General features: G+C 65.3%; 48 protein-coding genes and 1 riboswitch (1 of these 49 running past the window's edge). Of the genes, 29 read left to right on the top strand and 19 right to left on the bottom strand.

The window, feature by feature from the left end:
• From M2332_RS12905 to M2332_RS12915, 3 genes are all read right to left on the bottom strand, one after another.
• On the bottom strand, positions 1–418 hold the 5' portion of the coding sequence (locus M2332_RS12905; protein WP_264574367.1) for a DUF3237 family protein. 53 nt of this gene lie to the left of the window's left edge; 418 of the gene's 471 nt are visible here — the first part of the coding sequence; it begins with the start codon at positions 416–418; the stop codon falls past the left edge of the window.
• 113 nt (positions 419–531) lie between these two features.
• Positions 532–2,136: a ShlB/FhaC/HecB family hemolysin secretion/activation protein gene (locus M2332_RS12910; protein ID WP_264574368.1), complete on the bottom strand. Its 1,605-nt coding sequence runs from the start codon at positions 2,134–2,136 to the stop codon at positions 532–534.
• 109 nt (positions 2,137–2,245) lie between these two features.
• The gene (locus tag M2332_RS12915; RefSeq protein ID WP_264574369.1) at positions 2,246–3,367 is read right to left on the bottom strand and encodes a hypothetical protein; all 1,122 of its coding nucleotides are present in this window, start codon (positions 3,365–3,367) and stop codon (positions 2,246–2,248) included.
• A gap of 202 nt (positions 3,368–3,569) precedes the next feature.
• Positions 3,570–3,647: riboswitch (cyclic di-GMP riboswitch) on the bottom strand.
• Between the two features lie 173 nt (positions 3,648–3,820).
• Here M2332_RS12915 and M2332_RS12920 point away from each other — a divergent pair.
• The 5 genes from M2332_RS12920 to M2332_RS12940 all read left to right on the top strand — a co-directional run bounded on the left by M2332_RS12920 (position 3,821) and on the right by M2332_RS12940 (position 11,133).
• Positions 3,821–4,423, top strand: a complete 603-nt coding sequence (locus M2332_RS12920; protein WP_264574370.1) for a TetR/AcrR family transcriptional regulator — start codon at positions 3,821–3,823, stop codon at positions 4,421–4,423.
• 323 nt (positions 4,424–4,746) lie between these two features.
• Positions 4,747–5,151: a hypothetical protein gene (locus M2332_RS12925; protein WP_181558624.1), complete on the top strand. Its 405-nt coding sequence runs from the start codon at positions 4,747–4,749 to the stop codon at positions 5,149–5,151.
• Positions 5,148–6,407, top strand: a complete 1,260-nt coding sequence (locus M2332_RS12930) for an efflux RND transporter periplasmic adaptor subunit (RefSeq protein WP_413715960.1) — start codon at positions 5,148–5,150, stop codon at positions 6,405–6,407. Before M2332_RS12925 ends, M2332_RS12930 begins: the two co-directional genes overlap by 4 nt.
• A 125-nt stretch (positions 6,408–6,532) precedes the next feature.
• Positions 6,533–9,709, top strand: coding sequence for an efflux RND transporter permease subunit (locus M2332_RS12935; RefSeq protein ID WP_264574371.1), 3,177 nt, complete (start codon positions 6,533–6,535; stop codon positions 9,707–9,709).
• 17 nt (positions 9,710–9,726) lie between these two features.
• The gene (locus tag M2332_RS12940; protein ID WP_264574372.1) at positions 9,727–11,133 is read left to right on the top strand and encodes an efflux transporter outer membrane subunit; all 1,407 of its coding nucleotides are present in this window, start codon (positions 9,727–9,729) and stop codon (positions 11,131–11,133) included.
• A gap of 122 nt (positions 11,134–11,255) precedes the next feature.
• Here the strand turns inward: M2332_RS12940 and M2332_RS12945 are convergent, their stop codons facing one another.
• Entirely contained in the window at positions 11,256–13,418 is a 2,163-nt protein-coding gene (locus tag M2332_RS12945) for a TonB-dependent receptor (RefSeq protein WP_264574373.1), read from the bottom strand.
• 492 nt (positions 13,419–13,910) lie between these two features.
• On the opposite strand from M2332_RS12945, the gene M2332_RS12950 reads away from it, so the two are divergent.
• On the top strand, positions 13,911–15,689 hold the full coding sequence (locus tag M2332_RS12950; protein ID WP_264574374.1) for a tannase/feruloyl esterase family alpha/beta hydrolase: 1,779 nt from the start codon (positions 13,911–13,913) through the stop codon (positions 15,687–15,689).
• Positions 15,690–16,219: 530 nt separating this feature from the next.
• On the opposite strand, the gene M2332_RS12955 is transcribed toward M2332_RS12950, so the two are convergent.
• The 4 genes from M2332_RS12955 to M2332_RS12970 all read right to left on the bottom strand — a co-directional run bounded on the left by M2332_RS12955 (position 16,220) and on the right by M2332_RS12970 (position 21,102).
• The gene (locus M2332_RS12955; protein WP_264574375.1) at positions 16,220–16,534 is read right to left on the bottom strand and encodes a hypothetical protein; all 315 of its coding nucleotides are present in this window, start codon (positions 16,532–16,534) and stop codon (positions 16,220–16,222) included.
• Between the two features lie 552 nt (positions 16,535–17,086).
• The gene (locus M2332_RS12960) at positions 17,087–17,557 is read right to left on the bottom strand and encodes a DUF4126 domain-containing protein (RefSeq protein WP_264574376.1); all 471 of its coding nucleotides are present in this window, start codon (positions 17,555–17,557) and stop codon (positions 17,087–17,089) included.
• 108 nt (positions 17,558–17,665) lie between these two features.
• On the bottom strand, positions 17,666–18,487 hold the full coding sequence (locus tag M2332_RS12965; RefSeq protein ID WP_264574377.1) for a hypothetical protein: 822 nt from the start codon (positions 18,485–18,487) through the stop codon (positions 17,666–17,668).
• Positions 18,487–21,102, bottom strand: a complete 2,616-nt coding sequence (locus M2332_RS12970) for a TonB-dependent receptor (RefSeq protein ID WP_264574378.1) — start codon at positions 21,100–21,102, stop codon at positions 18,487–18,489. Before M2332_RS12970 ends, M2332_RS12965 begins: the two co-directional genes overlap by 1 nt.
• A 273-nt stretch (positions 21,103–21,375) precedes the next feature.
• Here M2332_RS12970 and M2332_RS12975 point away from each other — a divergent pair, with 273 nt between their 5' ends.
• The 8 genes from M2332_RS12975 to M2332_RS13010 all read left to right on the top strand — a co-directional run bounded on the left by M2332_RS12975 (position 21,376) and on the right by M2332_RS13010 (position 30,315).
• Entirely contained in the window at positions 21,376–22,092 is a 717-nt protein-coding gene (locus tag M2332_RS12975; RefSeq protein WP_264574379.1) for a hypothetical protein, read from the top strand.
• Positions 22,089–23,525, top strand: a complete 1,437-nt coding sequence (locus tag M2332_RS12980; protein WP_264574380.1) for a hypothetical protein — start codon at positions 22,089–22,091, stop codon at positions 23,523–23,525. Before M2332_RS12975 ends, M2332_RS12980 begins: the two co-directional genes overlap by 4 nt.
• Positions 23,526–23,855: 330 nt before the next feature.
• A complete protein-coding gene (gene thrS, locus M2332_RS12985; RefSeq protein ID WP_264574381.1) occupies positions 23,856–25,856 on the top strand; it encodes a threonine--tRNA ligase in 2,001 nt (666 codons plus the stop codon).
• A gap of 51 nt (positions 25,857–25,907) precedes the next feature.
• A complete protein-coding gene (locus tag M2332_RS12990; protein ID WP_264574382.1) occupies positions 25,908–26,351 on the top strand; it encodes an acetyltransferase in 444 nt (147 codons plus the stop codon).
• 223 nt (positions 26,352–26,574) lie between these two features.
• Positions 26,575–27,111 carry a translation initiation factor IF-3 gene (gene infC / locus M2332_RS12995; RefSeq protein ID WP_181558636.1) on the top strand — a complete coding sequence of 179 codons (537 nt, stop codon included), beginning with the start codon at positions 26,575–26,577 and terminating at the stop codon, positions 27,109–27,111.
• Between the two features lie 125 nt (positions 27,112–27,236).
• Positions 27,237–28,712, top strand: coding sequence for a cysteine--tRNA ligase (gene cysS / locus M2332_RS13000; protein ID WP_264574383.1), 1,476 nt, complete (start codon positions 27,237–27,239; stop codon positions 28,710–28,712).
• The gene (locus M2332_RS13005) at positions 28,702–29,667 is read left to right on the top strand and encodes an NAD(P)-dependent oxidoreductase (RefSeq protein ID WP_264574384.1); all 966 of its coding nucleotides are present in this window, start codon (positions 28,702–28,704) and stop codon (positions 29,665–29,667) included. The genes cysS and M2332_RS13005 overlap by 11 nt, the downstream gene beginning before the upstream one ends.
• A gap of 9 nt (positions 29,668–29,676) precedes the next feature.
• Complete coding sequence (locus M2332_RS13010) at positions 29,677–30,315, top strand: YoaK family protein (RefSeq protein WP_264574385.1); 639 nt, start codon at positions 29,677–29,679, stop codon at positions 30,313–30,315.
• A 59-nt stretch (positions 30,316–30,374) separates the two neighbouring features.
• Here the strand turns inward: M2332_RS13010 and M2332_RS13015 are convergent, their stop codons facing one another.
• Together M2332_RS13015 and M2332_RS13020 are read right to left on the bottom strand one after the other, a co-directional pair.
• Positions 30,375–32,081: a flotillin family protein gene (locus M2332_RS13015; protein ID WP_413715985.1), complete on the bottom strand. Its 1,707-nt coding sequence runs from the start codon at positions 32,079–32,081 to the stop codon at positions 30,375–30,377.
• Between the two features lie 36 nt (positions 32,082–32,117).
• Complete coding sequence (locus M2332_RS13020; RefSeq protein WP_264574387.1) at positions 32,118–32,738, bottom strand: YqiJ family protein; 621 nt, start codon at positions 32,736–32,738, stop codon at positions 32,118–32,120.
• Between the two features lie 447 nt (positions 32,739–33,185).
• Between M2332_RS13020 and M2332_RS13025 the strand changes: the two genes are divergently transcribed.
• The 4 genes from M2332_RS13025 (at position 33,186) to M2332_RS13040 (ending at position 35,774) form a co-directional block, all read left to right on the top strand.
• Positions 33,186–34,559, top strand: coding sequence for a class II 3-deoxy-7-phosphoheptulonate synthase (locus tag M2332_RS13025; protein WP_181558640.1), 1,374 nt, complete (start codon positions 33,186–33,188; stop codon positions 34,557–34,559).
• Positions 34,560–34,679: 120 nt separating this feature from the next.
• On the top strand, positions 34,680–35,114 hold the full coding sequence (locus M2332_RS13030) for an RrF2 family transcriptional regulator (protein WP_181558641.1): 435 nt from the start codon (positions 34,680–34,682) through the stop codon (positions 35,112–35,114).
• Positions 35,115–35,154: 40 nt separating this feature from the next.
• A complete protein-coding gene (locus M2332_RS13035) occupies positions 35,155–35,505 on the top strand; it encodes an arsenate reductase (RefSeq protein WP_264574388.1) in 351 nt (116 codons plus the stop codon).
• Positions 35,506–35,585: 80 nt separating this feature from the next.
• On the top strand, positions 35,586–35,774 hold the full coding sequence (locus tag M2332_RS13040; protein WP_181558643.1) for a YMGG-like glycine zipper-containing protein: 189 nt from the start codon (positions 35,586–35,588) through the stop codon (positions 35,772–35,774).
• Between the two features lie 18 nt (positions 35,775–35,792).
• Here M2332_RS13040 and M2332_RS13045 read toward each other — a convergent pair whose 3' ends face one another.
• On the bottom strand, positions 35,793–36,590 hold the full coding sequence (locus M2332_RS13045; protein ID WP_264574389.1) for an inositol monophosphatase family protein: 798 nt from the start codon (positions 36,588–36,590) through the stop codon (positions 35,793–35,795).
• A 114-nt stretch (positions 36,591–36,704) separates the two neighbouring features.
• On the opposite strand from M2332_RS13045, the gene M2332_RS13050 reads away from it, so the two are divergent.
• The 4 genes from M2332_RS13050 (at position 36,705) to M2332_RS13065 (ending at position 40,149) form a co-directional block, all read left to right on the top strand.
• On the top strand, positions 36,705–36,965 hold the full coding sequence (locus M2332_RS13050; protein WP_181558645.1) for a hypothetical protein: 261 nt from the start codon (positions 36,705–36,707) through the stop codon (positions 36,963–36,965).
• A 42-nt stretch (positions 36,966–37,007) separates the two neighbouring features.
• A complete protein-coding gene (gene mutM / locus M2332_RS13055) occupies positions 37,008–37,817 on the top strand; it encodes a bifunctional DNA-formamidopyrimidine glycosylase/DNA-(apurinic or apyrimidinic site) lyase (protein WP_264574390.1) in 810 nt (269 codons plus the stop codon).
• Between the two features lie 8 nt (positions 37,818–37,825).
• Complete coding sequence (locus M2332_RS13060; protein WP_264574391.1) at positions 37,826–38,446, top strand: Pr6Pr family membrane protein; 621 nt, start codon at positions 37,826–37,828, stop codon at positions 38,444–38,446.
• A 197-nt stretch (positions 38,447–38,643) separates the two neighbouring features.
• Positions 38,644–40,149 carry a PAS domain-containing protein gene (locus M2332_RS13065; protein WP_264574392.1) on the top strand — a complete coding sequence of 502 codons (1,506 nt, stop codon included), beginning with the start codon at positions 38,644–38,646 and terminating at the stop codon, positions 40,147–40,149.
• An 8-nt stretch (positions 40,150–40,157) separates the two neighbouring features.
• On the opposite strand, the gene M2332_RS13070 is transcribed toward M2332_RS13065, so the two are convergent.
• The gene (locus M2332_RS13070; RefSeq protein ID WP_264574393.1) at positions 40,158–41,948 is read right to left on the bottom strand and encodes an aminopeptidase P family protein; all 1,791 of its coding nucleotides are present in this window, start codon (positions 41,946–41,948) and stop codon (positions 40,158–40,160) included.
• 167 nt (positions 41,949–42,115) lie between these two features.
• Here M2332_RS13070 and M2332_RS13075 point away from each other — a divergent pair, with 167 nt between their 5' ends.
• The 4 genes from M2332_RS13075 to M2332_RS13090 all read left to right on the top strand — a co-directional run bounded on the left by M2332_RS13075 (position 42,116) and on the right by M2332_RS13090 (position 46,966).
• Positions 42,116–42,562, top strand: a complete 447-nt coding sequence (locus M2332_RS13075) for a PAS domain-containing protein (RefSeq protein WP_181558649.1) — start codon at positions 42,116–42,118, stop codon at positions 42,560–42,562.
• 91 nt (positions 42,563–42,653) lie between these two features.
• Positions 42,654–44,426 carry an SLC13 family permease gene (locus tag M2332_RS13080; RefSeq protein WP_264574394.1) on the top strand — a complete coding sequence of 591 codons (1,773 nt, stop codon included), beginning with the start codon at positions 42,654–42,656 and terminating at the stop codon, positions 44,424–44,426.
• Between the two features lie 40 nt (positions 44,427–44,466).
• Positions 44,467–46,578, top strand: coding sequence for a S9 family peptidase (locus M2332_RS13085; protein ID WP_264574395.1), 2,112 nt, complete (start codon positions 44,467–44,469; stop codon positions 46,576–46,578).
• The gene (locus M2332_RS13090) at positions 46,571–46,966 is read left to right on the top strand and encodes an acyl-CoA thioesterase (protein WP_264574396.1); all 396 of its coding nucleotides are present in this window, start codon (positions 46,571–46,573) and stop codon (positions 46,964–46,966) included. Before M2332_RS13085 ends, M2332_RS13090 begins: the two co-directional genes overlap by 8 nt.
• A gap of 15 nt (positions 46,967–46,981) precedes the next feature.
• Here M2332_RS13090 and M2332_RS13095 read toward each other — a convergent pair whose 3' ends face one another.
• Genes M2332_RS13095 through hemC form a run of 3 tightly spaced genes read right to left on the bottom strand, consistent with a single transcriptional unit; the run spans position 46,982 to position 49,538 of the window.
• Entirely contained in the window at positions 46,982–47,902 is a 921-nt protein-coding gene (locus M2332_RS13095; protein WP_264574397.1) for a hypothetical protein, read from the bottom strand.
• A 17-nt stretch (positions 47,903–47,919) separates the two neighbouring features.
• Positions 47,920–48,603, bottom strand: coding sequence for a uroporphyrinogen-III synthase (locus tag M2332_RS13100; RefSeq protein WP_264574398.1), 684 nt, complete (start codon positions 48,601–48,603; stop codon positions 47,920–47,922).
• Entirely contained in the window at positions 48,600–49,538 is a 939-nt protein-coding gene (gene hemC / locus M2332_RS13105; RefSeq protein ID WP_264574968.1) for a hydroxymethylbilane synthase, read from the bottom strand. Before hemC ends, M2332_RS13100 begins: the two co-directional genes overlap by 4 nt.
• A 52-nt stretch (positions 49,539–49,590) precedes the next feature.
• On the opposite strand from hemC, the gene tsaD reads away from it, so the two are divergent.
• The 3 genes from tsaD to M2332_RS13120 all read left to right on the top strand — a co-directional run bounded on the left by tsaD (position 49,591) and on the right by M2332_RS13120 (position 53,223).
• Complete coding sequence (gene tsaD, locus M2332_RS13110) at positions 49,591–50,628, top strand: tRNA (adenosine(37)-N6)-threonylcarbamoyltransferase complex transferase subunit TsaD (protein WP_264574399.1); 1,038 nt, start codon at positions 49,591–49,593, stop codon at positions 50,626–50,628.
• Positions 50,625–51,611 (top strand): NAD(P)H-dependent glycerol-3-phosphate dehydrogenase, encoded by a 987-nt coding sequence (locus M2332_RS13115; RefSeq protein ID WP_264574400.1) that lies wholly within the window; start codon positions 50,625–50,627, stop codon positions 51,609–51,611. Before tsaD ends, M2332_RS13115 begins: the two co-directional genes overlap by 4 nt.
• Before the next feature lie 85 nt (positions 51,612–51,696).
• On the top strand, positions 51,697–53,223 hold the full coding sequence (locus M2332_RS13120) for a lipopolysaccharide biosynthesis protein (protein ID WP_264574401.1): 1,527 nt from the start codon (positions 51,697–51,699) through the stop codon (positions 53,221–53,223).
• A gap of 67 nt (positions 53,224–53,290) precedes the next feature.
• Here the strand turns inward: M2332_RS13120 and M2332_RS13125 are convergent, their stop codons facing one another.
• The 4 genes from M2332_RS13125 to secB all read right to left on the bottom strand — a co-directional run bounded on the left by M2332_RS13125 (position 53,291) and on the right by secB (position 57,399).
• Entirely contained in the window at positions 53,291–53,935 is a 645-nt protein-coding gene (locus M2332_RS13125; RefSeq protein ID WP_181558658.1) for a DUF4136 domain-containing protein, read from the bottom strand.
• Positions 53,936–54,074: 139 nt separating this feature from the next.
• Positions 54,075–55,079 (bottom strand): tryptophan--tRNA ligase, encoded by a 1,005-nt coding sequence (trpS, locus tag M2332_RS13130; protein WP_264574402.1) that lies wholly within the window; start codon positions 55,077–55,079, stop codon positions 54,075–54,077.
• A gap of 88 nt (positions 55,080–55,167) precedes the next feature.
• The gene (murJ, locus tag M2332_RS13135) at positions 55,168–56,748 is read right to left on the bottom strand and encodes a murein biosynthesis integral membrane protein MurJ (protein WP_264574403.1); all 1,581 of its coding nucleotides are present in this window, start codon (positions 56,746–56,748) and stop codon (positions 55,168–55,170) included.
• Positions 56,749–56,907: 159 nt separating this feature from the next.
• Entirely contained in the window at positions 56,908–57,399 is a 492-nt protein-coding gene (secB, locus tag M2332_RS13140) for a protein-export chaperone SecB (RefSeq protein ID WP_181558661.1), read from the bottom strand.
• Between the last annotated feature and the right edge of the window lie 128 nt (positions 57,400–57,527).

Raw genomic sequence — 57,527 nt, forward strand, 5'->3', positions numbered from 1 at the left:
TGCCGACGAAGACAGTGCGGTTGAGCCAGGCGTGCCGCCCTTCCGGCGCCTCGAAGCGCGGCGTGATGCGGCAATAATTGTCCTGCGGGTCGACATGCTCGCCCGCCTCGATCCGCGCCGTCATCTCCGGATTGGCATAGGCGATGCCGCGATTGTGGATGTAGATCATGGCGCCGTCATCGGCCTCCAGCATGTAATGTGCCTCGAATTCGACAAGGCCGCTGGACCAGAGCCGGGGCCAGTCCCCGCCGGAATAGGGCACGACATGGCCGGAAAGGCGCGGGCCGCTCACCACCCCGCCGGCGAGCGCGACAAAGCCGCGCGTAAAGCTTTGCAGGGCCGGCTGGAACCGCGTGCGCGGCCCTTCGCCAAAATCGAGACGAACATGGAAAGCCAGGTCGAGCGCCGGAACGTGCACATCATCCTCCCCCGCGAGCGTTCGTGCCGCTCGTCAGATTGATTTTGTCTGCACGCTTGTGCCGGAACCCGCCTGCGAATGCCAAGGCAAAAAAGCGGGAGCCGCGCGTTCGGTTATCGCCGCAGTTTCAGAAACCAGCCGATGTTGAAGCGCCAGCCGTCCCCGGCGTTGGGAAAGGGCGCCTCGATGACGCGCGCGGCTTCCAGCGAGAGCGAGGCGCGGGTGGTATAGTTGAGGCGCAGCCCACCGCCGGCCGAGGCCATGGAATAGCTGGCTGCCGGGAGGCCGGTGCGGGCGTTGAGACGCACGCGGGCACCATCGACAAAGCCGTAGACTTCCGACCCTTGCAGGCGCGTGGGCAGTTTGGGACGCAGGGCCAGTTCGAACAGGCCGGCCATGCCCTTGTCGCCGCTCAGCAGCGCCGTCTCGAACGCGCGGCCGATCTCCGGCCCGCCTACCGAGAAGCGCTCGTTGCCGCCCAGCCGGTCGCCGCTATACTGGCCGCTCAGCCGCAGCCGGCCGACGAGGCGCTTGCCGATCATCCGATCATAATTGGCGCGCCCAACGATCTTGGTGAAGTCGATATCGGTAAAGCCCGGCACACCGCGCGCGCCGAGCATATCGAGGCCTCGGCTGCCGGTGAGGGCAAGGCTAAAAGCGCTCTTGTCCGCCACGATCGAGTAGCCGGCGGCCGCGCGCACGGCCCGGATGCGGTCGGAGGAAATCACCGATCCGAGATAGGCCGCATCGCTGTTCAGCCCGTCGATGCCGGCGCTGACGGTGAGATTGCGTTTATATCCGCGAATGACCGGGTAGGAGAGGCTGAGCCCGAGCGTCTGCGCCTCGCCGACGATCGCGGGCGCCTGCAGCCGCGTATCCAGCCAGGAGGCCGAGAGGCCGAGAGTGAGGCCGTCCGTGCCGAGCGGCGTCTGGTGGCTGAACCCGGCATAGCGATAGCGCTTCAAATCGGCGGCGCTGAGCAGGGTCAGCTCGCTGCGGTCGCCATCGCGCAGCAGGCTGTAGAATTTGGCCGATGCGCGCCACTGGCCGCTGCCCAGCCCGCTCTGGGTGCGGTTATCGAAGCCGAAGGAGAAATCGCTATACTCCCGCTCCGGCGTAATCGCGAGGCGAACGCCGCCGGCCTGCGCGCCGCGCAACATATTGGCGTCGATCTTCGCCCCGGGAATGTCGCGCATCAGCGAGAGGCTGCGTTCCAGCGTGCGGCGGCTGAGCGGGTGCTCGCGGGCCAGCGGCGCTGCATAGGCCTGGATGAGCGGGGAGGCGCCCTTAGGATAAGCGATATCCTCGATAAACCCTTCGGCCAGCAGCACGCGGACATGGCCCTCGGCCAGATCCTGCTGCGGAATGGCGACCGTATAGAGCGCGATGCCGGTCTTGGCATAGGCATCGGAAATCCTCTTGGCGAGGGCGCCCAGAGTCTCACGCGTGGCCGGCTGGCCGATGAAGGCCCGGGCGGCCTCTGCAACGGGCGCCGGGGCATCGACGCCGGAAAAAGTTACGCTGCGGATCGGCGCGGCGGTGGCCTGCGCCTCGACGTCCACCCGGCCTGTCGGATCATCCGCAGGCGGCCGCTCCTGTGCGGGCAGCACCGGGGCGGGGCCGGGCTGGCTTTGATCGATGAGGGGCGGTGTCAGGCCGCTGCCCGTGGGTTGGGCGATGGCGATCAGCGCAATGGCTGCAGGCAGGAGCGCGACCATATGGACCTTTCGGAATGGGAGCGGTGAGTGCGCGGCGGGTTTGAGACCGCCCGCCGCGCACCGGAAGGAACGTTGCGCCGAGGTTGGCGACTTGAGGCGGGGTGGCTGTTTAGCGGCCCAGCCCCAGAGAAGTGCCGACCGTGTTCAGCGTGCCGGTTACCGGCGCCAGCAAGCCGCCATTGGTCGTCGTACCGGTCCCTGCGCCTGCACCGGCTTCGACGCTGCCGCCAACGCCTAGCGCACCGCCGACCGAGCCGACCGTGGCACCGACCGTGCCGAGCACGCCGCCATTTACGTCGCCGCCCGTGGCCGTTCCGCCGCCAAGCACGCCGCCGCCTGAGACGTCACCGCCCACGCCCACGGCGCCGCCGACAGACCCGACGGTCGAACTCACCGCGCCAAGCACGCCACCCACGGCCCCCGTGCCACCGCCGGGCAGGGACGCGCCGTTCGGCAGCACATTGGCGTTGACCAGCGCCGGATCGCCGCTCCCCAGCAGCTGATTGCCGCCGAGCGCGACATTGAGCAGATTGTCGGAAATGCCGCCGGTGGGCGCCGTAATGTTGGTCACGCGCACATCGGCGACGCCGTTGACCGTGGCCAGCGCGGTATTGCCTGCGTTCAGCACGCCGGCGGATGCGAGCGTGCCCGTCGGCTGGGTGTCCCCAAGCACGCCAACGCCGATCGCGCCCGATGTGCCATCAAGACCGTTGGTTACGGTGCGACCGCCAACGTCAATGGACACGACATCGCCGACCACGCCTTGCGCCCCCTGCAGCAGCAGCGTGCGGCCTTCGCCGGCATCGACCAGCACCGTCCCGGTATCCTGCAGCACCCGCGTGATCGTGCCGGTCACGGGCTGTGTGACAGGCAAGGCAGCGGCGATGGGAGTGGTCACGCCTTGCTGGCCATCCGCGACGCCGAGCACGGCATTGCCGGCCGTCGCCAGAACCGGGGAGACCTGCGTGACGACGCCCCCAGCCAGACCGCCACCGGTGCTGCCGCCACCATCGGCCGATCCGCCGCCGCCGGTATTCCCGCCGCCAGTGTTTCCACCGCCCGTGTTCCCGCCGCCCGTGTCAGTTCCGCCGCCGCCATTGTTGCTGCCGCCATCGCTGCCGCCACCCGACCCGGGCGCCGGCGAGCCGACATTGGCATAGCGAGAATAACCGCTGGTCTCGCAGGCGCTCAGCAGCATGGCCAGCGCGGAGCAGGCAGCTATGGCGGGCATGGCCCGGCATAGTCGTGACGTTCTGTTGGATCGGAATGTCGTCGTGGAAAGAACCTGAGCCATTGCGTCATCTCCTGTCAGGCTTGCAGCCGGGCTGGAGACGGAGCTATCCGATGGCAGGCCCACGTAGCGCGGAGCGGTGTGGAGCGATCATAGCCAGAGCAAGGCGTAGACACGCACACACAGCTCCGACCTCGGCTCCTTCGGCAACCCCGCTACCTTGAACCCAAGGCCGGAAGCTTTGCGTCACGGCGTCACCACCGCTTTGCCATTATCGGGATCGGAGTGATCCTGCGCTTGAAATGTCAAGCGCTGGAAAAGGTTCATGGAAAAGAGTCTGAACTTAACTTTTATCATGCCTACCGGGGAGGGCGCCGCGCGGTGGGGACCGTCCTGGCTCCCTTCGTCGCACCGGACTCGACAAGCCCGTCGAGGAATTCTATACCGCCCGATATGGAACAGACCGCCATCAGGGGTCGGCCCCGCGAATTTTGCTGCGAGCAGGCGCTTGCGGCCGCTTTGCGTGTGTTCTGGACAAAGGGTTATGAGGGCGCGTCGCTCAGCGAACTGACGGACGCGATGGGGATCACCCGCCCGAGTCTCTACGCCGCGTTCGGCAACAAGGAGGCCTTGTTCCGCCAGGCGCTCGATCTCTACGAGCGGGAAAAGCTGGCCTATATCGGTCCGGCGCTGGATATGCCCACCGCGCGCGGCGTGGCGCAGCATCTGCTCGATGGCGCACTCTCCACGATTGCCGGCAATGGCCAGCCCACCGGCTGCCTCAGCGTGATCAGCGTCACCGCCTGTGGCGCGGAAGCGCAGTCGATCCGTGAGGAAGTGCTCAAGCGCGGCGAGACCGTGAAGCGGGCACTGGTGGCCCGGATGCAGCGCGCCATCGATGAGGGCGAATTTGTCGGGCCCGCCGATGCGGAAGCGATCACGAAGTATCTCATCGCCGTTTTGCAGGGCATGGCGGTTTTGGCCGGCTCCGGCACCACGCGCGAGGAGCTGGAGCGCGTTGCCGAGACGACTATGGGGATGTGGCCTAGCCGCTGAAGCGTCCCGGGACCCAAGACCGATTTTGCGCGCTGCAAAATAAAATATCGGTCGGTACAAAAAACGGGTTGACGCCTGAACATCCGATTAATATACCAGTCAGTACAGAAGGCGTGGGAGTGCGTGCGGCTTGGCCGGGCGCGGTCTGCTTGCCCGACTTGATTTGACAGCAATTCATAGGTTCTGGTTTCGGGACGGACGCGCCGGTCGCGCACCGTCTTTCCCGGATCGATCCCTGGCATCCGCGATGCGCGCGCCCGGCAGCACTGGCTGTCCGGGGCTGCCCCGTCGTGCCTGCCGGGGAAGCAGGAGGAGACACGGTGATGGCATATCTGGATCTGAGAGATGGCGGGGCACGGGCGATGGTCCCGGGTGTCACTGCATCGGAGGCTGCAAGCCTTCAGGTGCAGGATGGCCACCTCCTTCCGGTCGAGTGGACGATTGTCCGCCTTGCGCGGGAAGACGGGCTGTCTTCCCTCCGCGAGGAGAGCCGCCTGGGCCGCCTGCTGCGCCTCGTCTTCGGCTTCCGCCGGGCCATGCCGCTGGCGAGCGCGCGCCTCGAAGCGCTGCGGCGCATCGCGGTGCTGAGCTGGCACCATGGCTACAACATCGCCCCATCCGAGCTCGGTCGCTTTTACGAGGCCGGCTACACGACCCATCAATATGAGACGCTGCTCCGCCACATCGGCGCCCTGCGTCTGTCGATCAAGCGGAGGAACCGCGCATGAACATGCTCAAGAAACTCAGCCCGGCGGAAGCCACGCCCATCGAGGCCGGCGCCACGCGGCGCCGCTCGCTGACCCGCGCCGCCTGGGTGGCGCTGCCGGTGCTCGCCATTGCCGGGGGCTATGCGCTGATGCGCCCGTCACCCCCGGCCCAGGCCGCGATGGCGGCACCCACCGTCACCGTTTCTGCGCCGCTCGCGCGCGAGATCATGCTGTGGGACGATTATGTCGGCCGGTTCGAGCCGAGCCGCGCGGTCGAGGTGCGTCCGCGCATTTCCGGCCAGATCACGGCCGTGCATTTCACGGACGGGCAGATGGTCCGCGCCGGTCAGCCGCTCTTCACCATCGATCCGCGCCCCTTCCAGGCCGCGCTGGCCGAGGCGCGTGCCGGCGTTGCGACTGCGCAGAGCGATCTCGCGCTGGCCCGCAGCGATCTTGAGCGCGCCGAACGGCTGGTGGCGGTAGAAGCCGTTTCCAAGAGCGAAGTCGATCGGCTGCGCGCCCGCGTTTCGGCAGCATCGGCTGCGCTGGCCGGTGCGCAGGCCCGCGCCCGCAGCCGCGCGCTGGACCTAGAGTTCACCACCGTACGCGCGCCCATTGGCGGCCGCATCTCGGATCGGCGGATCGACCCCGGCAACCTCGCCTCATCGGGAGAGGGCGCATCCGGCACGTTGCTCACCACCATCAACGCGCTCGATCCGATCTACTTCACCTTCGAGGGGTCGGAGGCGCTGTTCCTCAAGACTAAGCGCGATGCCGATGCCGATGCCACCCCGGTCGAGATCAAGCTGCAGGACGAGAATGCCTATCGCTGGAAGGGCAAGCTCGATTTCACCGACAATGGCCTCGATCCGCGCTCGGGCACCATCCGCGCCCGCGCCGTGCTGCCCAATCCCGATCTGTTCCTGACGCCGGGCATGTTCGGCAACATGCGCCTCTCCACCGGGGCGCCGACGCGCGCGCTGCTGGTGCCGGATACGGCCGTGCAGACCGATCAGGCGCGCAAGACGCTGCTGGTTGTCGGCAAGGATGGCACCGTCGCCGCCAAGCCGATCGAGCTTGGGCCGGTTGTTGATGGCCTGCGCGTCGTGCGGGCCGGGCTCGATCCCGCCGATCAGGTGGTGATCGTTGGCACCCAGCTCGCCATGCCCGGCGGCAAGGTGCAGGTCCGCAAAGGCCGCATTGCGCCCGAGACCCAGCCCGCGACGCCTGCCGCCGCCACCGCGCTGATGTCCGGCCAGGCCACGTTTACGCGCTAGGTCATGATCGGCTTCGCCTGAAGCCGATCCTGATCCGGTCCCTTTTGCTTTCCGCATGTCCGAGCCGTCAGGTGAAGCCGCCTGACCCGGACATGCTCTGAGCGCTGCCCCGAGGAGAGCTCCTCATGCGTCTGTCCCGTTTCTTCATAGACCGGCCGATCTTCGCGGCCGTCATCGCCGTCATCGTCACGATCATCGGCGCGATCAGCTATTTCTTCCTGCCCGTTTCGCAATATCCCGAGGTGGTGCCGCCGACGGTGACCGTCTCGGCCATGTATCCCGGCGCCTCTGCCGAGACCGTGGCGGAAACCGTCGCCAGCCCGATCGAGCAGGAGATCAACGGCGTCGAGAACATGCTCTATCTCTCGTCGCAATCGACGGGGGACGGGCGCGTGGTCGTCACCGTCACCTTCAAGCAGGGCACGGACCTCGATGAGGCGCAGGTTCTGGTGCAGAACCGCGTCGCCATTGCCGAGCCGCGCCTGCCGCAGGAGGTGCAGCGCCTCGGCATCGTTACCAAGAAGACCTCGCCGGACTTCCTGCTGGTGGTGAACCTCATTTCGCCTGATGGCTCGCTCAATCGCGAGTATATTTCCAATTACGCACAGACCCGCATCAAGGACCGGCTGGCCCGCATCGAGGGCGTGGGCGACGTGCAGCTGTTCGGCTCGCGCGATCTCTCCATGCGCGTGTGGATCGATCCGCGCCGTGCGGCGGCGCTGGGTCTGACGGCCGGCGACATCGTCTCCGCGTTGCGCCAGCAGAATGTGCAGGTCGCGGCCGGCACGCTTGGCCAGCCCCCCTCGGGCGGATCGGCCTTCCAGCTCAATGTCGAGACGCAGGGTCGCTTCACCGATCCGCAGCAGTTCGCCAATGTCGTCATCCGCACCGACGATCAGGGCCGGCAGGTCCGCGTCTCCGATGTCGCCCGTGTCGAACTGGGCGCCGAGGATTACGGCACGTCGGCCTATCTCGGCGACAAGGACAGCGTCATCATCCCCGTCTTCCAGATGCCGGGATCGAACGCGCTGGCCGCTGCCGAGGCGATCAAGGCCGAGATGAACGTCCTGGCCAAGGACTTCCCGCAGGGCCTTGAATATCGCATCGTCTACAACCCCACCGAGTTCATCCAGAAGTCCATCGACGAGGTCGTGAAGACGCTGGTCGAGGCGGTGATCCTCGTCGTGCTCGTCATCATCGTCTTCCTGCAGAAATGGCGGGCGGCGCTGATCCCGGTGCTGGCGATCCCGGTCTCGCTCATCGGTACCTTCGCGGTGCTGGCGGGCATGGGCTATTCGATCAACAACCTCTCGCTGTTCGGCCTCGTGCTCGCCATCGGCATCGTCGTCGATGACGCCATCGTCGTGGTCGAGAACGTCGAGCGCAATCTGGAAAACGGGATGACCCCGCTCCAGGCGGCGCGCACCTCCATGGATGAGGTGGGCGGGGCGCTGATTGCCATCGTGCTGGTGCTGTGCGCCGTGTTCGTGCCGACCTTGTTCATCGGCGGCATGTCCGGCGCCTTCTACCAGCAGTTCGCAATCACCATCTCGGCCGCGACGATCATCTCGCTGGTCCTCTCGCTCACTTTGTCGCCCGCCTTCGCGGCGCTGCTGCTGCGGCACCGCCATGCCCTGCCGGAGGGCGCGCCGCGCTGGCGCCAGCTCACCGAGCGGGCAGGCGATGCGTTCAATCGCGGGTTCGACCGGTTCAGTGCCCGCTATGCGACCCTGACCGCGCGGCTGGTCCGCCAACCCAAGAAGATCATGGCGGCTTATGTCGGGCTGATCGCGGTGACCGTCGCTGCGCTGGTCTACACGCCGTCGGGCTTCATCCCGGCGCAGGACCAGGGCTATTTCTTCACGATCATCCAGCTGCCGCCGGGCTCTTCCACCGCGCGCACCGATGCGGCGATGAAGAAGGTCGCTGAGCGGATGCTGCCCATTCCGGGCATCACCAACGCCGTCATGCTCTCGGGCTTCGACGGCGCCTCGGAGACACGCAACGCCAGCTCGTCGGCGGCCTATTGGGTGCTCGATGATTTCGACGAGCGCGCCGCCAAGGGCCAGACCATCGACAAGCTGATGGAGGAAGCGCGCAAGGCGACCGCCGACATCAGCGAGGCACGTCTGATGATCGTCAAGCCGCCGCTCATCCGCGGCATTGGCTCGGCGGGCGGCTTCCGCCTGATGGTGCAGGATCGCGAGGGCGCGGGCTACAAGGCGCTCGAGCAGGCGGCCTACAGCGTCATCGGCCCAGCCAACCAGACACCCGGACTCTCGTTCGTCTACACCTTCTTCGACACCGCGACGCCGCGCATCTTCGCGGATATCGACCGCGAGAAGGCGCAGATGCTCGGCGTACCGCCGGAACGGGTGTTCGAGACGCTGCAGATCTATCTGGGCTCGGCCTTCGTCAATGACTTCAACCTGCTTGGCCGCACCTATCGGGTGACCGCGCAGGCGGACGAAGCCTTCCGGCGCACCACGGCGGACATCGCCAGCCTGCAGACGCGCTCGGACTATAACCAGATGGTACCGATCGGCTCGATCGCCACCTTCCGGGACACCACCGGGCCCTATCGCGTGCAGCGCTACAATCTGGCGCCCGCTGTCGCCATCGATGGCGATACCGCGCCCGGCGCATCCTCGGGTCAGGCGCTGGATGCCATGGAGCAACTCGCCAATGCCAATCTGCCGCGTGGCTTCAGCCATGAGTGGACCGGCATCGCCTATCAACAGAAGACGGCCGGCAACACCGCAGGTCTCGTCTTCGGTCTGGCCGTGCTGCTCGTCTTTCTGGTGCTGGCGGCGCAATATGAGAGCCTTGTCATGCCGCTCGCGATCATCCTGATCGTGCCGATGTCGGTGCTGGCGGCTCTGGTGGGCGTCAACCTGCGCGGCATGGACAATAACGTCCTGACGCAGATCGGCATGATCGTGCTCGTGGCGCTGGCTGCCAAGAATGCGATCCTCATCGTCGAGTTTGCCCGGCAGGGCGAGCAGAACGGCATGACCACGCTGGATGCCGCCGTCCACGCGGCCGGGCAGCGCCTGCGGCCGATCCTGATGACCAGCTTTGCGTTCATTCTGGGTGCGGTGCCGCTGGTGCTGGCCACCGGAGCAGGCGCGGAGCTGCGGCAGGCTCTGGGCACGGCGGTGTTCTTCGGCATGGCCGGCGTCACCATCTTCGGCCTCATTTTCACCCCGACTTTCTACGTCGTGAGCCGCGCGCTCGGCGACCGGATCGCACGCCTGCGCGGGCGGTCCGGCGGCGATGTCGTGCCGGCCCCCGCCGAGTGAGTGAGGAGGACCCTATCATGACTGCTCATCGCATCTTCGCACCTCTTGTTTCCGCGCTGGCGCTTTCAGCGTGCGCGGTGGGGCCGGACTACGTCGCCCCCACGCCCCCCTCGGCGTCCTCCGGCCCCTTTCTTTCCGCCGCGTCCCCGGCCTTTGCGCCGGCCCAGGTCCAGGCGGACTGGTGGCGGCTCTACAATGACCCCGTGCTGGACGGGCTGGTCACCGACGCGCTCGCCGCCAATACGGATGTGCGCATCGCGCTCGCCCGGCTGGAAAAGGCCCGCGCCGGGCTGCGCGGTGCCCGGGCGGATCGGCTGCCGCGCACCGATCTTTCGGCCAGTGGCGATTATGGCCGCCTGCCCGCGAGCCAGCGCGCGCCGGGAGCGCCGCGTGAGGATTGGGCGCTCGATGCCGGACTGTCGGTCTCCTATGAGGTCGATCTGTTCGGGCGGGTGAGCCGGGGCGTCGAAGCCGCGCGCGGCGATGCCGATGCAGCCGCCGCCGATGCCGACGCCGTGCGCGTCGCGGTCGTCGCCGATACCACGCGGGCTTATGCCGATGCCGCCTCGGGCGCGGCGCAACTGGCGGTCAATCGCGAGATCGTCGGCCTGCTCGACCGGTTGCTGGACCTGACCGGCAAGCGGCGCGAGGCAGGGCTTGCGACCACGCTCGATGTCTCGCGGATCGCCGCCTTGCGCGACCAGCGCGCCGCCGACATTCCGCTCATCGAGGCGCAGCGTCAGGCCGCGCTCTTCCGCCTCGCCACGCTCACCGGCCGGACCCCGGACGCCTTGCCCGAGATTGCCGGCCAGCGCAGCATCGGGCTGGAAATCCGGCAGGCCATTCCAGTCGGCGATGGGGCCACCTTGCTTTCCCGCCGCCCGGATGTGCGCGCGGCCGAGCGTCGTCTCGCTGCCGATACCGCGCGCATCGGTGTCGCCACGGCGGACCTTTATCCGCGTATCAGCCTGGGCGGTTCGGGCGGGTCGACTGGCAATGATATCGGCGCGATGTTCGGCGGTGGCCCGCTGCGCTGGCTGCTGGGTGGCCTTATCAGCTGGTCCTTCCCCAATCAGGAGGCCGCCCGCGCGCGCATCGCCGGCGCACGGGCGGACAGCGATGCCGCGCTCGCCGCCTTCGACGGCGCAGTGCTCAACGCGCTGGAGGAAACCGAGACGGCGCTCTCGACCTACGGCCACGCGCTGGAGCGCCGCCAACGCCTGCAGGCTGCCCGCGATTCCGCCGGCGCCGCCGCGCGCATCACCCGTGCCCAGCAGCGCGAGGGCGCCATCGACTCCCTCCAACTGCTCGACACCGAGCGCACCTTTGCAGAGGCAGAAGCCGCGCTCGCCGCGCAGGATGCCGAGGTCGCGCGCGCGCAGATCGATGTGTTCCGGGCGCTGGGCGGGAGCTGGGCGAGCTGAGCGTGGGGGCGCCATCGTTTGAAACGGAAGGACCGGCGATGCCTCTGCACCGCCGGTCCATCTCTTGGGAGACGTGGTGACCGGCGACGACGAAGCGCCGCGCTCACCTGTGCTTTCCTCGCTTAAAAGTCGTACCGGACCCGCACGCCATATTCGCGCGGAGCGCCGTAGAACTCATTGTCGCCGAACTGGCCGGAGACATAGGTTTCGTCGGTCAGGTTAGTGCCATAGGCTTCGACCAGCAGATCACCCTTCTGCACGCCAAGCCGGGCGCCGAGCAGTCCCCGTGAGGGCAGCCGGTCGCTGATCGGCGAGTAGCCGATATATGTCCATTGCGGGCCGACATAGGCGTAGCTCACGCTTGGCGTGATCTTCACATCGCCCACCCACAGGTCGTAGCGCGCACCCAGATTATAGGTCCATTTGGGTGAGTAGAGATTGGAGCCGCCGCCCGTGGTGCGCAGAAACGGGGTATAGTCGATGCAGGTCGGCGGATTGGATGCCTGGCCTGTTGGGCACTGCACGGCCGGGGTTACGCCCGGGAATGCGCGGGCGTAAGCGCGCGTGTCCACGAAGGTCACGTCGCCCAGCTCGGAATCCACAAAGGCCACGCCCGCATCGAAGGTGAAGCCGGAGACCCGCGCCTGCACCTGCGCCTCAATGCCCTTCACCTTGGCATCGGTGAGGTTGGTCACTGCCGTCTGTCCGGTTGCCGGGTCGAGAGCGTCGAACTGGAAGTCGTTATAGTCATAATAGAAGGCGCCGAGCTGGGTGCGAACCGCGCCGCCCAGCATCGTCGCTTTCCAGCCGATTTCATAATCGATCACCGTTTCCGGATCGAACTCGGAGACCAGCGAGTTAGAACCGCCCGGTTTGTAACCACGCGCGACGAAGGCATAGAACAGGTTGTTCTCGTCCGGTGTCCAGTTAAGCGAGACCTTGCCAGTCATGCGTCCGTCCTTATGATCGCCGCTCAGATCCGCCACCTGCAAGCCGTTTGGCGGGAAGGTGGGGATGCCCCGACCGATCGAGACGCTGCCGCCGCCGGTCACCGAGAAGTGCGAGTAGCGCGCGCCCACGTCCAGCGCGAGTTGCGGCGTGATCTTGTACGTCACCTGGCCGAAGACGCCGGTGGTGGTCTTGTCATTGTCGATCAGAATGTCCGTCGGGAAGCCGTCCGAGCGGTTCTCGATGATCACATCGATCCGGTTGCGTTGATAATAGCCGCCGACGATCCACGAAAGATCCTGATCGGTCGGCGAGATGATGTTGAACTCCTGCGTCCACACCCGCTCGCGCACGAACTGTTGCTGCGTCGAAACCGCGAGGCGCGCCGAATCCGCTAGGCTATAGCGCGCGGCATTGGTCGCATCGCTGTCGTAGAGGTTAAAGATACGCTTGTTCTGGTAGCCGCTGAGCGAGCGCAGGGTAATGCCCGATCCCAGCTCGTAGCGCAGTTCCAGCGAGGCCTGGATCGCCTTCTCGTCATTCTGCGTCGGCGTGTCATAGTCGATCAGGCGCGGGTCGCTGGTGCGATAGGCTGCATAGGCGGTGCCGGTAATGGGGCGGTAAGCATAGCCGCCGGTTTCCTTGTCCGCGGCTTCCAGCTTGAACAGCGCCTGGAAGCTTTCGGTCGGCTTCCACAACGCACCGAAGCGGCCGGAAAGCTCATCGAGCCGACCGGCCGAGCTGCCGGCGGAGCCGATGTCGGTGTAGAAGGAATCGCGCGTGCGCCATTTGCCGGCGCCGCGAATGGCCAGCGTGCGCGAGAGCGGCAGGTTGAGCACCGCTTCCACACTGCGCGCGTCATAATTGCCGATCGAGCCCTCGATGGAACCTTCCACGCCCGCAAGACTGGGGTTGCGGGTGTTGATGAAGATCGCGCCACCGGTCGAGTTGGAGCCGACGAAGGTGCCCTGCGGCCCGCGCAGCACTTCCACCGTGGCAATGTCGTAGAAGCTGGAGGTGGTGACGATGGGCGGCTGGAAGATGCCGTCCACATAGGTCGCCACGCCGTTGGCCACTGCGGGCGATCCGCTGGCGAGGCCGATGCCGCGAATGTTGACGTTCTGCGTCAGCCCGGCGTCGGTAACGGAGAGCGAGGGCACGACCGTCTGCAACTCGTCCACCCGGGTGACGCCCTTCTCCACCAGGCCCTGGCCTGAGAGCGCGGTAGCGGCGACGGCAACCTTCTGGAGATTTTCCTCGCGCCGTTGCGCGGTGACGATGATCTCTTCCAGACCCTCGCCTTGCTGCGGGTTTTGCTGCGCCAGTGCTGGTGCCATCGCAACGATGCATGTCGTTGACGAAAGCAACGTCAGCAGTGCTCGGACGGCATAAACCTGTCGATTGGCTTTCATATCCTCCCTCTCCCTTGTCTGTTTCCCGGCCTCCTTTGGCTATTGTGCCTTCAGGTGCGGGCGAGGCTTCTCATTTTCATTTTCAGTCCGCCGACTGCGCCTTTGCCTCATCCATTTTTGGCGGCTTCCATGAGCCTGGCAGAGGATCGCGACGTGCTGTGCTATTGGTCTATGAGGTTTCGTTTGTTTCGGCGACTCCTTTCATTTATATGAAAAAGAAAATAGTCTGCCTGTGGCGCGCGGCCCACAGTTGCCGCTGAGCGAGAATGGGGAGGGGCGTGCAATGGAAATCAACATCGCGGCCACACCCCGACAGTTCCCGGACAGAGTCATTCTGCACGAAATTTGTAATCGATTGCTGATTCGCTGTCACGCATTTACTGTGAGGCGTTTTGTGGAGAGGAGCGGAAGACCGTCATGACCATGCATCGCCTTATGTTTGCGCCGCTTGCGGCCATCCTCGCGCTTCTTCCTCATCAGCTCCGGGCCACCGAGGCCCCGCCGTCGGGCACGACCTCCGCAATGCCCGCCGCGACCATCGCGGACGCCACCGCCCGATGCGCCGCGCTCGGGGCAAGGATGGCGGGTCATTGGCCGGATGCCTCCACCCGCCTGCTCAGCGCGACCTTTAATCCCGCCGGCCCCGCGCCGGTGCCGCCGGGGCCTCCCGGCATGACACCGCCGCCGGTTGAGCTGCCAGCCCATTGCGCCATCGTCGGCGCGACGCGCACGCATACCGGCGTCGATGGCCAGGCCTATGCGATCAGGTTCCATCTGCGCCTGCCGGTGGCATGGAACGGGCGGTTCTTCTTTTCGGGCGGGGGCGGCACCAATGGCGAGCTGGGCGACGCCATTGGCCGGCTGACCGCCGCAGCGCCGGCCCTGGCCCAGGGCTATGCCGTGCTCTCGCAGGATAGCGGGCACGATAATGCGACCAATAGCGATCCCGCCCGCGGCGGCGCGAGCGCCTTCGGTTTCGATCCGCAGGCGCGCGCCGATTATGGCGGCACCTCGCTGCCGGTCGTCACCCATGCGGCCAAGGCGGCGATCCGCCAGTTCTACGGGAGCGACCCCCGCCAGAGCTATTTCGTCGGCTGCTCCAAGGGCGGGCAGGAAGGCATGATGCTCGCCCAGCGCTACCCGGATCTGTTCGACGGGATTGTCGCCGCCGCGCCGGGCTTCTCGCTGCCCAAGGCCGCGATTGCCGAGGCGTGGAATACGCAGGCCTTCGCCTCCGTCGTGCAGGCATCGGGCAAGCCGGTCACGCTCGCCAATCTGCGCGCGAGTTTCAGCATGGGCGATCTCGCGCTGGTCGGGCAGGCCGTGCGCACCGCCTGCGACGCGCTCGACGGCATGACCGATGGCCTGATCGGTGCGGTCGGCCAATGCACCTCTGCCAGGGTGCTGCCGCAGTTGCGCGCCAGCCTGTGCAAGGGCGACAAGGCCGAGGGCTGCCTCTCCCAGCCACAGCTCGATGCGCTGGTGCGCATCCATGAGGGCGCACGGGACAGCAAGGGGGCGCAAATCTATCCCGGTTTCCCTTGGGATGCCGGCTGGGCAGACATGGGCTGGCGCATCTGGATGCTCGGCACGCCCGATGGCAGCGTGCCGCCGATCAATGTCGCCATGGGCCTGCCCTCGCTCGCCGCCGTCTTCATGACGCCGCCGACGCTGGCCGGTGCCACGCCTGACGAATTGCTGGCCTGGGCCATGCGCCTCGACATGGATCGCGCCCGCGCTGGCGTCGAGGCGGTGGTGCCACCGTTCACGCGCTCGGCCTGGCAGGATATCGGCGCGCGCTCCAGCGACCTCGATGCGTTTCGCGCGCGGGGTGGCAAGCTCATCGTGCCCCATGGCATGTCGGACCCGGTCTTCTCGGTGAACGACACGCTGGCTTGGTGGGGCGAGGTCGATGCCCGGTACAAGGGCGCCGCGCGGGACTTCGTGCGCGTCTTCCCGGTGCCCGGCATGGGCCATTGCGCCGGTGGCCCCGCGACGGATCAATATGATGCGTTCGGTGCCCTCGTCGCGTGGGTGGAGCAGGGCAAGCGGCCCGATCAGTTGAGCGCAACCGCTGGGCCGATGTCCGGCCTCAACGGCATCCAGCGCCCTATCTGCGCGGCGCCCGCCATCGCCCGGCGGACGGGCGACACATCGGATCAGTCTGCGGCGCAGATCAGCTGCACGCAGCCCTGAGCACCGACGGTCGCGCTGTCTCCCCCGTCCGGGCGCGGCCGTCGTTGCAAGGGGAGGCGCGACGTCCGGCTGCCAGACCGTCGCGGCGCGCACCTGCCATGTGGGATGAGGGGCAGCGCCTCCCATCCCGCGTTCGTCGGCATTTTGAGGAAATGGCCCGCGGGACTGTGGACAAATTCCTGTGCCACGCAACATCTGCGAAGGGGCGGCCGGGATCGCTCGGTCCACGTCGAAATGCGATCTTTGCCGATTTTCCCCGTTCGTGCTGAGTAGGGTCTGAGGTGCGCCGCAGGCGCGTATCGAAGACCCGTATCGAAGCATCGCAAGCCCTTCGATACGCCGCTTCGACAAGCTCAGCAGCTACTCAGGACGAACGGAGGGAATGCCGGCAACGGCGTCGCGCCCCACCTGTCCGCGTTCAACACCAAAGGCGGACCACAGCTGTACCCGCTTTAGAGCGGTTACGAAGGATAGATGAGCGGCCAGTTTGTCGTGGAAAGCAGACTGGCACCTTTTCGAGGCACTCGCGCCTAAGTCTCGGCAGACGAGGCTAGTCCAGAAACGATCAACGCAAGACCGACAAGCGCAATGACGAGAGAAAATGTCTCCATCGGCATCGACATGAAACGGTTGGTCGCGGGATACCAAAGACGTTGACCAAGATGCTTCGGTTTAGTCCGCTCTATGCGTCGCTTATTCCAACGTGTTCCAGCAGTCCAGTTAATCGCCGCTGCCACGATGAACGAGACGCCCCAATACCATGTGCGATCTTTGAGAAAGGGTGCGCCAGCTTGAAGAATAAAGCCAAAGACAATCATGGTCAGGAGGACGATGACCATCGTCATGTATCCTTTACCCGTCCACCATGCGATAAACATAACGCCTCCTCCTTCGGATATCTGAGGCGGAGCTTAATTCGCAGGTCCGCTTTCAAGCGACCTAGCATAGGGCCGAATATGGCAGCAATGTCATCGTATCCGGAACGTCCGCTTTCGCGGCCAAAGGTCGGATAACAGCCATGACTGCTTTGGAGTGCTGAGACAGTTCGGCGAATGGCGAGCTTGGCTCGAGAGGCGGACTAACTCGCCAGTCTGACCGCAGCCATTAACAGCGACCAAGCCATCAACAGAAAACCGCCTTCTCTAACATTGCGAGAATATCCCCGCCTTAAGAGAAACCACGCAAACACAAGAGGTAGTATTTGAACTCCAAGTATCAGCGCCAAGCTAAGACGGCGCGGTTCGAATAAGGGATCACTCTGGTCCGTTAGTTGCATTGATACAGTCTGCTTGGAAAACCGACCGTCCGCAATGGCGTCTTGACCGGGAATGGCCGTTGACCAGCCGAAATATCGGACAACCGCCATCCAGCGCGGCAGTCAACCTTTCCCTCGCCGCCTACGCTGCTCGTTCAGCCCCGGCCACGCTTGGGCTGGCAATCGCGAGGCCGCTGCCCAGCACGAGCGCGTCCTCGACAAAGCCGGTCGCGGTCTGCCCATAACGCCGCATCGCTGCGCAGCGCAGGCGCCAGCCGATGTAGGATGAGGCCAGCGCCGTCCCGACCGCGACGGCCGCGCCCAGCCCACGGCGGCCGCGTGGCGCCAGGGCGGCGCCGGCATAGGCCGCTGTCACGCTGCGCACGGCGAGGCCGATCGGCACGATCCGATCGGGCGCGCTCTTCATCTTGTCGCCGGCCATCTCCGCCGCCGCCAGCGACGCCGTGCCCGCCGCGATCAGCGGATTGCGCAACAGGCCCTGCAGGGGCAGCACCACCGGAATATCCCCCTTGCGCGTGCCTGTCGCCACTGCCGCCAAGGGCGTCATGCCACGCTGCCCGGCCACCAGGCCGATGAGGAAGGATCGGATCATGTCGCGTTCTCCGTAGATGGGTTCGTCTGGAGAACTGACGCGATGCGGGGATCGTTCCGGGGCGTGAGTATTCTTGGGCGGCGTTGCGCGAGGGGCACCGCCGCCGTCCTACGGCTGCACCGGCGGCACGCGCATCTCCAGCATGGCGCGGGTCTTGCGGCTGATGCCCCACAGGATGCCGGGGCGGTTCTCGTCCCAGTCGATCGCCTGGCCTTCCGCCTCCATGGGCACGGTGGCGATATGGTCTAGCGTGGCGCCGCCCTTGGGTAATTGCGTCACATAGAGCTCGGGATTGTCATGGCCGGAGAGCCACAGCCGTCCGTCGGGGCCGAACCCGCCGCCCGAGATGCTCATCGGCGCGATCCGCTCGAGGATCGTGGCGGGCAGCGCCCAGCTTTGCGTGCGGCGCCAGTCCGTATCGAACTGGACGAGGGTGGTGTGGCGGTGGTCGCGCGGTGCCTCGCCGCCCTTGCCGTCATAATTGGCGAACAGCCCCCACCAGTGTCCGTCATGCCAGTCGACCCAGGTCAGCGAGCCGGTGCCAAGGCCGAGCGAGACGGTGCGCTTGTGGGCGAGGGTGACGGGATCGAAGATCTCGACCGAACTGGCCTGTGGCACGCTGGGGAAGTTGGAGGCCGCGCACACCAGCTCGGCCTTGATGAGCGCGCAGCTGTTGATGTGCGGGTAGCGCGCCGGCTCGCCAGTCCAGACTGCCCGCCGCGCGCCGGTCTTGCGATCGTAGCGGGCGATGGTCCAGTTGGCGACGGCATAGACATCGTTCGGGCCGACCGCCACGCCCTGCCGCGCTTCCTCGGCAGGGATGCGGCGCAGCGTTTCGGCCGGCTGGCCCTGGGGCGGGGCGGCAGCGGGTGTCCCCGCCGCCGCTGCCGCCGTGGCGGCACTGGCTGCCAGAGCGAGAAGCAGGCCCATCAGAAATTCGCCGCCACGCCGAACCAGAAGGTCCGGCCATATTCAGCGGATTCCTGCAGGTAGGTGCGCCCGGGCCCGACCAGCTCGCGCCGGCCCTGATTGTTGAGGTTCTGCCCCTCGGCATAGAGCGTGATGTTGGACGTGACGCGATAGCTGATATTGGCATCCAGCGTGCCACGGCTCTTCCAATATTGGTCGGCATTGGGGATGGTGTCGTTGATCGTCTCCAGGAAGCCGCCGATATAGTTGTAAGACAGGCGCCCCTCGAACTTGCCCTTCTGATAATAGACCGAGGCGTTCCACACCGTGTCCGGCTGGAGGAACAGGCCGGTCACGCGCGGGCCGGCCGTGGTGAGGAAGGTGAAACGCGTATCGAGGAAGGTCGCGTTGGCGCTCATGCCCAGCCCGTCGAACGGATCGGGCAGGAAGGTCAGCGCCTGCTGAAGGTTCAGCTCTAGGCCCTTGATGGTCGCCGTTTCGGCATTGCGCGGTTCAGAGACGAGTACGCTCTCCGGGCCCCGGCCGACATCGATCGTCTCCACATTGGAGAGGGTGAAGATCTCGTTCTTGATCTTCTTGTGGAACAAAGCGGCGGAGATCACGCCATCCTTCGGGTAGAACTCGAAGGAGAGATCGAAGCCCCGGCTCTCGCGCGGCTTGAGGCCCGGATTGCCACGGGACAGCGTTGGCTGGCTGCCATCGAAACTGAGCGTCTCGCTCGCCGCGATGGAGGAATAATCCGGCCGGCCGATGGTGTTGGTATAAGCGCCGCGCACCACGACGCGGTCGGTCACATCCCAGCGGATGTGCGCGCTGGGCAGCCAGTTGCCATAGCTGCCGTCCGTCGCGATCTGGGTGAGCGCGCTTCCGAGCGTGCGATAGGCATCGGAGGAGACTTCCGTGCGCTCATAGCGCAGGCCGCCGAGCAGCGTGACATTGCCGATCCGGGTGCTGCCCTGCACATAGCCGGCATAGACGTCCTCGTTGACCTTATAATCGCCCGCCTTCGAGGCGACGGTGGTGGTGAAGCGGCTCTGATTGGCCTGATAGAAGGCCGGAAAGGCCTGCGCATCGATGCGGATCGGAATGTAGAATTTGTCGCGGATCGCTTCGCTCGGCCCGGCGGTCACCACCTTGTCGAGCGTGTAGGTGAAGCCGCTGGCGGCCTTGTAGTCGGTCCGCTCGACTTCGTTCTTGCGGCTCGTGAGGCGCAGCACGGCGCCGGTCTTGAGCTTGATGCCGCCGTCGATGCTGTCATCGCCATAAGTGAAGTTCAGGCGGAACTGGCCGCTCTTCTCCAGCGACTTCTCCAGATTGCTGCGCTGCTGCTGGAGATAGAAGTTCTGCGGGTTCACCGCTGCGGCGGTGTTGGTCGGCGTGAACACGGGGTAGAAGTCCGACGTATCATAGCTGAAGGCATAGCGGGTCGCGTCGGCATCGCGGGTGCGGAACTCGATGCTCTCATTGGGCACGCGCATCCGCCCGAGCGAGAACACCGCGTCGCCGTCCAGCTTCCATTGCTCGCCGCCATCCCAGGCGAAGGCGGTGCGGCCGAGCGCGACGAGGCGCCGCGTAATCGGCTGGTTGAGCTGCACGATGATCCGCCCGCGCGCGAACTGACCGCTGGTCTGCGTCTGGTTCGCGACATTGCCGATCGGCTCCATGCGATATTCGATGCGCTCCTCATCGTCCTCGGTGCGGGCGACGACGCCGGAGAGTTCCCAGCGGAACGTGTCGGAGGGGCGCCATTCGAGCTTGGCGTTGCCGCCGGTGCGCTGCTTGGTGTTGTTGTACCAGAAGAGGCGGTGCTGGGTCGGCACCTGGATGCCGTTGCCGGTCGCCGCGCCGCTGTCCACCGGGGCGCCGGCGGCGGTATATTCGCGTACGGAGGGGCTGGCTACCTCGATCTGCGGAATGTCGTAATCGAGCTGCTCCTGGCTCGCGCCGATCACGATGCCCCATTCGTCATCCGCGCCGAAGGTGGTGCCGGCGGCAAAGGCCAGCCGGTAGGAGGGCTTGCTGTTGCGCACCTCGCCATGCTGCTCATAAATGCCATAAGAGGCGATGCCGTTGAAGAACGGCCGCCCAGCATCGAAGGCGCTACGGGTGGTGATATTGATGATGCCGCCGACGGCATTGGCGTCATTCTCCGGCGTCACCGTCTTGATGACCTCGATCCGCCCCGCCATCACGGAGGGCACGATGTCCAGCGGCACGGTGCGCCCGCCCGAATCCACGCCGGCCACCAGCGCGCCGTCCACCGTCGTACGGTTGTAGGTGGATTGCAGGCCACGCAGCACCGGGAAGCGCGGCTCACCCTGATCCTCCTGCACGGAAAGACCCGGAATGCGCCGCAGCGCCGCCGCCGTATTATGGTCCGGCAGCTTGCCGATATCGTCGGCGGAGATCGCATCCATCACCGCAAACGCCTCGCGCTTCTCCGCCGTCGCCTCATATTGCGCGCGGCGCTGGCCGGTGACGACGATGGTGTCACCGTCCGCACCGGCCTCGCTCTCGGCCTCCGGAACGGGCGCGGATTGTGCGAGGGCAGGCGTGGCAAGCAGAATGGCCGAGCACAGCAAAGCGGCCCGGAAAGTCGGGTAAAGCGGTTTCATTGTGGTGAGTCCCCAAAAGCAGGTTTTGTTCTGGGGGCGGCAGATAGGGAGGCGTTGCGTCAGGGAGGTGACGGGACTGCGTCATGCGCGTGAAGGGATGATGACGGATTGGTGACGGGTGGGGCGAAAAAAATTACTGGAACTCACTAAGCCCACGGCCGAGATGGAAGAGGAGCTGGGGTTGCCTTTTTAGCGCTTATCAATGCGACTTGACCCGACTTTCGAGGATGTCCAGAAGCAAGCGCAACCCTCCGATATTGAAGAAAATGGATCATGACGCTCGATATCCGAGGCAGCCTCAAGAACACTAAGCTGAGCCACAACCCTTATGTTGTGCTTGAGGAGTTAATCTCGAATAGCATCGACTCATTTCTGATACGGAAGGCGTCAGACGGTTCCGTTAATGATATGCGGATTGCGGTGGAGGTACGGTTTTCCCCAGGTGACCTCGTCGGCGGCACAGAGATGATGACAATCTCCTGTCGCGACAACGGCTGCGGCCTGGGTGACGAGCAGCTCGCTGCCTTTCTTACTAAGGATACATCCTACAAGGACGACCTCGAAATAACGGGAATTGGCCAATGTAAGGGTGCGGGCCGCATTCAATACTTTCATCATTTTGCTGCCGTTTCATTGGAAACTACTTTCATGATGGAAGGTCGCCGTAAATTCCGTTTCGTGAAGTTTCACGAGCCGAAGAAGCAGCTCGACTATGATGACTTCATCACTTCCGAGAGCGCAGAAGGCGAAGTTGGCACGCTGATTACGTTGGACGAATTGAAGGACAGCGTTCGGCACAAAATCTTCGAGGACGAGAGGCTCAGCGAATTTTTTTCCGCTAAGAGGCTGCGGCATCGCACCCTCGTTGCGTTTGTTCAGCGGCTGGTTAGCCTTGCTGGCCGGTTAGGTGACTTTCAAGTTTCTTTTAAAACCGACCATTGGAAGGAGGGATCGGAAACAGACTCTGCGCCAAAGACCTGCCCGAGATGACCGCCTCGGTTGACGTAGAAGTGGCAGAGTGCGATCCTCAATCCGGCAGTCCGCTCGGACGATTTCAGCTCTTCAGGGTCGTTCACTACCAACTCGACCCATCGTATTATGACCTTCCGCGTAATGCGATAGCGCTCTGCGCGAAAGCCTCTCCGGTTCGGGATCTGACCGGCTACTATTTGAAGGCAAGAGCTGAACAAAACAATCCGGTCAACGGCTACTACCACATCGTGCTCGTTGAGGCAGGTTATCTTGATGCCCACGTGAATGAGCAACGCGATGACTTCGATGATTTGCCGGCAGACATTCCTGACACCCTCTTCAACGAGGGGACAATCTCGTATGCCGCGATTCACGAAGCCATTGATCCTGTTATCGGCAAGATGGTTGTTCCTTCGAGTTGGCGTCGGGAGGACGTCCTGACCGATATCGAAACCCAGTTTGGCGTGAGTGCCGCGATGCTAGAGGATACGGATACGCGTGTTCAGCACGGCGATAGCGCCAAAGCGGTGGTTGAGCGGGTTCTCAAGAAGTACCAGGAGCGGGTGATCGGCGCGACTTCTCAAATCTTTGATCTTAAAGAGGAAATAGCGAGAACAGAGCCGGATAGCGATGATTTTCGAAGGAAAATCAATGAGCTGTCCTGGATGTATACGTCATCGTTAAAAGACTTTGACATGGCAAATCTGTCTCAGCTGGTCGTCCGTCGCGCGGCCATCGTCGAAGTGCTCGATCTTGCGTATCGAAAACAACTGGCAATTCAGCTTCCTCAGGAAAAGACGAAGCGTAAAGATGAGCGCATAATCCATTCGATCTTCTTCCCGATGCGCAAGGATAGTATGGAAATATCCGACCATGATATCTGGTTGCGTAGTGAAGAATACCACTATTACGACTATATTTCTTCAGACAAGCCGTTGGCTGGGATCGAGTGGGAGGGATTCGGCAAGCTGTTTGAGCCTGATGTCGACGTTGAATTCGAGGCACTGTTGGCGGGCCGAGAGGAAACAAATCGTGCCAAGCGGCCCGATATTGCACTGTTCAGCCATGAGGGCTCTGCAATCATCGTGGAGTTTAAAGCCCCAGGGGTTAGCATGGATGACCACGTTGGCGATCTTTCGGAATACGCGCATCTGCTCGCGGCTAAATCCCGCGGCAAACTAAGGAAGTTCTATTGCTACCTCATTGGCGACACGGTTAACCCTCTGCGGCTTAGTGGCTGGACACGCTTCGCTGAAGGCAAGGGTTACTTCCAGAGCGCAAAGCTTTCCGATCCTGAAACTAGCATAGCGCTTGGCGAGATGTATTCGGAAATATTGTATTACGAGGACATCGTGTCTCGCGCGCGCAAACGGATCGGAGTGTACCGTGAAAAGCTTGGCATAGAAATTGCGGCAAATGTAGGAAAAGCGCGCCACACGGGAATGCGTTGAGAGAGCGGAGCGATAAAGTGAGGCGTTGGTTTCCTCCTACAGCATGGGCGGTCTCAACTCTCCACATCCTCCCCGCCAGCAGGTGACAAACCCCGGCGCTACCCTTATGAAAGCCGCCATGCCCCGTCTGCGCTTCACAGCCGCGACCACCCCCACCACCCGGACTAGCACCGGGGTCGTCGGCACGCGCCTCATCGATTGAAGCGCGCAGGACCGAAGGCCCCATCCCAGCAGCGGATCGGGGCGGTCATGCGCTTCCGGCCCGTTCCGCCTCTTCCCAAGTCTCCCGCACTTGCCTAAGCGGCAAGCCGCACAGCAGGAACCAGACCGATGACGCAACAGGTGACAATCACGCTCCCCGATGGCTCGCAGCGCGAGTTTGCGCGCGGCACCACGCCGGCGGAGATCGCCGCCGCGATCGGCCCCGGCCTCGCCAAGGCGGCGCTGGCTGCGCGGGTGGATGGCGAGCTGGTCGACATCACCCGCCCGCTGGAGGCCGATGCGCAGCTGGCGCTGGTCACGGCGAGGGACGAGGCGGACGCGTTGGAGCTGGTCCGCCACGATTATGCGCATATCCTTGCCGAGGCGGTGCAGGCGCTGTTTCCCGGCACGCAGATCACGTTCGGTCCTTCCACGGACGACGGCTTCTATTATGACGTCGCGGCGCCGGCAGATCGCGGCCCGTTCACCGAGGAAGACCTGCCCGCCATCGAGGCGAAGATGCGCGAGATCATCGCGGCCGACAAGCCGCTGCGCCGCGAGGTCTGGACCCGCGAACAGCTTATCGAACGCTGGACGGGGCAGGGCGAGCGCTTCAAGGCGGAATGGGCAGCGGAACTGCCCGGCGACGAGGATCTGACTGTCTACTGGTCCGGCAGTGACTGGCTGGACATGTGCCGCGGGCCGCATCTCGCCTCCACCGGCAAGGTCGATCCGCAGGCCTTCAAACTCACGCGCGTTTCCGGCGCATACTGGCGCGGCGACCAGAAGAACGCGATGCTCAGCCGCATCTACGGCACCGGCTGGCTCAACAAGAAGCAGCTCGATGCTCATCTGCTGCGGCTGGAGGAAGCGGCCAAGCGCGATCATCGCAAGATCGGGCAGGAGATGGACCTGTTCCACCTCCAGCAGGAAGCGCATGGCAGCGTGTTCTGGCATCCGCAGGGCTTCGTCATCTGGCGCCAGCTGGAGGCCTATATGCGCCGCGCCATCGATGACGCGGGCTACAACGAGGTGAAGACCCCGCAGGTGATGGACGCGCGCCAGTGGGAGCAATCCGGCCACTGGGGCAAATATCGCGAGAATATGTTCGTCATCCCCGACGAAGTGCCGAATGTCGAGGACGAAGGCCCGCTCGTCTCGGACGATGCGCAGTGGATGGCGCTCAAGCCGATGAACTGCCCGGCGCATGTCCTCATCTTCCGCCAGGGCATCAAGAGCTATCGTGATCTGCCGCTGCGCATCTACGAGAATGGCTGCTGCCACCGCAACGAGCCGCACGGCGCGCTGCACGGCCTGATGCGGGTGCGCCAGTTCACGCAGGACGATGCGCACATCTTCTGCCGCGAGGACCAGATCGTCAATGAAGTCCGCGCCTTCTGCGCGCTGGCCGACCGCATCTACAAGGACTTCGGCTTTACCTATTCGATCAAGCTCGCGCTGCGCCCGGAAAAGCGCTTCGGTTCGGACGAGATGTGGGATCTGGCCGAGACGGAACTGCGCAACGCCGTCATCGCCGCTGGCCTTGCGACCGAGGACTATGGCTGGGAAGAGCTACCCGGCGAAGGCGCCTTCTACGCGCCCAAGCTGGAATGGCACCTCACCGACGCCATCGGCCGCACCTGGCAGGTCGGCACCATCCAGTCCGACCGCGTGCTGCCCGAGCGGCTGGACGCGAGCTATGTCGGCGAGGATGGCGCCCGCCACCGTCCGGTGATGCTCCACCGCGCGATCTTCGGCAGCTATGAGCGCTTCATCGGTATCCTCATCGAGCATTATGCCGGCAAGTTCCCGCTGTGGCTGGCGCCGGTGCAAGCAGTGGTCGCGACCATCGTCTCGGATGCGGACGGCTATGCGACCGAGGTGGTCGAGAAGCTGCGCGCCGCCGGCATCCGCGCCGAGACCGATCTGCGCAACGAGAAGATCAACTACAAGGTGCGCGAGCACAGCCTCGGGCGCGTGCCCAATCTTCTGGTCGTCGGCCGTCGCGAGGCGGAGGAGGGCACCGTCGCCCTGCGCCGTCTCGGCAGTGACGAGCATCAGAAGGTGCTGAGCGTGGATGAAGTCATCGCGCAACTGGTAGCGGAAGCCACGCCGCCGGATCTGGCCTGAGTGGAACTCAGCCCCTCTTCTCCGGGGGAGGGGCTAGAAGAAGGGCAGCTGATGAGCATCCCCATCCGCAAGGCGACTCCGGCCGATCTGCCGCGCGCGCTGGCGATCTGGCGGGCGGCGGTCGATGCGACGCATGGCTTTCTCACGCCGGAGGACCGGGTTGAGATCGACCGGATGGTCGAGCACGAGCATCTTCCCTCGGTCGACCTGTGGGTCGCGACGGATGCGGCCGGCACCGTCCAGGCCTTTCTCGGCATGGGCGAGGACGAGATCGATTCGCTGTTCGTCGATCCGGCCGTGCATGGTCAGGGCTATGGCAGCGCTCTTGTCGCGCACGCTCTCGCGCTGGTGCCCGGTGCAAAGGTGGATGCCAGCGAGCAGGCGCCTCAGGCCATCGCGTTTTACGAAGCGCGTGGGTTCGCGCGCACGGGGCGCTCGGAGACTGATCCGGCAGGGCGGCCCTATCCGCTCATTCATTTCCGCCATCCGGGCTGAGGGATGCCGCAAGGCCGGGCCCGTTCATCATCGGTCTCGCTGATGATGGCCCTTGCCGTGAGCGGCTTGCGATCCTAAATGCACGGTGCACGCAACTGTGACCTTCGCGCCGCAGTTTGCCTCGTGTCGCGCTACGGCCTCTTTCCGTTCTCATGGAAAACCGGTAAGGTGCGCATCTCGCATATGTGAATTGGCAACAGGAGAAACTGCTATACGTCCCCCGATGATGCGCCGCCCGATGGCGCCACAGCCCGCGAACGGCCCCCGCTACAATGAATTCATCAGTGTGCCCAAGGTGCGCGTCATTGATGAAGAGGGCGAAAATCTGGGCGTGATGTTCACGCGCGAGGCGATCGAGCAGGCAGCGGACGTCGGTCTGGACCTGGTAGAGGTCTCTCCCAATGCAGATCCGCCGGTCTGCAAGTTCCTGGACATCGGCAAGTATAAGTACGAGGCCCAGAAAAAGGCGAATATCGCCCGCAAGACCCAGAAGACGCAGGAGATCAAGGAGATCAAGATGCGTCCGAACATCGACGATCATGATTATGATACGAAGATGAAGAAGGTCGTCGATTTCATCGGCGAGGGCGACAAGGTCAAGGTCACGCTGCGCTTCCGCGGCCGTGAAATGGCGCACCAGCAGCTCGGCATGCAGCTGCTCCAGCGCGTCGCCGAGAACACGGCCGAGATCGCCAAGGTCGAATCCTATCCGCGCCTCGAAGGCCGGCAGATGCTCATGGTGCTCGCGCCCAAGGGCTGATATTTTTCGGTCGGGGGGCGGTGCCTGCGCCGCCCTCTGCCATTGCTATGGCTTACCCCGTCAGCGCATCCCGGCCTTTCGTGCCCTGTTGACCCGCGCGCTGGCTGCGCTCACATGGGCGCGCCATGATCCAAGCCCCGTCACTCAAGCTCTTCAACAGTCTTACGCGCCAGCTCGAGCCGTTCGATCCCGTTCACCCCGGCGAGGCGCGGGTCTATAGCTGTGGGCCGACGGTCTATAATTATCCGCACATCGGCAACATGCGCGCTTATGTTTTCGCGGATACGCTCGGGCGGACGCTGAGTTTCAAGGGTTTCAAGCTCACCCACGTCATCAACATCACCGATGTCGGTCACCTCACCGACGATGGCGATGCCGGCGAGGACAAGATGGAGAGGATGGCCGCGCAGCAGGCGCAGTCGATCTGGGACATCGCCAAGCATTATACGCAGGCCTATTGGGCGGACGTGGAGGCGCTGAACATCCGCCAGCCGGCGCATTGGTCGATCGCGACCGATTTCGTCCCCCAAATGATCGAGTTCGCCAAAAGCATTGCCGACAAGCACTGCTATGAGCTGCCGACCGGCCTCTATTTCGATACCAGCACGGTGGCCGATTATGGCCGCCTTGCCCGCGCCGCGACGGACGAGGGCGAGAGCCGCATCGATCCGGTCGAGGGCAAGCGCCACGCCGCCGATTTCGCGATCTGGCGTAGAACGCCGCCGGGTGAGACGCGCCAGATGGAATGGGACTCGCCCTGGGGCAAGGGCGCCCCGGGCTGGCATCTGGAATGCTCGGTGATGAGCCGCGCGCTGCTGGGGCTGCCGTTCGACATCCACACCGGCGGCATCGACCATCGCGAGATCCATCACCCCAATGAAATCGCCCAGAATCAGGCGATCCAGGGCTATGATGCCGATCACGGCCATCTCGATTGCGCGGCCCATTCCGGCGCGCGGCTGTGGATGCACAATAATTTCCTGATCGACCGCACCGGCAAGATGAGCAAATCATCGGGCGAGTTCCTGCGGCTGCAATTGCTCATCGACCGGGGCTATCATCCGCTCGCCTATCGGATGATGTGCCTGCAGGCGCATTATCGCTCGGAGCTGGAGTTCAGCTGGGACAATCTCGGCGCGGCGCTGACCCGGCTCAAGCGGATGCTGATGAGCGCGGCACCCCTGCGCGATGTGGCTGCGGCTGGTGCGGTGGCGCATTCCAAGCTGACGCCCTTGCTGGGGCGCTTCGATGCCGCGATCAGCGATGATCTCAACACGCCGGTCGCGCTCACCGTGCTGGATGAGGCGCTGGCGATGAAGAAGGTGCCGGCCGAGGAGAAGCGCGCGCTGGTCGAGGCGATGGAAGCCGTGCTCGGCCTCGGGCTATTCACGCTCGAGCGAGAAGCACTGCGCCTGCGTCCGAAGGCGGCTGCCATCGATGAAGGCGCGATCGCGGCGCTGATGGACCGGCGCAAGGCTGCGCGGGCCGAAAAGGACTTCGCGGCCTCGGATGCGCTGCGCGACGAACTGCTCGCCGCCGGCGTCGAGGTCATGGACGGCGATCCGCTCGGCTGGGAATGGAGGCTCGATCATGGCGCATAAACCGCTCATCGTTCTGCCGGAAGCGCAGCGGGAGAGGCTGGAAGCCATGCTGGGCGCCGAGATCGCCGGGCGCGTCATATTGCGCGGCTTCTCCAGGGCCGAAGAGGCGATGACCCTGGCGCCGGAGGCGGAGATCGGCTGGTTCGATGAGTTCGCCGGCAATGTCTACGCCAAGGGTCCGCGCGCGGCGGTGAACGCCAAGTGGATCCACACGGTGATCGTGGGCTTCGATGCGTTCCCGATCGCGGAGATGCGCGCGCGCGGCCAGATCTTCACCAATGGTGCCGGCCTGATGCCGGACGTGATCGCCGATTATGCCGTCATGGGCGCGCTGGTGCTCGCCAAGCGACTGGACGAGGTCGTGCGCGCCCATGACCGGCAAAACTGGCTGATGCGGCCGCCGGGCAATTTCGAGTTGCTGGGCGCGCGGGCGCTGGTGATCGGCTATGGCGCCATCGGTCGGGAGATCGGCACCCGCCTGCGCGCCTTTGGCGTTCAGGTGACCGGCGTGCGTCGCTCGGCAGACAGTGCCAATGCGGTGATCGGTCCGGATGACTGGCGCCCGCGCCTCGCGGAGTTCGATTTCGTCATCATCGCCGCGCCCAACACCAGCGAGACGCGGGCGATGATCGGCGCCCCAGAACTGGCCGCCATGAAGCCGGGCGCTCGCCTCATCAACATCGCGCGCGGCGATCTGATCGATCAGCCTGCGCTCATCGCCTCGCTGGAGGCCGGGCATCTGGGCAGCGCGTTCCTCGATGTCGCGACGCCCGAGCCCTTGCCGCCCGAACACCCGCTGTGGCGCGCGCCGAATGTGCTCGTCACCATGCATCTGGCGGGGCCGAGCCAGACCAGCGCCTTCCAGCGCGGCGCCGAGCGGTTCGCGCGGAACATCCGCCATTATCTGGCCGGCGAGCCCTTGGAGCATGTCGCCGACCTCAACCGGGATTATTAGGCGCGAGCGATGCTGAGGTCCGACGCCCGCCTGCTCAACCTCGCCATCGCGCTCTCCGCGCTGGCCGGTTTCGTGGACGCGCTGGGCTTCCTCACTGCGGGCGGCTTTTTCGTCTCGTTCATGAGCGGCAACTCCACGCGGTTGGCGGTGGGGATCAGCGAAGGCTCCAGCGCCGCGCTGACGGCCGCGGGCCTCATTGCCGGGTTCGTTACGGGCGTCGTGCTGGGCGGACTGGTGGGGCATCGCGCGGGCCCACATCGCCGTCCCGCCGTGCTCGGTCTGGTGACGGCGCTGCTGTTAGTGGCCGCGCTCGCCGCACCGATTTCGCCGACTTTTGCACTCGCCGCGATGGTCATGGCCATGGGCGCCGAAAATGCCGCGCTCGCCGACAATGGCGAGGTGAAGGTCGGGCTCACCTATATGACCGGCGCACTTGTCCGGTTAGGTCAGGCGCTCGCCAACCGCCTCACCGGCAAGGATGCAAGCCACTGGCGGGTCGACCTCGGCCTGTGGAGCGGGCTGATGACCGGCGCGATTGCCGGGGCTTTCGCTTATGCAAGGCTGGGCTCTTCAGCGCTATGGATTGCGGCGGGTGTCGGAATGATCCTGTGCGTTGCATCAACGAGGACCATCGTGCCGAGCCGCTAAGTGGCAGTAGGCTGCGGAGGCGGCATAGTCACGTCCCTCCACAGCCCGGTGCATCTGCGTTACAACTTTTCCGACCGCTCCTGCGCCTGACTACCCTTCAGTCTCTTAGCGCTCTCGCCAGTATCGCTCCGCCCGTCGCGCGGGCTTGCCTCGTCTGCCATGCCTCCGGCGACAAGCCCGTCGAGCGAGCGTCCATCAAGCCCCAGTTCCTTCATCAGGCCGTCGAGAACCGGCGCTTGCGCTCGATAGGCGAGGGCTGCTGAGAGGGCGTCCTGCGCAAGGTTGCCCGATCCTCCTCCCGAGGGCGCTGCATTGGCGGGGCCACCCGCTTTTTGCGTGAGGCCATCCACCTGAACGATCTTGATGGAGTCGATTGCCTCAAGCGGCTTGGCGCTTTCACGCACCAGGTCCGGCAGCACCTTGAGCAGCGCCAGCTTCGTCTGAAGGCTGATCTGGCTGCTGGATAGGAGGTTTGCGGCTTCGTTGACAGCGCGTTGACCCGCTGCTTCGACTTCGAAGCGCACGCGGTCGGCCTCGGCTCTCAGCTTCGTCGCATCGGCCTCGCCCTCAGCTGCGCGTCGAATAGCCTCGGCGTGGTTCGTGGCCGCATCTTTTTCGGCTTCTGCCTGCACCTTCAGCTTGATCGCTTCGCGTTCCGCTGCTTTCGCCGCTTCAATCAGTTCGATGCGCTTATCACGCTCGGCCACTTCAGTTTCGCGGCTGGTGATAACCTGTTCTTCGGCCGCAGCCGCTTTGGCGCGAGCTGCGTCAGCCTCGGCCTTTGCCTGGCTTTCTTCCCGGCTCTTGTTCTGAACGGCGATCTGCTGTTCCTGCCGCGCGATTTCTATGGCCTGGGCCTGTGCGATGCGGGCTTGTTCGATCGAGCGGTCAGCTTCGATCTGCTGCGAATCGATCAGCCGCTTGGCGTCGATCCGCGCGGCCTCCGCCTCCTGACTGCGCAGTGCCTGCTCCCGAGCGACTTCTGCCGCTTGCGCCGCACGCCGCATTTCGACCTCGCGTTCCTGCTCCAGCCGCGCGAACTCGTTATCGCGGCTGATCTGCAGACTGCGCTGATCGGCTTCGAGGTTCTTCGTCTCGATCTGGACCCGCGTGTCCATTTCGATATCGTTGCGCAGCTTCTTGCGCTGCTGGATCTGTTCGGTGAGCTTGGTCAGACCCTCCGCATCGAATGCGTTGTTGGCGTTGAAATGCTCGATGCTCGTTTGGTCCAGCCCCGTCAGTGAAACGGATTCCAGTTCCAGGCCATTCATCGCGAGATCCACAGATGAGACCTGTTGCACCTTCTGAACGAAGTCGGCGCGCTTTTCGTGCAGTTCGTTCATGCTCATTCCGGCCGCAACAGACCGAAGCGCGTCGACAAACTTTCCTTCGACGAGATCTTTCAGAGCTTCCGGCTGCATCGTGCGCAGGCCAAGCGTCTGCGCAGCCATGGCTATTGCGCCTGCATCGGGGCGGACGCGGACATAGAATTCGGCCTTCACGTCAATCCGCAACCGGTCGAGCGTGATCAGCGCATCCATGTTCTTGCGCTCCACCGCGAGGCGGACCGTGTTCATATTGACCGGCATGGTTTCGTGCAGCACGGGCAGCACGAGCGCCCCGCCGTTCATGACCACCTTCTCTCCGCCAAATCCGGTTCGGACGAAGCCCACTTCCTTCGTGGCGCGCCGGTAAAGTCGCGCGATCGTAAAGCCGAAGATCAGGAGCAAGGCGAAGATCGCGCCTGCCCAAATTGCAATATCCATGAGGTCCAGTCCCTGCATTCCAGTCTCCCCTCGCCGTCAGATCGGCGCCAAACGTTTTTCCTCCAGGGCTACAGCGTAAAACCGCTCTCCTTCCCGGCGCACGAGGAGAACTTCGTCGCCTTCGCCCATTTCGGTGTCACTATGATGGGGCTCCACCATCACAAGGTGCATCTGACCGTGATGATCAATGACCTGAGCGCGGGTGGGGCTTCCGCGGCTGGCGCGACCGGTGAGAATTTTCGCGCGGCGACCAAGGAGGGATTCGATCTCTACCGCCGTCGTCTCGTCGCCTGGCAGGATGCGCGAGAGCGGTCGCACGAGTGCTCCCGTCGCTGGTAGAGCTACAACCGAAGCAAGGAGGCCTGCCAGCCACGGAGCCAGTGCCTTGCCGATGAAGGCGCCGGCCAGGCTTTGTATACTCACGCCGATCGCCGCGAAAAGCAGCAGGAGCACCGCCAGCCAGATCATGAACGGCACGCGGCCCACACCGACCAGGCTCAATAGTCCATCGGCTGGGCTTCCGCCCGATTCCGCGTCCAGGTCGGTTTCCGTGCTGCTGAACAGGTCACCGAGTCCAAGCACCTGCAGGGCCGCGAGAAGAACCATCACGCCGAGCGATACCGCGAATGGCCAGTTATAGTCAGCCAGAAGGCTCATGATCCCTGCTGTCGACTTGACAGCCCCCGTTTCCGATTCCCGAGTCCATTTCGCCTGATAGCGACTATGAATCCAGCAAAACCGGACCTTCATCATATGATTTTTCTGAATGTTCCGGGAATTTGGACGGCATTTACTTCGAGAAACGGCCTGAATTCTCAAGATTTCGCCGCACGATTAGAGTGTCTCCGTTCGCCATGTGTTTAATGTTTTTACGGGCCTCCGGATCATGTTACGCGGCAGGCGCTCCGTTTGTTCGCGGGAAGACTGGATTGATCTCCCCACTACGCGACGGGTTGATCTTACGTCACGACGCTGCTGCGCCCGCGCATCCTCGCGCCTTTATCCCCAACCTCCTTGCCTCAAAGCCCTCAAACGCGTAGGGGCTTGCCCCTTGTCCGCCACACCCCATGTTGTGGCGCGAACACGCTTGGAGTCTGGAATATCATGACGGCGAAATGGTCGCCCGCAAGCTGGCGGGATCATGAAGGGTTGCAAATGCCGATCTATCGCGATGCTGCGGCACTCGCGGCAGCCGAGGCGCAGCTTGGGACCTTTCCGCCGCTCGTCTTTGCAGGCGAGGCCCGCAACCTGACGGCCGATCTGGCCAAGGTCGCCAATGGCGAGGCGTTCCTGCTGCAGGGCGGGGACTGCGCCGAATCCTTCGCCGAGTTCCACCCGAATAACATCCGCGACACGTTCCGCGTGCTGCTGCAGATGGCGGTGGTGCTCACCTTCGCCAGCAAGCTGCCGGTGGTGAAGGTGGGTCGCATGGCCGGCCAGTTCGCCAAGCCGCGTTCCGCTGGGACCGAGACGATCGATGGCGTCGAGCTGCCGAGCTATCGCGGGGACAATGTGAACGACATTGCGTTCACGGCAGACGGCCGCGAGCCCGATCCGGCGCGCATGATCCGGTCCTACAATCAGTCGGCCGCCACGCTCAACCTGCTGCGCGCCTTCTCGACCGGCGGCTATGCCAGCCTCGACAAGGTGCATGGCTGGATGCTGGATTTCATGGGCCGCAGCCCCTGGGCCCAGAAGTTCAGCGAGATGGCCGATCGCATCGGCGAGGCGCTGGACTTCATGAAGGCCTGCGGTCTCTCGCCGGACACGGTGCCCCAGCTTGGCGGGACCAGCTTCTACACCAGCCACGAGGCGCTGCTGCTGCCTTATGAGCAAGCCCTGACCCGTCAGGATTCGCTCACCGGCCAGTGGTACGACACCAGCGCGCACATGCTGTGGATCGGCGACCGGACGCGCTTCGAGGGCTCGGCCCATGTCGAGTATCTGCGCGGCATCGGCAATCCCATCGGCATGAAGGTCGGGCCGAGCCTGCAGCCCGATGTGCTGCTGCGCCTGCTCGATGCGCTGAACCCGCGCCGCGAGGCCGGGCGCATCACGCTCATCACGCGCTATGGTCATGACAAGATCGAGGGCGCGCTGCCCCCGCTCGTGCGGGCGGTGATGCGCGAAGGGCATCCGGTGGTGTGGTCGTGCGATCCGATGCACGGCAATGTCATCAAGGCGGCCAATGGCTACAAGACGCGCCCGTTCGAGCGCATCCTCGCCGAGGTGCGCGGCTTCTTCGCCGTGCATCGCGCCGAGGGCAGCTTCGGCGGCGGCATCCATGCCGAGATGACTGGGCAGAACGTCACCGAATGCACGGGCGGCGCGATCGACATCACCGAGCAGAGCCTGGCGGATCGCTACCACACGCACTGCGACCCCCGCCTCAACGCGGCGCAGAGTCTGGAGCTGGCCTTCCTGCTGGCCGAAATGCTCAACGACGAGCTGGCCGAGCGGCGCAAGCAGGCCGCTTAACAATCGGAAGGGCCGTGGCGAGCGTCACGGCCCGTTCCCGAGATTGAAAAAGAACCGCTATCGAGCGATTGCGCGGGCTTGCCCCTTGCGCGGACGGCATTCTCTGCCAAATAGGTTGGTATGCTTTCGCAACGCACGCGATATTCCATCCGCGCTCTCCAGCACCTCGCGCGGCATTATGGTGAGGGGCCGATCCAGCTCACCGATATTGCGGTCGCGCAGAATATTCCCGCCAAATTTCTGACCGTGATCCTGTCGGAACTCAGCCGTGCGGGCCTCGTGGCGACGCGGCGGGGGCGGGAAGGCGGCTATTGGCTGGCATTGCCGCCGATCGACATCCGCTATGGCGACATCTTCCGGCTCACCGATGGCGCGCTGGCCCTTGTGCCCTGTGCCAGCCGCTATGCACACCAGCCCTGCAAGAACTGTTTGCCGGAAGATGAGTGTGAGCTTCGGCGCATCATGCTCAAGGTCCGCGACGAGACCGCCGCCATCCTCGACCGCCTGACGCTGGCCGACAAATTCGAGGATGCCGAAGTCGGCGCGCCGGCCTGATCGCTTTCGACCTTCCAGCCTGTATTCCAAGGAGAGAGCATTGTCCCTGACCCTGCACGGCATCCCCAATTGCGACACGGTGAAGAAGGCCCGCAAGTGGCTGGACGATCAGGGCCTCGCGCATGATTTCCGCGATTATAAAAAGGTGCCGCCAACGTCGGCAGAGCTGGCCGATTGGTCAGAGCAGGCGGGATGGGACGTACTGCTCAACCGCGCCGGTACGACGTTCCGCAAACTGCCGGATGATGCCAAGAGCGGGATCGATGAGGCCAAGGCCATCGCGCTGATGGTCGAGCATCCCTCGATGATCAAGCGCCCGGTGGTGACGGGGGCGAGCGCCTTGCTGGTCGGTTTCAAGCCCGATCAGTGGCAGGCGGTTCTTGAGGCCTAGGGAGAGGCGCCGCAGCGGTCGGGAACGACGCGGACGCTTTGCGCATTTGTTCAGCAGGAATTTGCTGGAAGGAATGCATCATGAAACTCGTTCTGATCGGTCTGATCACGGCTAGTGCGTTGGCTGTCTCGGGTTGTTCGACCCTTAAGGGCGCCGGCATCGGCGCGGCGGCGGGCGCCGGTACGGCTGCAGTGACCGGCAATGACGTCGGCAAGGGTGCGGCTGTCGGTGGCGCAGCTGGCGCCGTGGTCGGGACGGTCGTCGACTAAAAACGCGGCACTGGCCCGTCAGTCGTGATGATGGGACAGGGCGCCGATGACATCTTCGAGGCGGGCGGGATCGCCCATGGCGATGACGTCGCCGGCGCTGGCTTCATGGAGCGGTTCGCCAGACCAGTCGCACATGTGCCCGCCGGCACCCTCGACCACCGGGACGAGGGCCGCGAAATCGTGGAGCTTGAGGCCCGTCTCGCACACGATGTCGACATGGCCGCTCGCCAGCAGGCCGTAATTATAGCAGTCGCCGCCGTAGATCGGGCCCTGACCCAGTCGGTCGCCGGCAACGGCTGCGGCGAGCGCGAGATAATGTTCGCCATCATGCGCGCTGAACAGATGGGGGCTGGTCGTCGCCAGTTGCGCGCCTTTCAGAGCCCGGCATCGCCTGGTACGCGCAGGCTTGCCGTTGAACAATGTCGGCTGGCCCATGGCGCCGACCCAGCGCTCTCCACTGATCGGCTGATCGATGATGCCGAGGATCGGCCAGCCGTCCTGCATCAAGGCGATCAGCGTCCCGAAGATCGGGCGGCCCGCGATGAAGCTGCGCGTGCCATCGATAGGGTCGAGCACCCACTGGCGTGACGCCCCTTCGCGAACGGTGCCGAATTCCTCGCCGATGATGCCATCCGCCGGACGCTGCGTCTCCAACAGGCCGCGCATCGCCAGTTCCGCCGCGCGATCGGCTTCTGTTACCGGCGAGGCGTCGGCCTTGGCCTCGATATCGTAAGGCGCGCGGAAAAAAGGGCGGATCGCGGCGCCCGCTGCATCGGCAAGGGCGTTGGCGAGGGTGATGTCATCGGGAAGAGCCATGGCATTTCGCTACGGAGAAAGCCGCCGAAGAGCCAGCGGTTTTCGCGCAAGTCCCGCGCTAAAGAGACGGCGCTTCGATCCGTTTTTTGAGGGCATGAGCAAAGAGCCCCGACCATGCGCCTGCTGATGTGGGTCCTGACCCTCGGCTTTGCCTTTGGCGCGATGGGGCTGTGGCTGGACGGCGCTTTTCTGGGGGCTCGGCTGGTAGCTCTGGGGCTGGGCGCGCTGGCTGTCCTCGCCTGCCCGTTCCTGTGGGCGCGGCCCGATGGGTTGGTGCCCGATGAACTGGCGGTGCCCGGCAAGGCGCGGCTGATGCTGGCGCTGGCGCTGCTCTTCTGCGCGCCGCTGCTGCTGCCCTGGCAACTTTGGCTCTGATGCCTGTTGGCGCAGGCCGCGCCTCGGCCTATGCCTGCAGGAATGCCTGAGCTTCCCGAAGTCGAAACCACCGTTGCCGGCCTGCGTCAGGTGCTCGACGGGGCGCAACTCACGCTGGTCGAGCCGCGCCGGGCGGACCTGCGCTTTCCCTTCCCGGTCGATCTGCGCCAGCGGCTCACCGGGGCGCGAATCACCGGGCTAGGCCGGCGCGCCAAATATGGCCTGATCAATACCGATCGTGGCGACACCATGATCTTCCACCTCGGCATGTCCGGGCGCTGGCGGATCGACCCGAGCGAGGTAGGCAAGCACGATCATCTGCTGCTGGAGACGGCCACCCACCGCCTTGCCCTCAATGACCCGCGCCGGTTCGGGTTCGTGCACCTGACACCAACCGATGCGCTGGGCGCCTATCCGCCCTTCGCCGCCCTCGGCCCCGAGCCGCTGGGCGATGCGCTGACGGCCGACTATCTGGCGCAGGCGCTGGAGGGGCGGGCAGCGCCGATCAAGGCGATGCTGCTCGATCAGCGGATCGTCGCCGGGCTGGGCAATATCTATGTGTGCGAGGCGCTGAACATCGCCCGCATATCGCCCACGCGCGCGGCCGGGCGGATCTCTCGGGCGCGGCTCGCGCGGCTGGTCGAGGCCATTCGCGCGGTGCTGGTGGCCGCCATTGCCGCCGGCGGCTCCACGCTGCGCGATTATGCGCGGCCGGATGGGGAGCTTGGCTATTTCGCCAAGGACTGGCGCGTTTATGGGCGGGAAGGGCTGGCCTGCCCCTGCGGGGGCACGGTGAAGCGCCGGGTCGATTCAGGCCGTTCCACCTTTTATTGCCCCACTTGCCAGAGCTAGGCCGAGAGATGCGCCCACCCACCAAGACGCTGTCCATGTCCGCGCGCATCGCGGCGCTGCTTGTCGGCCTCATCGCTTTTGCCGGGCTCTCGATCCGCTTTGCCGTCTCTCTGGAGACGACAGGCTCGCCCCAGGCCGCCGCGTGGACGATGCTGCGCTTCTTCACGGTGATCGGCAATCTGCTCAGCTGCGTGGTGCTGTTTGGCGTGGCGCTGGGGGCGAAGGCACCGAGTCATCCCCGCCGGCTCGCGGGCGTGATGCTGGCCATGGGCTTGATCGGCATCGTCTATGCAGTGCTGCTGCGCGCGACGGAAAGCCTCAGCGGCCCCGCCGAGACCTCGAACCTCCTGCTCCATTACATCGCCCCGCCTGCGGTGGCGCTCTACTGGCTCGTGTTCGTGCCCAAGGGACGGCTGGTCTATGCCGATACGCTGCGCTGGGCGCTGCTGCCATTGGCTTATCTGGCCTATGCCATCGGGCGGGCGCAGTTCGATGGGCGCTATCCCTATCCCTTCCTCGATGTCTCCCGCCACGGCTGGGCGCAGGTTGGCGTGACCGTGGGCCTCATCGCTTTGGGCTTCATGCTTGTCGGAGCCGTGGTGGTGTGGATCGACCGCCGGTTGGGATGAATCTGCGCCAGAGATCAAGAAACGACTGATTGAGAGACACTTCCTGCGACGAAATCCCGCAGATACGCAAAAGTCCGCATGGACTTCCGCCTTTGCGCTCCTACATGGGTGTCTCCCCATGACGATCTTGCTCCTCACATATTGGCCCTCTTCACGCGCGCAGCCTTGCGACTGCCGAGGCCGGATTGTGAGCGCCCATGGCGAGCGCTGAGAGCAACCGCGACGCTGCTTCGCCCGAAGAGCGCATCACGCTCGAGGCCTATGAGATCGACGGGCTGTTCGGCGACGAGGAACTGACCCGCATCGTCGAGTTTGCCGGCCAGCTCTGCGATTGCCCCATCGCACTGGTCAGTCTGGTCGAGGAGCATCGCCAGAGGTTCGTGGCGAAAACCGGGATCGACGCCACCGAGACGCCCAGGAGCATGTCTTTCTGCGCGCATGCGATGCTGGGCCATGATGTCATGGACGTAGGCGACGCGACGCAGGACGGCCGTTTTCAGGATAATCCGCTCGTCACCGGCGAACCGCATATTCGCTTCTATGCCGGGGCGCCGCTTGTGTCCAAGAGTGGCGAGGCGCTGGGGTCGCTTTGCGTTGTTTCGCCCGAACCGCGCGCTGGGCTGACCGACATTCAACGTCAGGGCCTCACAGTCTTGGCGGAAGCCACCATGCGGCGGCTGGAGGCCCGACGGGTCATGCTCGCGCATCGGGCTTGGGAGAATGCCGCCGAAGCCGATCTGGCGGCGAGCGAAGAGCGCTTCCGGGTGCTGGCCGATGCGATGCCGCAAATGGTCTGGTCCACGCGTGCCGATGGCTATCATGATTATTATAATGCGCGTTGGTACGAATTTACCGGTGCGCAGCTCGGCCGGACCGACGGGACCGGCTGGAACGGCCAGTTCCATCCCGACGATCAGGCCAAGGCATGGGAGGTGTGGAGCCATTCGCTGGCTACCGGCGATCCCTATGAAATCGAATATCGCCTGCGCCGGTTCGATGGCGAATATCGCTGGACGCTCGGGCGCGCATTGCCGATCAGGGATGATGCCGGCAACATCGTGCGCTGGTTCGGCACCTGCACGGACATTCACGATCAGCGCATCATGCGCGAGCAGAAGGAGCTTCTCTCGCGCGAGCTGGTCCATCGCATCAAGAACATCTTCACGGTCATCGGCTCGCTGCTCTACCTCTCCAGTCGCGGCGTTCCCGAACTCAAGGGCTTCAGCTCGAAGATGAGCGACCAGATTGCCGCGCTGGGACGGGCCTATGATTATGTGCAGCCGCGCGAGGGCGCGCAGACGCTGACGTTGCAGGGGCTGCTGGGCGAATTGTTCGCGGCCTATAATCTGGAGGGCATTGAGCGCATCCGCATTCGCGGCGACGATGTGCTGCTCGCCGAAACCTACATGACCCCGATCGCGCTGGTGTTCCACGAACTGGCGACCAACGCCGTCAAATATGGTTCGCTCTCCTCGCCGGAAGGGTTTGTGGACCTGATGATCTCAGGATCTTCGGAACAGCTCCGGCTGGAGTGGCAGGAGAGCAAGGGCGACAGCGCGCCGCCCGGCGATCATCAGGGCTTCGGGTCCGATCTCATCCGGCTGAGCATCGAGCGCCAGTTGCGCGGAACCTTCGTGCGGGAATGGTTGCCGCGCGGCCTCAAGGTCACGACGACCATTCCCTACCGCCTGCAGGCGGCCTGACTCCCCAGTCAGTCGGCGGTTAGTGGCGCGCAGGCAGCCTGCAGCCATGCCAGCTCCTCGCCATCCAGCTGCGGCCCGATGATCGCCAATGTGCGCGCGTGATAGGCGTCCACCCAGGCCCGTTCGGCCGGGGTCAGCGCGTCGACGGCGATGAGGGCGCGATCGATCGGCGTATGGCTCAGCGTCTCGAAGGCATAGAAGGGCCGGTCGTTTTCGCCGGAGCCGCTGCCCAACACCAGCACCAGATTCTCGATGCGGATGCCATATTCGCCGGTCTTGTAATAGCCCGGCTCGTTGGAGAGGATCATGCCGGGTTGCAGCGGTTCGTCCCCGCCGCCGAACGTCGCGATGCGCTGCGGGCCTTCATGCACCGAGAGGAAGCTGCCGACGCCGTGGCCGGTACCATGCGCATAATCCAGCCCCTCGGCCCACAGGAATTGCCGGGCGAGCACGTCGAGCTGGCTGCCGCGCGTCCCCGCTGGAAAGCGCGCGCAGGCGAGCGCGATATGGCCCTTGAGTACCAGCGTGAAGCGGCGGCACATCTCCTGCGTGGGCGTGCCGATGGCCATGGTGCGGGTGATATCGGTCGTCCCGTCGCGATATTGCCCGCCTGAATCGACCAGCAGTAGGGTGCCCACTTCAACCGGCCGGTTCGTCGCCTCGCTCGCCTTGTAATGGACGATGGCGCCATTGGGGCCAGAGCCGGAAATCGTGTCGAAGCTGAGGTCCACGAGTGCGCCGGTTTCTTCACGGAACGCCTGCAACCGGTCCGACACGCTGATTTCGGTCTGGCCGCCCTTGGGGCCTTCGATGGACAGCCAGTGGAGGAACTTGGCCATGGCGGCGCCGTCTCGCGCCTGCGCGGACTTGTGGCCGGCAATTTCGGTCTGGTTCTTCACGGCCTTGGGCAGAACAGCGGGATCGCGCAGCGGCTTGATCAGGGCGCCGGCCTTGTCCAGCGCTTCGAAGATCGCGGAGACGGCGCGGTCGGGGTCGACAGCGACGGCCTTGCCGGCAAGCCCTGCCAGCGCATCGGTGAAGGCGGCGCGGTCCAGAATGTCGACCGAATTGCCGAGATGCGCGCGCACGTCGGCATCGATCTTGGCGGGGTCGACGAAGAGCTGCGCCTTGCCGTCCGCATGGAGCAGGGCATAAGCCAGCGCGACCGGCGTGTGGGTCACGTCCGCGCCGCGAATGTTGAAGGTCCAGGCGATCGAATCGAGCGCGGTGAGGACGGTGGCGTCCACGTCCTGCGCTTTCATCCAGTCCGCCATATCGGCGCGCTTGGCGGCGCTGCTCTGCCCGGCATGACGCTCATCATGCGGCACGAGGCGGGCCTTGCTGGGATCGGGGCGATCGTCCCAGACCGCATCGACGGGATTATGATCGACCGGCACGAGCGTGGCGCCCTTGCTGGCAAGCGCGCGTGTCGCCTCCTCGACCCAGCGGCGGGTGTGCAGCCAGGGATCATAGCCAATCCGTCCGCCAGCCGGGGCATGGACCCCGAGCCAGGTGGCGACGCTCGTTTGCGGCACGCTCTCGAACTGCCAGTGCGCGCCATCCACCTGATCGCGCACCTGCAAGGTGTAGCGCCCGTCCGTGAAAATCGCCGCCTCCTGCGGCAGCACGACCGCGCTGCCCGCAGAGCCCAAAAAACCGGTGAGCCAGGCGAGGCGCTGCGCATAGCCGCCGACATATTCGGACAGATGCTCATCGGTGAGCGGCACGACGAAGCCGTCGAGCGACTGGCGGGACAGCTGGGCGCGCAGCGCGCGCAGGCGATCTTCATGGGTAGACATGGACAAGCGTTCCTGTTCGCGCCCGCATTCGTTCATTTTTAAGGGGCGCTCGTTAATCTCTGCCGGACAGCATAAGCGTTTCCAGACGGCTTGCCAGCATTTGCCGCCACTGCTGGCGAACAAGACCGGGACGCTCATGCGATCAGGACCAGAGCAAAGATCACCCTATGACTACCGGGCAAACGCCTTTTCTCACGCATAGCTGGCCGGTTTACGAGGCAAGCTGGCGCCTGCCGATCATGCCCATGGTGAATCGGGAGGAGAGCGCGCTGGACAATCAGGGCATTGGCCTGTGGAGCTGCCGGCTGACCGACGAAAGCCTGACATGGTCCAGAGCCGTCTACGATCTGTTCGGCATCCCCGTGGAAGAGAAGCTGACACGGTCGCTGGCGACATCGATCTATCTGGCGGACTCGCGGGCGGCGATGGAGTCGCTGCGGGCCTATGCGATTCGCCATCGTCGCGGTTTCACCATGGATGCGCGGCTGCGCCGGCCGGATGGCGCCTTGCGCTGGATGCGGCTGACGGCCGTGCCGGTGCTGTGCGAACGGCGTGTCGTGCGGCTCACCGGCACCAAGCAGGATGTCACGGCGGAGTATGAGACGCAGATGTGACGGCGGCGGGCCGCTCGTCTCGACAGGCTTGACATTGCCATAGCCGACGGGGCTGCTCGACGCGGTCCGACAGGGGCGTTAGGGGAGGGTGATGTTTGAGTGGCTCTCCGCGATCATCGACGCCAACCGGGCCCTTGTCGGCCTTGTCATCCTTGTGGGACTTTTCGTGGCGTTCGTGCGGGAGCGCTATCCGGCGACGGTGATCGCCGTGCTGGGCGTCTGCGCCTTCCTGGTCACGGGCTTGCTGGACAGCGCATCGCTGCTGCGCGCCTTTGCCAATCCCGCGCCGATCACCATTGCCTCCATGTTCGTGCTCTCGGCCGCGTTGACCCGCACCGGCATTCTGGATGTGATCGGCAACTGGATCGTGGCTCGCGCCAAGGCGCATCCGATCCGTGCGATGATCGAGCTGGTCGTTGGTTTGCTGGCGGCGGCTGCGTTCATGAACAACACGCCGGTCGTGGTCATCATGATCCCCATCGTGTTGCGGCTGGCCTCGGCGATCAACGTTTCCGCCAAGAAGCTGCTCATTCCTTTGTCCTACATCTCCATGCTGGCCGGAACCCTGACGCTGGTGGGCACGTCGACCAATCTTCTGGTCGATGGCGTCGCGCGCGATCTGGGCGTCGCGCCGTTCAGCGTCTTCGAGATCACGCCTGTGGGCATCATCGTTGCCGCCGCCGGGACTGTCGCCCTTGCGGTGCTCGGGCGCTTCCTGCTCCCGGACGGTGACGGCGCGCCCTATCACAGCGACGCGGACCGGGTGTTCCTGAGCGAGATCCGGATCGTGCGGGATAGCGGCCTGATCGGCAAAGACCTTTCCGAAAGCGGTCTCCTCAAGCGGGTTCGACTGGTGAGCATCCAGCGGGGCAGCCAACTGATCGAGGCCATGGACGAGCCGTTCATGGCGGGCGACCGCCTCGTGGTGCGCGCCAAGCTGGCCGACCTGATGACCCTGCGCACCAACAAGGACATCGAGCTTGGCATCGCGACGGTCGGCAACACCAAAGCCGACGCGCCGCTGGTGGTGGAGGCGATCATTTCACCCGGTCACCCGAGCATCGGTAACCGGATGGTGGAAATCCCGTTCCTCAACGTGCTGCCGGTGCGGCTGCTGGGGATCACCCGGCATCGCCATGACGCCGGGCCGACCCTGGCCGATAGCCGCGTGCGCGCTGCCGATACGGTGCTGGTCACCGGGTCAGAGGCGGCCATCAATGCGCTGCGCGAGAACCAGAACCTCATCGGAGTGGAAGAGACCGAAGGCGTAGCCTTTCGCCCGACCAAGGCCCCCATCGCGGTCGCCGCGCTGGCGGGCACCATCGTCTTTTCCGCCTTGGGGCTCGTCCCGATCATGGTCGCCGGGCTGATCGCCGTCGGCATCGTCCTCGCCGCGCGCTGCATCGATGGCGATGAAGCCTGGGGCTCCATCAATGGCGATGTGCTGGTGCTGATCTACGGCATGCTGTGCGTCGGCACGGCGCTCGATCAGGCGGGGAGCATTACCCTGCTGGTCAACGCGATGCGACCGCTGCTGGAAAATGCCAGTCCGTTGGTGCTGCTGTTCATCGTCTATTTTGCGTCGAGTGCGCTGACCGAAGCCGTCAGCAACAACGCGGTGGCGGTGATCATGACGCCGATTGCCATCGGCCTGGCGACGACCCTCGGCACCGATCCGCGCCCCTTGCTGATCGCGGTGATGTTCGCGGCTTCGGCGAGTTTCGCGACGCCGATCAGCTATCAGACCAACACTATGGTCTATGCGGCCGGCAATTATCGCTTCGCCGATTTCCTGCGGATCGGCCTGCCGATGAACGTCGTGGTCGGAGTCACGACCTGCCTCGCACTGGCGGCGCTCTATTGACGGCATTGAGCGCGGCCCTTCGAGCGCCTATCTGGCGGGGATGACCGATACGCTCCAGCCGCCCCGCGCGGCGCAACGCCCCCACCGCTCCGTCCACCACAATCGCACGCTGGACGACCCTTGGGCCTGGCTGCGCGACCCCGGCTATCCCGAGGTGACGGATCGCGACGTGCTCGACTATCTGACGGCCGAGAACGATTATTTCCAGGCGCATATGGCGGCGCGCAAGAGCCAGGTCGATGCGCTGTTCGCGGAGATGAAGGGCCGCATCAAGGAGGAGGACGGCTCCGTTCCGCAGAAGGACGGGGCTTATGTCTACTGGAGCACCTTCGAGGCGGGCGAGCAATATCGCCGCCACTGGCGCCGCAAGGTCGGCGCGGCGGAGGACGGATCCGCGGACGAACTGATCGTCGATGAGCCGGCGCTGGCAGCGGGGAAGGATTATTTCCGGCTCGGCGGCGTGGCGATCTCCAATGACGACCGCCTGCTCGCCTATGCCATCGATGACAACGGGTCGGAGCGCTACACCGTGCGCATCCGCAATCTGGAAACCGGCGAGATGCTGCCGGACGTCATTCCGGACGTGCTCTCCGCGCTGGTCTGGACCCACGATGATCGCGCGCTCGTCTATGCCCCGGCCAACGCCCAGTGGCGCACGGATCGCGCGATGCTCCACCGGCTGGGCAGCGATGTGGCGCAGGATGTCATGCTGTACCATGAGGCGGACGAAGGGTTCCGCGTCTCTGTGGGCCTCACCTGCGCGGAAAATTGGATCGTCATCGCCACCGGCGATCATGTGACGAGCGAGGTGCGGCTGGTGCCGGCCGGCGACCCGACCGCCGCGCCGATCCTCGTTTCGGCACGCGTGCCCGAACGCGAATATGACGTGGATGAGCATGAGGGCTGGCTCTACATCCGCGCCAACGACACCCACCCCAATTTCCGCCTGGCCCGCGCGCGTATCGAGACGCCGGACCAGTGGGAAGAGGTGCTGCCAGCCTCCGACGCATTTTACCTGACCGATTTCAGTCTGTTCAAGCGCTTCTACGTGACCGAAGGACGCGAGAACGGTCTCGATCAGGTCGAGATCCGCGATTACGCCACCAACACGCCCAAGCGCCTCGATTTCCCCGAGGCGAGCTATGTCGCCGGGCTGGACGACAATCCCGAATATGATGTCGATACGTTGCGGCTGAGCTATGAATCGATGGTCACGCCAGAGACGATCTTCGACTATCGGCTGGCCGACGGACATCGCGAAACCCTCAAGGTGCGGGAGATTCCGTCCGGCTTCGATCCGGCGCTGTATGCCACGCAGCGCCTCACGATCACGGCGCGGGACGGCACGCCGATCCCCGTCTCCGTGCTGCACCGGCGCGACCATCCGCTCGATGGCTCGCGGCCGCTCTACCTTTATGGCTATGGCGCCTATGGCATCGCCATCGAGCCGGGCTTCGGCACCACGCGGCTCAGCCTCGTCGACCGCGGCTTCGCCTTCGCCATCGCTCATATCCGCGGCGGCGATGACCTTGGCCAGCAATGGTACAAGGACGGCAAGCTGGAGAAGCGGACCAACACGTTCAACGATTTCGTCGATGTGGCGAAGGGGCTGATCGCCCTTGGCTACACCTCGGCGGGCAAGATCGCGACGTCGGGCGGCTCGGCTGGCGGCGAACTCATGGGCGCCATCGTCAATTCCGATCCCGATCTGTGGGGCGCCGTGGTCGCGCACGTGCCGTTCGTCGATGTGCTCAACACGATGCTCGATGAGACGCTGCCCCTGACGCCGGGCGAGTGGCCGGAATGGGGCAACCCCATCGAGGATGCTGCCGCCTATGACCTGATCGCCAGCTATTCGCCCTACGATAATGTGAAAGCGCAGGCCTATCCCCCGATGCTGGTGACGGCCGGCCTCAACGATCCGCGCGTGACCTATTGGGAGCCGGCGAAATGGGTCGCAAAGCTGCGCGAGCTCAAGACCGACGACAATGTGCTGCTGCTCAAGACCAATATGGAAGCCGGCCATGGCGGCAAGTCCGGCCGCTGGGAATCGCTCCGGGAAACAGCAGAGGAATTTGCCTTCATCTTGTGGCAGCTTGGCATGGAAGAAGCCGGGCAGGGCGCCGGCGATCATGGGGGCGGCCATGGGTAAGGCATTCGAGCAGCACTTCACGGCCGGCCCCGATGACATCGACATCATGGGCCATGTGAACAATGCGGTCTGGGTGCGGTGGATGGAGCAGCTTGCCACTGCCCATTGGGAATCGCTGGCGCCGCCCCACGCGCAGGAGCGCTATGTGTGGGTCGTGACGCGGCACGAGATCGATTATCGCGGTAATGTGACCGAAGGCGAGACGGTGCTCGCGCGGACCTGGATCGAGGAGCCGCCGCGCGGCGCCCGGTTCGATCGGCTGATCGCCTTCACCGGTGTCGATGGCACGTCCAAGGTGAATGCGCGGACGACCTGGGCGATGATCGACAAGGAGACGGGCCGGCTGGCGCGGGTGCCCGCCGATCTCGCGACAATTTTTCTGGCTTAACGAAGCACTGCGCGGTCAGGGCTGCGGACTTGCTTCAGTCTCGGTGGGCAGCGGGGCGGGCGCTACGATGGGCGCGGCGCGCGGCTCCAGAATGGCGGCGGCTTCGATGACATCGAGCGCCCGCCGGGCTTCCTTGTAGCGGCGGGCTTGCTCCAGCCACAGCTCGGCCTCAGGCTGGGCCGGGAGCGCCGCGATTTCATCGATGGCGGCTTCCATCTGTCCGGATTCGGTGAACATGCGTGCGCGCGTGATGCGCTCGTCCAGCTCTGGGGAGGGATCGCCAGCGTGGCGGATCACGGCCAGACCCCGCAACTCCCGCATCGCTGCCGACCACCAGCCCTGATTCGGGTCACCGCGCTGTGCGGTGCTGCGGACCTGCTCCAGCCCCTGGCGCAGCGTGGTGAGCGTCACCGGCTGCGCTGCGGCGTTGACGATGGTGGCGACGGCCTTGGGCTGCGCATCGCCGAACAGTAGCCGGAGCTGGCCCTCGATATAGCCGAGCGGCTGGCCGGCATCGAGCGCGCGCCGGGCGGCAAAGGCGATCATCATCGCCTCGGCCCGGTTGGCATGGCCAGAGGCTGCAATCGCAGCAAGCGAGATGCGGTTAAGGCGCTGCTCAAGCGTCAGCACACGATCTTCGGGGCGTTCGGTGACGTCGGAGAGACCGCGCGACCGCGTGGCATCCGGCGCCTGCCCATTCGCCCCGCTCTCGGCGCCGTTCTGCGCGGCGTTCATATCGTCTGTGAGTGCCGCCGGATCGCTGCCGGGGCCGAAGGACAGCCGATCCCAATTGGTCATGATCCAGGCCATCGCACCGAGGCCGAGCAGGAAGGCGATCAGCGAGCAGGCGACGATCAGCCGCAATCGGCTCCGGCGCGGCGGTTGCGCTCGGTCCGTCATCTCACCGACACCGTTTTCCGGTGCGTTGCCGTCCATCTGTTCTGCCCGATCCCTCAAGAGGCGCCTATACATAGCGAGGTTGCGAGGCGCAGCAAGGCGCTATCGTTCGGCTCCTGCGCGACGCTCACCCGGCGCCAGCCCGATCCGGTGGCGTCTGCCGCGGCCTGGCTGATCGCGATGAGGAAATGGTTGCGGCAGGCAGGCGGCATCAGCGCGTTGAGGCGCCGCCCGGCGGCGGGCGAATGCACGGCGATGACGGAGGGCGGCATGGTGACCAGCATCTTGGTGTAGCGCCGCATGTCCCGCGCCTCGGTGCGGTAGCAGATATGGCGCGTGATGCTGAGATCGAGCGGGTCGAAGGGGCGCGTTTCTTCGCCGCAGACATGCAGGATGCGCCGGTGGCCGGCCCCGACGATCATGGGGACGGTGGAGGCCGCATCGCCCCCGCCGATGATGACATCGGGGTGGCCAGCCTCGCGCACCGCGTCCGCGCTGGCCTCGCCCACGACATAGACCGGCAGGTCCGGGAAGCAGGCCAGTGCCTCACCGCCGTAGCGCGCGCCATTGGCGCTGGTGATGAGCAGGGCGTCGAACGGGCCTTGCGGGAGCGGTTCTTCATGGACCGCAACCACCTCGAAGAGAGGCAATTGCACTACCTCAAGACCGAGCGCAGCGGCTTTGGCGGCAGACGCATCACTGCCCGGCTGTGGGCGCAGGATGAGATAGGGGCGGTTCACGGCGTGAACAGGCTCCGCAGGGCTGGGGAGGCGCCCTCGAGCAATTGCGCTGCCAGCGCGGCGGCGCCGGCTGTATCGCCTGTGGGCAACATGATCTCGCCGGAGACCTGCTCGCCGCCGTCCTCCAGCAGAATCTGCCCGCGCAGATGCACGCCGGCGCCGGCCAGCTGCGCCAGCGCGCCGATGGGCGAGTGGCAACTGCCGCCTAGTGCGAGCAGCAGCGCGCGTTCGGCCAGAACACAGGTTTGCGTCGGCGCATCGCTGATCGCGGCGAGCAGGCGGCGCATCCGCTCGTCATCGGTGCGGCATTCGATGCCGACCGCGCCCTGCGCGACGGCGGGCAGCATCACCTCGGCAGGGACGGTGGCGCCGACATCTTCCATGCCGAGCCGGTTGAGGCCCGCCGCTGCGAGCAGCGTCGCATCGATCTCGCCGGCCTCGACGCTGGCGAGGCGTCGCGCGACATTGCCGCGCAGCAGCGTCGTGCGCAGGTCTGGCCGGAGCGCGCGGAGCTGGGCGGCTCGGCGGGGCGAGGCGGTGCCGATGAGCGCGCCCTGCGGCAAGGCCCCGATGCTCGGTGCGCCGATCAGCCGGTCCTCCACCGCAGCGCGCGGCAGCATCGCGGCGATGTGGATGCTCTCCGGCCGGATCGTTTCCACATCCTTCATCGAATGCACCGCGCAATCGATCTCGCCCGCCAGAAGCGCGCGATCCAGCTCCTTGGTCCACAGCGCCTTGCCGCCCAGTTCGGCCAGGGCGCGGTCCTGAATGCGATCGCCGCTGGTGGTGACGACGACGATCTCCAGCGCCTCACGGGGCAGGCCGTGGGCGAGCGCAAGCGCGGCCAGCGTCATCTCCGCCTGGGCCAGGGCAAGGGGGGAGCCGCGTGTGCCGAGGCGCAGCGGGGCGGTGGGCGAGGGAAACTGCTCGGGCATGATGGCGAATGCCGATAGACCCTGCGCGCGCACGTCTCTAGAGGAAAGTGCCATGCCCATCATCCTTGGCCTTGAATCAAGCTGCGACGAAACGGCGGCTGCGCTGGTCGCCAGCGATCGCACGATCCTTGCCCACCGTCTCGCGGGGCAGGAAGCGGCGCATGGCCCCTATGGCGGTGTGGTGCCCGAAATCGCGGCGCGCGCGCATGTCGAGGCCCTGATTCCGCTGGTCGAAGCGGCGCTGGCCGACGCCAAGCTCAGCCTCGCGGATGTCGATGCCATTGCCGCGACCGCAGGGCCGGGGCTGATCGGCGGGGTGATGGTCGGCCTCGTCACCGGCAAGGCGCTGGCTCATGCGGCTGGCAAACCGCTGATTGCGGTCAACCATCTGGAGGGCCACGCGCTCTCACCGCGTCTGGCCGATCCATCGCTGGAATTCCCCTATTTGCTGCTGCTGGTCTCGGGCGGGCATTGCCAGTTGCTCGAAGTGCGCGGCGTGGGCGATTATCGTCGGCTTGCCACGACCATCGATGATGCCGCGGGCGAGGCGTTCGACAAGACCGCCAAGCTGCTCGGCCTCGGCATTCCCGGCGGACCGAAGGTCGAGGCGCTGGCGGCGCAAGGCGATCCGCGCGCGGTGCCGCTGCCGCGCCCGCTGGTGGGCAGCGGCGAGCCGCATTTCTCCTTCGCCGGCCTCAAGAGCGCGGTGATGCGCGCAGTCGAGAGCGGGCAATGGGCGGATGCCGACATCGCGGCGAGTTTCCAGCAGGCGGTCATCGATTGTCTGGTCGATCGCACCAAGCGCGCTCTGAATGCCATGACGGGCCGGCCGACGGCGCTGGTCGTCGCTGGCGGTGTGGCCGCCAATGCGGGCGTGCGGGGCGCGCTGGAGGGGCTAGCCGCTCAGCACGAGTTGCGATTCGTCGCCCCGCCGCTCTGGCTGTGCACGGACAATGCCGCGATGATCGGCTGGGCGGGGGCGGAGCGGTTCGCGCTCGGCCTGGTGGATGATCTCGCCGTGGCGGCGCGCCCGCGCTGGCCGCTGGACCCGAGCGCCGAGACGGTGCGCGGCGCGGGGGTGAAGGCATGAACGCGGCAGGGCCGATTGGCGTGCTTGGTGGTGGCGCCTGGGGCACGGCGCTGGCGCAGGTGCTGGCAGAAGGGGGCAGCGACGTGCTACTCTGGGCACGCAATGGCGCGGTGGTGGAGGCGGTCAACACGCGCCGCCAGAACGAGACCTATCTGCCCGGCCAGCCCCTCTCGCCACGCATTCGGGCGACACAGGCACCGGACGATCTCGCCAGCGCCGGGGCGTTGCTGGTGGTGACGCCCTCCCAGTCGATGCGCGCAGTCCTCTCCCAGTTCGCGCCGCAGGGCCAGTCGCTGATTCTCTGCTCGAAAGGCATCGAGGCCGGGTCGCATCTGCTGATGCACGAAGTTGCCCGCGAGGTGATGCCCGGCTCGCCGGTGGCGGTGCTCTCCGGCCCGACCTTTGCGCATGAGGTCGCCGCTGGTCTGCCGACGGCTGTCACGCTTGCTGCTGAGGAAGAAGCGCTGGCGCGGCTGCTGGCCGATGTGATCGCGCGGCCGACCTTCCGACCCTATGTTTCGGATGATGTGGTGGGCGCCGAAATTGGCGGCGCGGTCAAGAACGTCCTCGCCATTGCCTGCGGTGTGGTCGAGGGCGCGGGACTGGGGCAGAATGCCCGTGCCGCGCTTATCGCGCGGGGCTTTGCGGAAATGACCCGTTTCGGCCTCGCGCGGGGCGGGCGGCCGGAGACGATGGCCGGCCTGTCGGGCCTGGGCGATCTGGTGCTGACCTGTTCCTCGACCCGCTCCCGCAATTATGCGCTGGGCTATGGGCTGGGGCAAGGGCAATCCCCGGATGCGCTGCTGGCCCATCGCCATACGGTGGCCGAGGGGGCCTCGACGGCACCGGTGCTGCACGAAGCGGCGCGCGCACAGGGCATCGATATGCCCGTCACGGAAGCGGTCTGCGCGCTTCTTTCCGGCGCGTCGCGCGTTGACGATGTGATCGCCGCGCTGCTGGCTCGGCCGTTACGCGCCGAATGAGGGACCAAGAGACTTTGCGCACATCGATCGCAACGCCTATGGCTGGCTGGCGCGGCGCAACGGCCCGCGCCGGGGAGCGCCTTGCATGACCATAGCGCGTGGGGAGGCCGAGCAGGCCGAACGCGATGACATCTCGGCGCTGGCGCGGGGCGGCAGGGCCAATGTGCTGGGCTTCGTGCTGCGGCTGGCGGCGCGCATTCCCTTCCTGTTCATTGCCGGGCGGCTCTATGGCGCGGCGACGCTCGGCCGCTTCGCTTATGCCGTGCTGGTCATCGAATTTGCCGCGCAACTCGCCACCATGGGGCTCAAGCGCGGCCTCGCCGAGCAATTGGCGAAGGACAGCCGCCCGCAGGCCCATGTCGTTGCCGATGCCATGTGGCTGTGCATCCTCGTCAGCGCGGTGGCGGCGGGCCTGCTCATCGTCTTTCCGGAGGCGATGTTCCCCAATAGCGGCCTCAACGGGCTGGACCGGCTTCTGCCGCTGATCGTGATCGCCATTGCGACGACCGAGGTGGCGCTGGCAGCCTGCGCCTATCAATACAACATCGCCGCGACGGTGCGGGCACGTGCGATTGTCGAACCGTGGACAATCAGCATCGCGGCGCTGGCGCTCTATTTCTATTCCCCGCGCGACGGGCTGATCCTCGCCTATGTCGCCTCGATGGCGGCCGCGATGCTGGCGGCATTCTGGCCGCTGATGCGCCATTATGGCCTGCCGCGCGGCTGGCGACCGCATCCGGGGCGGATATGGCATCTGGCCATGCGCAATCTGCCGCTGGCCGGCGCGGACGCCATCGAATGGGGCACGCGGCGTCTCGATCTGGCCATTCTGGGCCTGTTCGCGTCTCCCGCGATCGTCGGCATCTATTATGTCGCGCAGCAGGTTGCCTCCCTGCCGCAGAAGCTCAAGACCAGCTTCGAGCCAATTCTCGGCCCGGTCATCACCCGCAACATCGCGCTCGGCAATCATGAGGCGATTGGGCGCCAAGTGAGCCAGGTCGGCTTCTGGATCGTCGCGGCGCAGCTTGGGGTCGCCGTGGCGCTGGCGATGCCGGGCGAGGCGGTGATGGGGCTGGTCGGGCCGACCTTCGTGATCGGTGCCGCCGCGCTTGGCGGCCTGCTGGCGGCGGAAGTGCTCGCGAGCCCGGCGGTGGTGAGCGAGGCGGCGCTGGTCTATCTGGCTCGCCTGCGTAACCTCTATCTCTCGCTCGCCACCGTGGGTCTGCAGGCGATGCTTACCGTCGGCCTGCTCATCATGGCGCGCCGTTATGAGTTGGCGGATGGTTATGTCGCCGCGATGCCGGCGGTGGCGCTGGCGATTGCGCTCGGCTGCGGCGCCATCGCCAAATCCCGGTTGCTCGGCGGTCTGCTGGGGATGCGCCTGCCGATCTGGCGGTCGAGCCTTGTGCTGTGCGGTGTCGTGGCCGGACTTGTCGGGTTCGGCTTCACCCTGCTCCCCCGCCGGCTCGAATGGATCGAGCTGGTGATCGGCCTGCCGCTCACGCTGGCTGTCTATTGCGTGCTGATGTGGAAGGTCGCGTTCGGCGAGGCTGACCGCACGCTGTTCCGCAAGCAGAAGCTCGGCGCCGGCGGGAGCGACACGCCCGCCTGACGAGCCCCAAGAAAAAGGCCGGCGCCCATTGGGAGGGCACCGGCCTGTTCGATAATCTGCCGAAAGCCTATTTCTTCGGTTCGGGCGCCACGGTCACGCGGACCTCTTCGCCATTCTGCCCCGGGAAGCCCGTGAACAGCGCGTCGATGAGGTTCGGCACCAGATAGGTCAGCTTGTTGCTGAGCGACTGGGCGCGGGCGGTGCCCTCGAACAGTGGCTCGCCGCCGACCCGGTTGATCCGCATGTGCAGATCGCTCTGGTAGACCATGTAGCTCTCGATATCCGTATAGCCCGGTCCCCACATGAAGGGATCGTTCCAGCCCATCACATAGCGACCGCGCCAGCCGCGATAGTAGCCGGGATAATAGAAGGGATCGTAGAAGGGCGAGCGGGCAAAGCCGGTCGAGCGGACACGCTGCGTACCGCGATCCACCCCATAATCCAGCTCAACGACGAGCTGCGCGCTCGCCGGGTCCGCCGCGCGGGTATAGCCCTGATCGACCAGACGCTGGGCGACCAGATCCGCATAATGCTGGAATTCGAGGCTGCCGGCGAGATCCTGTTCGCCGGGCATGATGGTGAAGCTCTGGCCCTGCGCGGGCGGAAGCTGCTGGAAGCGGGCCACATCCGCCTTGAAGGGCGAGGCGCAGCCTGCGAGGCCAAGCGCAAGGAGCGAGGCCGCTGCAGTGACGAGGAGACGCTTGCTGTTCATAAGACGGTTCCGTTTCTCGGGCGAGTACACCCTTTAGGACGTAGTGTACGCCTTGATACCTTAGGTCAAATGAACTGGCGTTGAATGCGGTTCCTGCAATCGGTGTGTCGTGTGTCGAAACGGCGCAGTGACCCTTCGCTCAGCGCATCAATCCCATCGCCTCATAGGCGCCGCGCAGGGTAGGCTCGGCTGCCTTGGCGGCCGCTGCGGCACCCTTCTCCAATATGGCATCGAGCGCGGCATGATCTTCCTGCAACGCAATGAACCGGTCCCGGATCGGCGCGAGGTGCGCCACGAGAAGATCGGCCAGCGCCGGCTTGAAGGCGCCAAAGCCCTGCCCGGCGAACTGCGCGCACACCGCATCGGGCGTGGTGCCCGAAAGGGTGGCGTAGATGCCGACCAGATTGAGCGCCTCGGCCCGCCCGGCCAGACCGGCCGCCTCGGCGGGCAGCGGCTCGGCATCCGTCTTGGCCTTGCGCACCTTCTGCACGATGGTGTCGCTGTCGTCTGTCAGGTTGATCCGGCTCATGTCGCTGGGGTCGGATTTGGACATCTTGGCCGTGCCATCGCGCAGGCTCATAATCCGCGCCGTCTCCTTGGGGATGATCGGATCGGGCAGGGTGAACAGCTCCACGCCGAAATCGGTGTTGAACTTGACCGCAATGTCGCGGGTCAGCTCCAGATGCTGCTTCTGGTCCTCGCCTACGGGCACGTGGGTGGCCTGATACAGCAGCACGTCGGCGGCCTGAAGGACCGGGTAGACGAACAGGCCGACGCTGGCGCCCTCGCGATTCTTGCCGGCCTTGTCCTTGAACTGGGTCATGCGGTTCAGCCAGCCAATCCGCGCCGTGCCGTTCAGCAACCAGCACAGCTCGGCATGAGCCGGCACCCGCGCCTGATTGAACAGCACCGAGCGATCCGGGTCGATGCCGCACGCGACGAGCGCAGCCGCCATGTCCCGCACATTGGCCAGCCTTTGCTCGCGCGTCTCGTGGACGGTGATCGAGTGCATGTCCGCCAGGAAGAAGAAGCAGTGCGACTCCGCATCCATCTCATCCTGCATCCGCACCCAGTTGCGGATCGCGCCCAGATAATTGCCCAGATGGAGATTACCGGTCGGCTGGATGCCGGAGAGCACGCGCATGAGGAAAGTCCTGCTTTATAAGAAGAGCCCCGCTCTGTCGTCCGTGAGGCGTGGCGTCAAGCCGGGCGAACAATCGGGAGGGGGCGCGTCAGCGCGGTCTGCGCCGCAACTGCGCCTTTAGCTCGGCGATGCGATAGGCGCCAAAGCCGATGGCGGCGATGGCATAGACCAGCCCGCCGCCGCCGCAGAGCAGGCCGAGCGCGATGAGGCGGCGCCAGAAGCCGGCGGCCATATGCGCGTCGAGAAGCTGGTTGCCCGCCCAAAGTGCGGCGCCCATCAGCGCGCCGGCCGCGACGATGCGCAGCGCCTTGGCGCGGAAGCGCGCGTCGAGGGTGAGATGCTCCTTGCGGCTGAGCGTCCAGTAGAGCAGCGCGACGTTCACCCAGGCCGAGAGGGCCGTGGAAGCGGCAATGCCGGCGGCGCCGAACCGCCAGATCAGCGTGAGATTGCCGACCAGATTGACCAGCATGGCAATGAACGCGATGCGCACGGGCGTTTTCGTGTCGGCGCGTGCGTAGAAGCCGGGGGTCAGCACCTTGATGAGCACATAGGCGGGGACGCCCGGTGCGAAGGCGGCGAGCACGGCGGCCGCGCCGAGCGTGTCTTCCGCCGTGAAGGCGCCATGCTGAAAGACGCCGCGGATGATCGGCACGGCCGAGACGAACAGGGCGATCGCGGCGGGCAAGGCGAGGAACAGCGCCAGCTCCAGCGCGCGATTCTGCGTCTCATTGGCCGCGCGGGTGTCGCCGGCGCCGATTTGTCGGGAGATGAGCGGCAGCATCGCCGTGCCGACGCCGATGCCGATCAGGCCGAGCGGAAGCTGGTTCAGCCGGTCGGCATAATAGATCCAGCTCACCGAGCCCTGCGGCAGGAAGCGCGCTGCGAGCGAGGTGGAAATGAGCAGGTTGATCTGTATGGCGCCCTGGCCGATGGCGGCGGGCGCGATCAGCAGCAGCATCGCCTTCACCTGTGGCGAGAGGCGCGGGACCGATAGCTTCAGGGTCACGCCGATCCGGCGGCAGGACCAGATCAGCCAGAGCAATTGCATCGCGCCGGAGACGGTGACGGCAATCGCCTGGGTGACGGCGGTCTCGATCTCTGTGTCGCCCCGGAAGAACAGCAGCGCCCCAATCATGCACAGGTTGAGCAGGGAGGGCGCTGCGGCATTGACCCAGAAGCGGTTGAAGCTGTTGAGGATGCCGCCGAGCAGCGAGGTGAGCGAGATCAGCCCGAGATAGGGGAAGGTGATGATGGTGAGATGCCGCGCGAGCGCGAACTTCTCAGGACCACCATCCGGGAAGCCGCCGGTCATCGCCCACACCACCGGCCCGGCGGCGAGCATCATGACGATGGTGAGCGCGACGAGAATGGGAAAGAGGACCGAGAGCACCTGACCGGCAAAGCGAATCGCTGCCGCGCGTCCGGCCTCCGGATCATCGGCGCCCTCCTTGCCCATGATGCGGTTGAACATCGGCACGAAGGCGGCGGAGAAGGCGCCCTCGGCGAACAGCGCGCGGAACAGGTTGGGCAGGCGCCAGGCGATCAGGAAGGCGTCCGACGCGAAGCCGGCGCCGACATAGCGCGCCATCAGCATGTCCCGCACCATGCCGAGGACGCGGCTGACGAGGGTGAGGGCGCCGATGGTGCCGGTGGAGCGCAGCAGGCTCATGGCTGTTCCGACAGTGGCGACGTCGACAATATTCGGGCCGGGCGAAACGGCACCGCCCGGCAACGCTGAGGAGCGGCCGGGCGGCGAAGGGCTGCAGTCAGGCGAGGAAAGGCAAGGCGCATGGGCATGACCCTTCCTCTATGCCGGACTGGCTGATGATCAGGCGTGGCCGGCGGGCTCGCCCTGCGCGGCGGCCTCGATCTGGGCCTGCTGCTGGACGTAGAGAGCCCCGAAATCGATGGGATCAAGCATGAGCGGCGGGAAGCCGCCGTCCTGCACGGCATCGGCCAGCACGCGGCGGGCGAAGGGGAAGAGCAGGCGGGGCGCCTCGGCATAGAGGAACGGGCGCATCTGGTCCTCGGGCACGTTGCGGATGCCGAAGAGGCCGGCGAACACCAGTTCGACGGCGAAGGCGGTGCCCTGCTCGGCGACGGCCTTAGCACTCACCTTCAGCGCGACTTCGTACACATCATCGGCAATCTGGTTGTTGCTGATGTTGAAGTTGATGTCGATCTGCGGCTGCTCCTGCCACTGGTAGACGGCCGGCGCGTTCGGGTTCTCGAACGAGAGATCCTTCACATATTGCGCGATCAGGCCGATCTGGGGCTGGGTGTCGGCGCCATTGGCGACGGTGTCGGTCGTGTCGGTCATGCGTGAATCCTGTTCCTCGATGGTCGCTGCCATGCCGCCGGCGCAGGACCGCCGCGACCTAGAAGCTGGAAAGTCGCCGGACACCGAGCGTGCCGGGCAAAACCGCGCTCCTTGTCCATGGGCGCGCC

The sequence above is a fragment of the Sphingobium sp. B11D3A genome, from assembly GCF_025961695.1.
Taxonomy (GTDB): domain Bacteria; phylum Pseudomonadota; class Alphaproteobacteria; order Sphingomonadales; family Sphingomonadaceae; genus Sphingobium.

Coding starts and splice junctions, on each gene's coding strand:
- M2332_RS12920 (WP_264574370.1), top strand. CDS start 3,821: ATGGAACAGACCGCCATCAGGGGTCGGCCCCGCGAATTTTGCTGCGAG.
- M2332_RS12915 (WP_264574369.1), bottom strand. CDS start 3,367: ATGCCCGCCATAGCTGCCTGCTCCGCGCTGGCCATGCTGCTGAGCGCC.
- tsaD (WP_264574399.1), top strand. CDS start 49,591: ATGCCCATCATCCTTGGCCTTGAATCAAGCTGCGACGAAACGGCGGCT.
- M2332_RS12945 (WP_264574373.1), bottom strand. CDS start 13,418: ATGGCACCAGCACTGGCGCAGCAAAACCCGCAGCAAGGCGAGGGTCTG.
- M2332_RS13120 (WP_264574401.1), top strand. CDS start 51,697: ATGACCATAGCGCGTGGGGAGGCCGAGCAGGCCGAACGCGATGACATC.
- M2332_RS13045 (WP_264574389.1), bottom strand. CDS start 36,590: ATGGCTCTTCCCGATGACATCACCCTCGCCAACGCCCTTGCCGATGCA.
- M2332_RS12950 (WP_264574374.1), top strand. CDS start 13,911: ATGACCATGCATCGCCTTATGTTTGCGCCGCTTGCGGCCATCCTCGCG.
- M2332_RS13085 (WP_264574395.1), top strand. CDS start 44,467: ATGACCGATACGCTCCAGCCGCCCCGCGCGGCGCAACGCCCCCACCGC.
- M2332_RS12970 (WP_264574378.1), bottom strand. CDS start 21,102: ATGAAACCGCTTTACCCGACTTTCCGGGCCGCTTTGCTGTGCTCGGCC.
- M2332_RS12980 (WP_264574380.1), top strand. CDS start 22,089: ATGACCGCCTCGGTTGACGTAGAAGTGGCAGAGTGCGATCCTCAATCC.
- M2332_RS13015 (WP_413715985.1), bottom strand. CDS start 32,081: ATGGATATTGCAATTTGGGCAGGCGCGATCTTCGCCTTGCTCCTGATC.
- M2332_RS13090 (WP_264574396.1), top strand. CDS start 46,571: ATGGGTAAGGCATTCGAGCAGCACTTCACGGCCGGCCCCGATGACATC.
- M2332_RS13065 (WP_264574392.1), top strand. CDS start 38,644: ATGGCGAGCGCTGAGAGCAACCGCGACGCTGCTTCGCCCGAAGAGCGC.
- M2332_RS13020 (WP_264574387.1), bottom strand. CDS start 32,738: ATGAGCCTTCTGGCTGACTATAACTGGCCATTCGCGGTATCGCTCGGC.
- M2332_RS13070 (WP_264574393.1), bottom strand. CDS start 41,948: ATGTCTACCCATGAAGATCGCCTGCGCGCGCTGCGCGCCCAGCTGTCC.
- secB (WP_181558661.1), bottom strand. CDS start 57,399: ATGACCGACACGACCGACACCGTCGCCAATGGCGCCGACACCCAGCCC.
- M2332_RS13005 (WP_264574384.1), top strand. CDS start 28,702: ATGGCGCATAAACCGCTCATCGTTCTGCCGGAAGCGCAGCGGGAGAGG.
- M2332_RS13115 (WP_264574400.1), top strand. CDS start 50,625: ATGAACGCGGCAGGGCCGATTGGCGTGCTTGGTGGTGGCGCCTGGGGC.
- M2332_RS12975 (WP_264574379.1), top strand. CDS start 21,376: ATGACGCTCGATATCCGAGGCAGCCTCAAGAACACTAAGCTGAGCCAC.
- M2332_RS13075 (WP_181558649.1), top strand. CDS start 42,116: ATGACTACCGGGCAAACGCCTTTTCTCACGCATAGCTGGCCGGTTTAC.
- cysS (WP_264574383.1), top strand. CDS start 27,237: ATGATCCAAGCCCCGTCACTCAAGCTCTTCAACAGTCTTACGCGCCAG.
- M2332_RS13060 (WP_264574391.1), top strand. CDS start 37,826: ATGCGCCCACCCACCAAGACGCTGTCCATGTCCGCGCGCATCGCGGCG.
- M2332_RS13025 (WP_181558640.1), top strand. CDS start 33,186: ATGACGGCGAAATGGTCGCCCGCAAGCTGGCGGGATCATGAAGGGTTG.
- murJ (WP_264574403.1), bottom strand. CDS start 56,748: ATGAGCCTGCTGCGCTCCACCGGCACCATCGGCGCCCTCACCCTCGTC.
- M2332_RS13080 (WP_264574394.1), top strand. CDS start 42,654: ATGTTTGAGTGGCTCTCCGCGATCATCGACGCCAACCGGGCCCTTGTC.
- M2332_RS12955 (WP_264574375.1), bottom strand. CDS start 16,534: ATGACGATGGTCATCGTCCTCCTGACCATGATTGTCTTTGGCTTTATT.
- mutM (WP_264574390.1), top strand. CDS start 37,008: ATGCCTGAGCTTCCCGAAGTCGAAACCACCGTTGCCGGCCTGCGTCAG.
- M2332_RS12925 (WP_181558624.1), top strand. CDS start 4,747: ATGGCATATCTGGATCTGAGAGATGGCGGGGCACGGGCGATGGTCCCG.
- hemC (WP_264574968.1), bottom strand. CDS start 49,538: ATGCCCGAGCAGTTTCCCTCGCCCACCGCCCCGCTGCGCCTCGGCACA.
- M2332_RS12965 (WP_264574377.1), bottom strand. CDS start 18,487: ATGGGCCTGCTTCTCGCTCTGGCAGCCAGTGCCGCCACGGCGGCAGCG.
- M2332_RS13125 (WP_181558658.1), bottom strand. CDS start 53,935: ATGAACAGCAAGCGTCTCCTCGTCACTGCAGCGGCCTCGCTCCTTGCG.
- M2332_RS12940 (WP_264574372.1), top strand. CDS start 9,727: ATGACTGCTCATCGCATCTTCGCACCTCTTGTTTCCGCGCTGGCGCTT.
- M2332_RS13040 (WP_181558643.1), top strand. CDS start 35,586: ATGAAACTCGTTCTGATCGGTCTGATCACGGCTAGTGCGTTGGCTGTC.
- M2332_RS13050 (WP_181558645.1), top strand. CDS start 36,705: ATGCGCCTGCTGATGTGGGTCCTGACCCTCGGCTTTGCCTTTGGCGCG.
- M2332_RS12960 (WP_264574376.1), bottom strand. CDS start 17,557: ATGATCCGATCCTTCCTCATCGGCCTGGTGGCCGGGCAGCGTGGCATG.
- M2332_RS12935 (WP_264574371.1), top strand. CDS start 6,533: ATGCGTCTGTCCCGTTTCTTCATAGACCGGCCGATCTTCGCGGCCGTC.
- M2332_RS12910 (WP_264574368.1), bottom strand. CDS start 2,136: ATGGTCGCGCTCCTGCCTGCAGCCATTGCGCTGATCGCCATCGCCCAA.
- M2332_RS13010 (WP_264574385.1), top strand. CDS start 29,677: ATGCTGAGGTCCGACGCCCGCCTGCTCAACCTCGCCATCGCGCTCTCC.
- trpS (WP_264574402.1), bottom strand. CDS start 55,079: ATGCGCGTGCTCTCCGGCATCCAGCCGACCGGTAATCTCCATCTGGGC.
- thrS (WP_264574381.1), top strand. CDS start 23,856: ATGACGCAACAGGTGACAATCACGCTCCCCGATGGCTCGCAGCGCGAG.
- M2332_RS13095 (WP_264574397.1), bottom strand. CDS start 47,902: ATGGACGGCAACGCACCGGAAAACGGTGTCGGTGAGATGACGGACCGA.
- infC (WP_181558636.1), top strand. CDS start 26,575: ATGATGCGCCGCCCGATGGCGCCACAGCCCGCGAACGGCCCCCGCTAC.
- M2332_RS12930 (WP_413715960.1), top strand. CDS start 5,148: ATGAACATGCTCAAGAAACTCAGCCCGGCGGAAGCCACGCCCATCGAG.
- M2332_RS12990 (WP_264574382.1), top strand. CDS start 25,908: ATGAGCATCCCCATCCGCAAGGCGACTCCGGCCGATCTGCCGCGCGCG.
- M2332_RS13030 (WP_181558641.1), top strand. CDS start 34,680: ATGCTTTCGCAACGCACGCGATATTCCATCCGCGCTCTCCAGCACCTC.